This window comes from Phenylobacterium sp. J426, from assembly GCF_024699945.1.
In the GTDB taxonomy this organism is placed as follows: Bacteria; Pseudomonadota; Alphaproteobacteria; order Caulobacterales; family Caulobacteraceae; genus Phenylobacterium.
Window position 1 is genome coordinate 3,569,774 of the sequence record NZ_JAJOMY010000001.1, and the last position, 56,281, is coordinate 3,626,054.

General features: G+C 69.7%; 46 protein-coding genes, 2 tRNA genes, 7 pseudogenes and 1 riboswitch (2 of these 56 cut by a window edge). Of the genes and pseudogenes, 25 read left to right on the forward strand and 30 right to left on the reverse strand.

From position 1 onward, the window contains the following. The 4 genes and pseudogenes from LRS10_RS18825 to LRS10_RS18845 form a co-directional block, all read right to left on the reverse strand. Positions 1–2,668 (reverse strand): annotated as a pseudogene (locus tag LRS10_RS18825) (valine--tRNA ligase) (it extends 1 nt beyond the left edge of the window). Positions 2,669–2,773: 105 nt separating this feature from the next. Continuing rightward, positions 2,774–3,327: pseudogene (locus LRS10_RS25315) on the reverse strand (DUF2497 domain-containing protein). A 112-nt stretch (positions 3,328–3,439) separates the two neighbouring features. Beyond that, on the reverse strand, positions 3,440–4,984 hold the full coding sequence (locus tag LRS10_RS18840; protein WP_257838576.1) for a TolC family outer membrane protein: 1,545 nt from the start codon (positions 4,982–4,984) through the stop codon (positions 3,440–3,442). A 133-nt stretch (positions 4,985–5,117) separates the two neighbouring features. Further along, positions 5,118–5,684 carry a protein-L-isoaspartate O-methyltransferase gene (locus tag LRS10_RS18845; RefSeq protein WP_257838577.1) on the reverse strand — a complete coding sequence of 189 codons (567 nt, stop codon included), beginning with the start codon at positions 5,682–5,684 and terminating at the stop codon, positions 5,118–5,120. Between the two features lie 154 nt (positions 5,685–5,838). On the opposite strand from LRS10_RS18845, the gene LRS10_RS18850 reads away from it, so the two are divergent. Then, positions 5,839–5,912: transfer RNA gene (locus LRS10_RS18850), tRNA-Cys, on the forward strand. Here LRS10_RS18850 and LRS10_RS18855 read toward each other — a convergent pair. The 4 genes and pseudogenes from LRS10_RS18855 to LRS10_RS18870 form a co-directional block, all read right to left on the reverse strand. Then, the gene (locus LRS10_RS18855; protein WP_257838578.1) at positions 5,902–6,375 is read right to left on the reverse strand and encodes an NUDIX domain-containing protein; all 474 of its coding nucleotides are present in this window, start codon (positions 6,373–6,375) and stop codon (positions 5,902–5,904) included. The genes LRS10_RS18850 and LRS10_RS18855 overlap by 11 nt on opposite strands. Further along, positions 6,375–8,465 (reverse strand): prolyl oligopeptidase family protein, encoded by a 2,091-nt coding sequence (locus LRS10_RS18860; RefSeq protein ID WP_257838579.1) that lies wholly within the window; start codon positions 8,463–8,465, stop codon positions 6,375–6,377. Before LRS10_RS18860 ends, LRS10_RS18855 begins: the two co-directional genes overlap by 1 nt. A 72-nt stretch (positions 8,466–8,537) precedes the next feature. Further along, a complete protein-coding gene (locus LRS10_RS18865; protein ID WP_257838580.1) occupies positions 8,538–8,684 on the reverse strand; it encodes a hypothetical protein in 147 nt (48 codons plus the stop codon). Between the two features lie 42 nt (positions 8,685–8,726). Further along, a pseudogene (locus LRS10_RS18870) lies at positions 8,727–9,711 on the reverse strand (WYL domain-containing protein). 75 nt (positions 9,712–9,786) lie between these two features. On the opposite strand from LRS10_RS18870, the gene LRS10_RS18875 reads away from it, so the two are divergent. Next, entirely contained in the window at positions 9,787–10,104 is a 318-nt protein-coding gene (locus LRS10_RS18875; RefSeq protein ID WP_257838581.1) for a hypothetical protein, read from the forward strand. 19 nt (positions 10,105–10,123) lie between these two features. Here LRS10_RS18875 and LRS10_RS18880 read toward each other — a convergent pair whose 3' ends face one another. The 3 genes from LRS10_RS18880 to LRS10_RS18895 all read right to left on the reverse strand — a co-directional run bounded on the left by LRS10_RS18880 (position 10,124) and on the right by LRS10_RS18895 (position 14,792). Further along, positions 10,124–11,056, reverse strand: a complete 933-nt coding sequence (locus LRS10_RS18880; protein WP_257838582.1) for a M14 family metallocarboxypeptidase — start codon at positions 11,054–11,056, stop codon at positions 10,124–10,126. Between the two features lie 681 nt (positions 11,057–11,737). Continuing rightward, the gene (locus LRS10_RS18885; RefSeq protein WP_257838583.1) at positions 11,738–13,174 is read right to left on the reverse strand and encodes a type I secretion C-terminal target domain-containing protein; all 1,437 of its coding nucleotides are present in this window, start codon (positions 13,172–13,174) and stop codon (positions 11,738–11,740) included. Between the two features lie 253 nt (positions 13,175–13,427). Then, the gene (locus LRS10_RS18895; protein ID WP_308237985.1) at positions 13,428–14,792 is read right to left on the reverse strand and encodes a phosphotransferase family protein; all 1,365 of its coding nucleotides are present in this window, start codon (positions 14,790–14,792) and stop codon (positions 13,428–13,430) included. 141 nt (positions 14,793–14,933) lie between these two features. Between LRS10_RS18895 and LRS10_RS18900 the strand changes: the two genes are divergently transcribed. Beyond that, positions 14,934–16,271: an acyl-CoA dehydrogenase family protein gene (locus LRS10_RS18900; RefSeq protein WP_257838585.1), complete on the forward strand. Its 1,338-nt coding sequence runs from the start codon at positions 14,934–14,936 to the stop codon at positions 16,269–16,271. An 8-nt stretch (positions 16,272–16,279) separates the two neighbouring features. On the opposite strand, the gene LRS10_RS18905 is transcribed toward LRS10_RS18900, so the two are convergent. Continuing rightward, positions 16,280–17,701, reverse strand: a complete 1,422-nt coding sequence (locus LRS10_RS18905) for a Mur ligase domain-containing protein (RefSeq protein WP_257838586.1) — start codon at positions 17,699–17,701, stop codon at positions 16,280–16,282. A gap of 226 nt (positions 17,702–17,927) precedes the next feature. Here LRS10_RS18905 and LRS10_RS18910 point away from each other — a divergent pair, with 226 nt between their 5' ends. Then, a complete protein-coding gene (locus LRS10_RS18910) occupies positions 17,928–18,413 on the forward strand; it encodes a GreA/GreB family elongation factor (RefSeq protein ID WP_257838587.1) in 486 nt (161 codons plus the stop codon). Positions 18,414–18,726: 313 nt separating this feature from the next. Here LRS10_RS18910 and LRS10_RS18915 read toward each other — a convergent pair. Beyond that, a tRNA-Asn gene (locus LRS10_RS18915) sits at positions 18,727–18,802 on the reverse strand. A 207-nt stretch (positions 18,803–19,009) separates the two neighbouring features. Here LRS10_RS18915 and LRS10_RS18920 point away from each other — a divergent pair. Together LRS10_RS18920 and LRS10_RS18925 are read left to right on the forward strand one after the other, a co-directional pair. After that, positions 19,010–19,135, forward strand: a complete 126-nt coding sequence (locus LRS10_RS18920) for a hypothetical protein (RefSeq protein ID WP_257838588.1) — start codon at positions 19,010–19,012, stop codon at positions 19,133–19,135. Between the two features lie 72 nt (positions 19,136–19,207). After that, positions 19,208–19,816, forward strand: coding sequence for a flavodoxin family protein (locus LRS10_RS18925; RefSeq protein WP_257838589.1), 609 nt, complete (start codon positions 19,208–19,210; stop codon positions 19,814–19,816). 38 nt (positions 19,817–19,854) lie between these two features. Here the strand turns inward: LRS10_RS18925 and LRS10_RS18930 are convergent, their stop codons facing one another. Beyond that, entirely contained in the window at positions 19,855–20,295 is a 441-nt protein-coding gene (locus tag LRS10_RS18930) for a VOC family protein (RefSeq protein ID WP_257838590.1), read from the reverse strand. Between the two features lie 220 nt (positions 20,296–20,515). Here LRS10_RS18930 and LRS10_RS18935 point away from each other — a divergent pair, with 220 nt between their 5' ends. Genes LRS10_RS18935 through LRS10_RS18945 form a run of 3 tightly spaced genes read left to right on the forward strand, consistent with a single transcriptional unit; the run spans position 20,516 to position 25,416 of the window. Beyond that, a complete protein-coding gene (locus LRS10_RS18935; protein WP_257838591.1) occupies positions 20,516–21,592 on the forward strand; it encodes an efflux RND transporter periplasmic adaptor subunit in 1,077 nt (358 codons plus the stop codon). A gap of 24 nt (positions 21,593–21,616) precedes the next feature. Continuing rightward, complete coding sequence (locus tag LRS10_RS18940; RefSeq protein WP_257838592.1) at positions 21,617–24,856, forward strand: efflux RND transporter permease subunit; 3,240 nt, start codon at positions 21,617–21,619, stop codon at positions 24,854–24,856. Positions 24,857–24,858: 2 nt separating this feature from the next. Continuing rightward, a complete protein-coding gene (locus tag LRS10_RS18945; protein ID WP_374570480.1) occupies positions 24,859–25,416 on the forward strand; it encodes a GNAT family N-acetyltransferase in 558 nt (185 codons plus the stop codon). A 33-nt stretch (positions 25,417–25,449) separates the two neighbouring features. Here LRS10_RS18945 and LRS10_RS18950 read toward each other — a convergent pair whose 3' ends face one another. Further along, positions 25,450–27,294: an ABC transporter ATP-binding protein/permease gene (locus LRS10_RS18950; protein WP_374570482.1), complete on the reverse strand. Its 1,845-nt coding sequence runs from the start codon at positions 27,292–27,294 to the stop codon at positions 25,450–25,452. A 151-nt stretch (positions 27,295–27,445) separates the two neighbouring features. On the opposite strand from LRS10_RS18950, the gene LRS10_RS18955 reads away from it, so the two are divergent. Continuing rightward, positions 27,446–28,054, forward strand: coding sequence for a TIGR00730 family Rossman fold protein (locus LRS10_RS18955; RefSeq protein WP_257838593.1), 609 nt, complete (start codon positions 27,446–27,448; stop codon positions 28,052–28,054). On the opposite strand, the gene LRS10_RS18960 is transcribed toward LRS10_RS18955, so the two are convergent. The 4 genes and pseudogenes from LRS10_RS18960 to LRS10_RS18975 form a co-directional block, all read right to left on the reverse strand. Continuing rightward, positions 28,047–28,991, reverse strand: coding sequence for a LysR substrate-binding domain-containing protein (locus LRS10_RS18960; protein ID WP_257838594.1), 945 nt, complete (start codon positions 28,989–28,991; stop codon positions 28,047–28,049). The genes LRS10_RS18955 and LRS10_RS18960 overlap by 8 nt on opposite strands. Before the next feature lie 255 nt (positions 28,992–29,246). Then, positions 29,247–31,353: pseudogene (locus tag LRS10_RS18965) on the reverse strand (NAD(+) synthase). 100 nt (positions 31,354–31,453) lie between these two features. Further along, the gene (gene dksA / locus LRS10_RS18970) at positions 31,454–31,882 is read right to left on the reverse strand and encodes an RNA polymerase-binding protein DksA (protein WP_257839211.1); all 429 of its coding nucleotides are present in this window, start codon (positions 31,880–31,882) and stop codon (positions 31,454–31,456) included. A 93-nt stretch (positions 31,883–31,975) separates the two neighbouring features. After that, positions 31,976–32,410, reverse strand: coding sequence for a flagellar assembly protein FliX (locus LRS10_RS18975; protein ID WP_257838595.1), 435 nt, complete (start codon positions 32,408–32,410; stop codon positions 31,976–31,978). A 199-nt stretch (positions 32,411–32,609) separates the two neighbouring features. Between LRS10_RS18975 and LRS10_RS18980 the strand changes: the two genes are divergently transcribed. The 6 genes from LRS10_RS18980 (at position 32,610) to LRS10_RS19005 (ending at position 36,006) form a co-directional block, all read left to right on the forward strand. Beyond that, positions 32,610–33,722: a flagellar basal body P-ring protein FlgI gene (locus LRS10_RS18980; protein ID WP_257838596.1), complete on the forward strand. Its 1,113-nt coding sequence runs from the start codon at positions 32,610–32,612 to the stop codon at positions 33,720–33,722. Continuing rightward, positions 33,722–34,027 carry a rod-binding protein gene (locus LRS10_RS18985; RefSeq protein ID WP_257838597.1) on the forward strand — a complete coding sequence of 102 codons (306 nt, stop codon included), beginning with the start codon at positions 33,722–33,724 and terminating at the stop codon, positions 34,025–34,027. The genes LRS10_RS18980 and LRS10_RS18985 overlap by 1 nt, the downstream gene beginning before the upstream one ends. After that, on the forward strand, positions 34,027–34,470 hold the full coding sequence (locus LRS10_RS18990; protein ID WP_257838598.1) for a flagellar basal body protein: 444 nt from the start codon (positions 34,027–34,029) through the stop codon (positions 34,468–34,470). Before LRS10_RS18985 ends, LRS10_RS18990 begins: the two co-directional genes overlap by 1 nt. Before the next feature lie 65 nt (positions 34,471–34,535). Further along, positions 34,536–34,698: riboswitch (FMN riboswitch) on the forward strand. 86 nt (positions 34,699–34,784) lie between these two features. Next, positions 34,785–35,297: a 6,7-dimethyl-8-ribityllumazine synthase gene (locus LRS10_RS18995; RefSeq protein WP_257838599.1), complete on the forward strand. Its 513-nt coding sequence runs from the start codon at positions 34,785–34,787 to the stop codon at positions 35,295–35,297. After that, on the forward strand, positions 35,297–35,719 hold the full coding sequence (locus tag LRS10_RS19000; protein WP_257838600.1) for a PaaI family thioesterase: 423 nt from the start codon (positions 35,297–35,299) through the stop codon (positions 35,717–35,719). The genes LRS10_RS18995 and LRS10_RS19000 overlap by 1 nt, the downstream gene beginning before the upstream one ends. Further along, entirely contained in the window at positions 35,716–36,006 is a 291-nt protein-coding gene (locus LRS10_RS19005; protein ID WP_257838601.1) for a DUF1330 domain-containing protein, read from the forward strand. Before LRS10_RS19000 ends, LRS10_RS19005 begins: the two co-directional genes overlap by 4 nt. On the opposite strand, the gene LRS10_RS19010 is transcribed toward LRS10_RS19005, so the two are convergent. After that, a complete protein-coding gene (locus tag LRS10_RS19010; RefSeq protein ID WP_257838602.1) occupies positions 36,003–37,583 on the reverse strand; it encodes an ABC-F family ATP-binding cassette domain-containing protein in 1,581 nt (526 codons plus the stop codon). The genes LRS10_RS19005 and LRS10_RS19010 overlap by 4 nt on opposite strands. A gap of 87 nt (positions 37,584–37,670) precedes the next feature. After that, positions 37,671–39,641: pseudogene (locus LRS10_RS25320) on the reverse strand (BCCT family transporter). A 47-nt stretch (positions 39,642–39,688) separates the two neighbouring features. Between LRS10_RS25320 and LRS10_RS19030 the strand changes: the two are divergent. From LRS10_RS19030 to LRS10_RS19060, 7 genes are all read left to right on the forward strand, one after another. Continuing rightward, positions 39,689–40,387 (forward strand): 2OG-Fe(II) oxygenase, encoded by a 699-nt coding sequence (locus LRS10_RS19030; RefSeq protein WP_257838603.1) that lies wholly within the window; start codon positions 39,689–39,691, stop codon positions 40,385–40,387. Positions 40,388–40,397: 10 nt separating this feature from the next. Then, complete coding sequence (locus LRS10_RS19035; RefSeq protein ID WP_257838604.1) at positions 40,398–40,868, forward strand: DUF1203 domain-containing protein; 471 nt, start codon at positions 40,398–40,400, stop codon at positions 40,866–40,868. 131 nt (positions 40,869–40,999) lie between these two features. Next, a complete protein-coding gene (locus LRS10_RS19040; protein WP_257838605.1) occupies positions 41,000–41,314 on the forward strand; it encodes a hypothetical protein in 315 nt (104 codons plus the stop codon). Positions 41,315–41,479: 165 nt separating this feature from the next. Beyond that, positions 41,480–41,815, forward strand: coding sequence for a hypothetical protein (locus LRS10_RS19045; protein ID WP_257838606.1), 336 nt, complete (start codon positions 41,480–41,482; stop codon positions 41,813–41,815). A gap of 194 nt (positions 41,816–42,009) precedes the next feature. Then, complete coding sequence (gene uvrA / locus LRS10_RS19050; protein WP_257838607.1) at positions 42,010–44,910, forward strand: excinuclease ABC subunit UvrA; 2,901 nt, start codon at positions 42,010–42,012, stop codon at positions 44,908–44,910. A gap of 62 nt (positions 44,911–44,972) precedes the next feature. Further along, a complete protein-coding gene (locus LRS10_RS19055; protein ID WP_257838608.1) occupies positions 44,973–45,413 on the forward strand; it encodes an endonuclease domain-containing protein in 441 nt (146 codons plus the stop codon). A gap of 31 nt (positions 45,414–45,444) precedes the next feature. Beyond that, complete coding sequence (locus LRS10_RS19060) at positions 45,445–46,056, forward strand: glutathione S-transferase family protein (protein ID WP_257838609.1); 612 nt, start codon at positions 45,445–45,447, stop codon at positions 46,054–46,056. Here the strand turns inward: LRS10_RS19060 and LRS10_RS19065 are convergent. Then, entirely contained in the window at positions 46,053–46,952 is a 900-nt protein-coding gene (locus LRS10_RS19065; RefSeq protein ID WP_257838610.1) for a hypothetical protein, read from the reverse strand. The two genes, LRS10_RS19060 and LRS10_RS19065, sit on opposite strands and share 4 nt — an antisense overlap. 129 nt (positions 46,953–47,081) lie before the next feature. Between LRS10_RS19065 and trmFO the strand changes: the two genes are divergently transcribed. After that, entirely contained in the window at positions 47,082–48,482 is a 1,401-nt protein-coding gene (trmFO, locus tag LRS10_RS19070; protein ID WP_257838611.1) for a methylenetetrahydrofolate--tRNA-(uracil(54)-C(5))-methyltransferase (FADH(2)-oxidizing) TrmFO, read from the forward strand. Here trmFO and LRS10_RS19075 read toward each other — a convergent pair whose 3' ends face one another. The 6 genes and pseudogenes from LRS10_RS19075 to yajC all read right to left on the reverse strand — a co-directional run bounded on the left by LRS10_RS19075 (position 48,483) and on the right by yajC (position 53,219). After that, positions 48,483–49,145 carry a squalene/phytoene synthase family protein gene (locus tag LRS10_RS19075; RefSeq protein ID WP_257838612.1) on the reverse strand — a complete coding sequence of 221 codons (663 nt, stop codon included), beginning with the start codon at positions 49,143–49,145 and terminating at the stop codon, positions 48,483–48,485. Between the two features lie 73 nt (positions 49,146–49,218). Next, entirely contained in the window at positions 49,219–49,824 is a 606-nt protein-coding gene (locus LRS10_RS19080; RefSeq protein ID WP_257838613.1) for a urate hydroxylase PuuD, read from the reverse strand. Positions 49,825–49,904: 80 nt separating this feature from the next. Further along, complete coding sequence (locus tag LRS10_RS19085; RefSeq protein WP_257838614.1) at positions 49,905–50,264, reverse strand: Mth938-like domain-containing protein; 360 nt, start codon at positions 50,262–50,264, stop codon at positions 49,905–49,907. 10 nt (positions 50,265–50,274) lie between these two features. Then, positions 50,275–51,237: a protein translocase subunit SecF gene (gene secF, locus LRS10_RS19090; protein ID WP_257838615.1), complete on the reverse strand. Its 963-nt coding sequence runs from the start codon at positions 51,235–51,237 to the stop codon at positions 50,275–50,277. 15 nt (positions 51,238–51,252) lie between these two features. After that, a pseudogene (secD, locus tag LRS10_RS19095) lies at positions 51,253–52,852 on the reverse strand (protein translocase subunit SecD). A gap of 19 nt (positions 52,853–52,871) precedes the next feature. After that, positions 52,872–53,219: a preprotein translocase subunit YajC gene (gene yajC, locus LRS10_RS19100; protein WP_257838616.1), complete on the reverse strand. Its 348-nt coding sequence runs from the start codon at positions 53,217–53,219 to the stop codon at positions 52,872–52,874. 120 nt (positions 53,220–53,339) lie between these two features. On the opposite strand from yajC, the pseudogene LRS10_RS19105 reads away from it, so the two are divergent. Continuing rightward, positions 53,340–54,180: pseudogene (locus LRS10_RS19105) on the forward strand (ATP-binding protein). A 3-nt stretch (positions 54,181–54,183) separates the two neighbouring features. Here the strand turns inward: LRS10_RS19105 and LRS10_RS19110 are convergent. Together LRS10_RS19110 and LRS10_RS19115 are read right to left on the reverse strand one after the other, a co-directional pair. Continuing rightward, positions 54,184–55,596, reverse strand: coding sequence for a LysM peptidoglycan-binding domain-containing M23 family metallopeptidase (locus tag LRS10_RS19110; RefSeq protein ID WP_257838617.1), 1,413 nt, complete (start codon positions 55,594–55,596; stop codon positions 54,184–54,186). 122 nt (positions 55,597–55,718) lie between these two features. Then, positions 55,719–56,281: the 3' portion of a protein-L-isoaspartate(D-aspartate) O-methyltransferase gene (locus LRS10_RS19115; protein ID WP_257838618.1), read on the reverse strand. It continues 94 nt past the right edge of the window; only the last 563 of its 657 coding nucleotides appear in the window; its start codon lies off the right edge, out of view; it ends in the stop codon at positions 55,719–55,721.

Sequence of the window (56,281 nt, forward strand, 5' to 3'; positions counted from 1 at the left end):
TACGCCACCGCGCCTAACCGCGCGAGCGCCCCTTCCAGCTTGGTCTTGGCCGCTTCTGCATCCGCGAGACGTTCCCGGTTTTCCTCGACCACCTCCTCCGGCGCGCGAGAAACGAAATCGGGATTTCCAAGCTTCTTCGAGGTCTTCTCGATCTCGGACGCGAGGTTCGCGACCTCCTTCGACAGTCGCGCACGTTCGGCCGACAGATCGATGAAATCCGCGACGGGCAACGCCAGGGTGGCTCCATCGACCACGTAGGGTATCGCGCCCTCTGGCGCGACATCGACGAAGCGAACCTCGGAGACCCGCAGGAGCTGAACCACAAGCGGCGCGCTGCCTTCGAGGACGCGACGTTGAGCGTCCGTGGTCTCGATCACCAGCAGAGGCGGGCGCGCCGACGGCGGCACATTCAGTTCGGCGCGCACCGAGCGTCCTTCGGAGATCGTCTCGATCACCAGGCCGATTTCAGCATCGGCCGCAGTGTCGATCAAGGTCGCCGGCAGGTCGGGCCAAGGGGCGGTCATCAGGAAGCCCGCGTGGCCGCGCGGCGCGCCGAGGTCCGCGGTCTTTTCCCACAGCTCCTCGGTAATGAACGGCATCACCGGGTGCAGCAGCGTCAGGATGACGTCCAGCACCCACGCCGCCGTAGCCTGGGTCTCAGCCTTGGCCAAGGCGTCCTCGCCGTTCAGCAGCGGCTTCGCCAACTCCACGTACCAGTCGCAGAACTGGTTCCAGATGAAGCGATAGAGCGCGTTCGCGGTCTCGTCGAAGCCACAGTCCGCCAGCGCCGCTGTCACGGCCTGCGCGGTCCGCACGGTCTCGCCAACGATCCAGCGGTTCAGCGGCGCCTTCACCTGAGCGGGATCGAAGCCCACGGCGCGGGCGCAGCCGTTCATCTGGCAGAAGCGCGTCGCATTCCACAGCTTCGTGCCGAAGTTGCGGTAGCCCTCGATCCTCTGGCGCGAAAGCTTGATGTCGCGCGCTTGGCCGGACATGGCCGTCAGCGTAAACCGCAGGGCGTCGGCGCCGAAGTCGTCGACCAGCTCGAGCGGGTCCATGACGTTGCCCTTGGACTTGGACATCTTCGCGCCCGAGGCGTCGCGCACTAGCGCGTTGATGAACACCCGCTTGAACGGAACCTCCCCGGTGAAGTGGATGCCCTGCATCATCATCCGGGCGACCCAGAAGAAGATGATGTCGAAACCGGTGATGAGGGTATGCGTCGGATAGAACCGGCGCAGGTCGTCGGTCTTCTCGGGCCAGCCCAGCGTGGAGAAGGGCCAGAGTCCCGACGAGAACCAGGTGTCGAGGACGTCCTCGTCCTGCTTCAGATCCACCTCGCGGCCATAGAACTCGCGCGCTTCCCGGAGGGCCTCGTCTTCGCTTTCGGCGACGAAGACCTTGCCGTCCGGGCCATACCACGCCGGAATCCGGTGACCCCACCAGAGCTGGCGGGAGACGCACCACGGCTGGATGTTCCGCATCCACTCGAAGTAGGTCTTCTCCCAGGCCTTGGGCACGAAGACCGTGTCGCCCTCCTCCACCGCCTTGATGGCGGGTTTGGCCAGGACGTCGGCGGCCACGTACCACTGATCGGTCAGGTAGGGCTCGACGACGACGCCGGAGCGGTCACCGTGCGGCACCACGTGCCGCGTCTTCTCGATCCCGCGCAGCAGGCCAGCTTCTTCGAACACGGCCACCACCTTCTCGCGAGCCCTGAACCGGTCGAGGCCCCGGTACTCTGGCGGCACATTGTCATTCAGCCGCGCGAAATCGTCGAAGATGTTGATCATCGGCAGGTTGTGACGCTTGCCGACGGCGAAATCGTTGAAGTCGTGCGCTGGGGTGATCTTCACCGCGCCTGAGCCCTTCTCGGGATCGGGATACTCGTCGGCGATGATCGGGATTGGATCGGCCCACGATCGGCAGGCGAACAGCCTTGCCGATAAGCGCAGTGTAGCGCTCGTCGCTCGGGTGCACCGCGACGGCGGTGTCGCCCAGCATCGTCTCGGGACGTGTGGTGGCCACCACGATCTCGCCGGAGCCGTCTTCCAAGGGATAGGCGAAGTGCCAGTAGTGGCCGTCGACCTCGCGTTGCTCGACCTCAAGGTCCGAGATCGCGGTCTGGAAGTGGGGATCCCAGTTCACCAGCCGCTTGTCGCGGTAGATGAGCTTTTCCTTGTAGAGCGTTACGAAGACCTTGCGGACGGCGGCGCTCAGGCCCTCGTCCAGGGTGAAGCGCTCGCGCGACCAGTCGCACGAAGCCCCCCAACCGACGGAGCTGGTTGACGATGGTCCCGCCGGACTCCGCCTTCCACTCCCAGACCTTCTTGACGAAGGCGTCGCGACCCAGGTCGCGGCGGCTCTGGTTACCTTCCTGCGCAAGCTTGCGCTCGACGACCATCTGGGTGGCGATGCCCGCATGGTCGGTGCCCGGCAGCCAAAGGGCCGCCTTGCCGCGCATCCGCTCGAACCGGATCAACACGTCCTGCAGCGTGTTGTTCAGCGCGTGCCCGATGTGCAGCGAGCCTGTCACGTTCGGCGGCGGGATGACGATCGAGAACGGCTCGGCGTTAGGATCATCGGTCGGCGCGAAGGCGCCCGAAGCTTCCCACGCGGCGTAGAGGCGCGGTTCGACGGTTTTGGAATCGAAGGTTTTTTCAAGCATGGCGATAAGCGGCAAAGCGCGCCCGGGATGGGCGCGCCGCCGGCGTCTTACAGGGGTTGGGACGGAACGCGAAGCGGCTGGCGCAGGCAAGCCTGCGCTATGACGCTAACCTACTCGGCCACGAGCGATGCGGGAAACCTCGGCCTCAACGGCTTCCTGCACGATGCGCGGCAGGTTCTCGTCCAACCATTGTTGCAGGAGCGGCGTCAGAAGCTCGCGAACGACGTCTTCCAGCGTCCGGCCTTCCCGCGGCATGGCGATGGCGGCGGACAGCTGGCCGAAAGCCGAGGCCGCGGCGGTCGCGGCTCGTTCGCTGACCAGCGCCGCAACTGGAGCGGCGCCGCGGCGGCGACAGGTGGCGCGTCGGGCGGGTCGGGCGGCGTGAAGACGTCAAGGTCGCCGACGCTCTCCACCTTTTGAGTGAGTTCGAGAGCGTCATCGTCGTCTTCTGCGACGGGAAGCGGCGGGGGCTCGGCTACACGCGGCGCGACGGCCTCGACCTCGACAGGGTCGGGTTCGCGCGCCGGCGGTTCCGGAACCGGCTCCGGCTCGGCCGCCGGAGCCGCGGCCTCGGCGGGCGCCTCGTCCTCGGAGATGATCCGTCGGATGGAGGCGAGGATCTCCTCCATCGTGGGTTCCTGGGACGTCTGTTCGGACATGGACCTGCCGCCAAAGAGGAATCTTCAGAGCCGAGCCTAAGCGCACCTCGCTGATCCTGCAATTTCCGCCCGCGGGGCGCCGGCCAGGTTCCCCAGGTAAGCTATCCCAGGCCTACCGCGCGGGGCCTGCCGGAACGGCGGGAGGCGGCTGCAGACCAGGGGCGATCGGCGGTTCCGTCGGACGAGCGTCCGGGGTCGGCGCCGGCCACGGGGTCAGGAACCGGTCGACGATGCCAATCGGCTCTTCCCAAGGCACCCAGCCCCAGGTGATCCGAAGGTTGCGGAAGTTCCGCGCCGGATCGTACTGCGGCACCGACGGCGTCAAGTTCTTCGCCTCCAGGCGGCCCATCTGGGTCAGCACGGTCGCCGCCGCCACATATTCGTCGCGACGAGCCGACACCTGGTTGAGTTCGGCCTGACGCAGCTCCTGCTCGGCGTTCAGCACGTCGATGGTGGTGCGCAGCCCGACCTGTTGTTCCTGGCGCGTGCCTTCGGCGGCGATGCGCGCAGCACGAACCTGCTCGTCGCTCGAAGTGATGTTCGCACGGGCGGCGATCAGTTGGCTCCACGCGCCGGTGATGCTCTGCAGAACGCTGCGGCGGACGATCTCGGTGGTCAGCCGGTCGGTGTTGTTGCGCTCTATGGCCTGGCGCACTCGCGAGGTCGTGAGACCGCCGTTGAATAGCGGCACGGTGACATTCACCGAAGCCGTGCTCTCACGCGAAAACAGCCCGCGCTCCAGCGGGTCGTTTGGCGGCTGGGGGATGGCTGGCCCGCCGTAGGCGAGACGCGCCTGCGCCGAGACGTTCGGCAGCCGCTCGGCGCGCGCGCCGGCGACGCGAGCGCGGCTGGCCTCCTCGGTGAACTGCTGGGCGCGGAGCTGGGGGTTGTTCTGTTCGGCGACGACGAACGCCTGCTCCGGGTCGCTTGGCATCAGGTATGCCAAGGAGGGCTCCGGCTCCAGTTCGCCGGGGTTCTGGCCCACGATCTGGGCGTAGGTGGCGCGGGTGATGGCCAACTGGGCCTGCGACTGCTGGAACAGCGCCTGCGCCTGCGCCAGACGCGCCTGCGACTGCGCGACGTCGGTGCGGGTCACCTCGCCCACGTCGAAACGGGCCTGGGATTCCTCGAGTTGCCGCGTCAGGACCTTGACGTTCTCGGCGCGAATGGCGAGGGCCGCCTGGTCACGTCGCACATCGGCGTAGGTCTGCACGACCTGACCGAGGATCTGCGCCTCGATACGGCGCAGGTTTTCGCGGCCCGCCAGGATGTCCGCCTGGGCGGCCGACACCTGTGCGGCGACACGCCCGCCAGTCCAGAGCGGCTGACTGAACGTCAGCGCGGCCGTGGCGCTATTACCCTCAGAAATCGTCTCCTGAAGCGGGCTCGAACGAGCCGCGCGGGGCGTCCGCGTCTCCTGATAGCCGGCGGCGCCGCTCAGCGTCAGCGTTGGCCGCCATCCGCTGCGGGCCTGCACGTAGTTCTCGTCGAGCGCACGCTGCGTGGCTCTCTGGGCCTGCAGGGTCGGGTTGTTCTGGTAGGCCAGAGCGATGGCGTCGGCCAGGGTCTCGGCCGACGCGGGGCCCGCGGCCAGGGCGCCGCCGAGCCCCACGCTGAAAATCGCGGCCAGCAGGCGGCCGCGGGCAGTCATCGACATTCGTTATCCCCGATCGTACGAGAGACGTCGCGCTTCTATATGCGGCTGTGTGCCGCCCGGGCCAAGCTGCGTCACCTTAAGCTTTTTTCACCCCACCGTTACTGTCCGGTTTCGGGGCCGTTGCAAGAGCCGGTCAGAATGCAAAGCCCCGCTCCGGCTCGAAACCGGGAAGGATTTCGGCAGTGGCGTCGAAGAGGTCGCGGCGGCCGACGCCATCCTCGGCATTCACGTACAGCACGGCTCGGCCCAGCCGCTCGCCCTGCTCGATGACCGCCAAGCGACCGTTCGGCGCAAGCGCCTTGAGCCAGGAGTCAGGCGCCCGGGCGACGGCGCCCTCGCAGACGATCACGTCGAACTCGCCCGCGGGCGGATGTTCGAGATCTTCATCAGCACGGCTCACCACCAGATCGAGCGCCTCAAGCACGGCCGCCGCGTAGGGCGCGGCGATCGCGAGCGCCTTTTCGCCCGGCATGGGCCTGGCGGCTTGAAGCAGTTTGGCGACGTTGCGCGGCTTCAGCAGGAAGCGGCCGAGCGCGTATTCGACGTCGACGTCGGCATAGGCGAGGTAGGCCTTGCCCTCGGGCACGAAACGTTCGCGCGGCAGGTCGCGCATGGCGTCGTGCAGGCGGACATCTGTGACGTCCTGCGTCCGCACCTGGCTCTCCACCATGTTCAGGCGGGCGGCGTCGAAGTCGGCCATCGAATCCCTCGGGTACGCGACAAGGTGAGTTCAGAGCCGCGGCTTATAGGCCTCGGCGGGTGAAACGCAATTGCGAGGCCTCACGGGCGTTGCTCGGATCAATGCGTTCTGGTAGCCCTCGCGCCCTCCACACGGGGCTGATCGCCCCGCCGGCGGCCTGATGGCGGAGTGGTGACGCAGCGGACTGCAAATCCGTGAACCCGAGTTCGATTCTCGGTCAGGCCTCCAAACTTCCCGCAATCACCGCTAGCGCTGCCACCAGGATCGGCCGCTGACCCTTGTGGATCCTCCACCGGGCGTTCTCGGGATCGAACCAGGCGGCGCGGTCGACCTCCGGGAAGGTCGCGTGGCGGCCGGACCTGGGCGGCCACTCCATCTCGAAGGTGTTGCTCCGGATCTGCGCGACGTCGAGATCGGTCTCGACGAGCCAGGCGTGGATCACCTTGCCGCCGGCTGTCTTCACCGGCGGCAGCTCGACCGCCTCGCCGGTGATCGGCGTCCCCAACTCCTCCTCAAACTCGCGCCGGGCGGCGGCCCAGCCATCCTCCCTTGGCTCGACAATGCCCTTGGGAATCGACCAGGCGGCCTCGTCCTTCCCAGCCCAGTAGGGCCCGCCCGGGTGCACCAGCAGGAACTCCGGGCCCTCAGCGCCGGCGCGCCACGCAAGCACTCCGGCGCTGATCTCGGCCATCAGTCCATCAGCCGCTGCATCAGGTAGGTGTATTCCAGCGCCTGACGCATCGCCCGCTCGTTGAGGTTGGCGGCGGCGGCGTGACCGCCGTCGATGTTCTCGTAGTAGAGGTAGTCGTAGCCGAACTCCTTGAGCCGGGCTGCGGCCTTGCGGGCGTGCGCCGGGTGGACCCGGTCGTCCTTGGTCGACGTCTCAAGGAAGACGAGCGGGTAGTTCTGCCCGGGCTTGAGGTTCTGGTACGGCGAATAGCTCATCAGCATCGCCCGCTCTTCCGGCACCTTCGGGTCGCCGTATTCGCCGATCCACGACGAGCCGGCGCCGATGCGGTCGTAACCGATCATGTCGAACAGCGGCACCTGGATGACGACGGCGTTGTAGAGCTCGGGCCGCTTGGTGAGGGCCACACCCATAAGCAGGCCGCCGTTCGAGCCGCCCATAATCCCTAGCTTCTTCGGGTTGGTGATCTTCCGGGTGATGAGGTCCTCGGAGACAGCGAAGAAGTCGTCATAGACCCGCATCCGGTTCAGCTTCAGGCCCGCATTATGCCAGCGCGGACCGAACTCCCCGCCCCCACGGATGTTCGCGACGACATAGACGCCGCCCTTCTCCAGCCACAGCTTGCCGGCGGTCGAGGCGTAGGCCGGAGTCTGGCTGACGAGGAAGCCGCCGTAGGCGTAAAGCAGCGTCGGGTTGGAGCCGTCGAGCTTGAGGTCCTTCTTCGAGACTACGAAGTACGGGACCTTCGTGCCGTCCTTCGAGGTGGCCCAGTGCTGCTCGACCTTCATGTCCGAGGCGTCGAAGCGGGCGGGCATGGTGCGCAACCTGGCCGGCGCGCCGCCGGCGGCGTCGGCGAGCCATTGACTGGACGGCGTCAGGAAGCTGGTCACCGTGAGCAGGATGCGGTCGTCGGCGTCGGAGGCCGAGGCGATGCCGATGGTGGAGTCCTTCGGCAGGTCGAGCTTCGTGGACGTCCAGCGGTCGCCCGTGCGCCGGAAGCTGAGGACCTGCCCCTTCACGTTGTCGTAGAGCGCCACGACCAGGCGGTTGCGGGTGGTGGCGACCTGCTCGATCGCCTGGCTCTGGGTCGGGCGCAGCACGAGCGATCCGGATAGGCTGGCCGGCCTGGCCTTCACGGCCGCGAGGTCGAAGTCGAGGAGGTCGCCCTCCCTGAAGCCCTTCGCCGCCCAGTCCTGTTCGAGGCTGACCAGCAGCCGGCCGTCCACATAGCCTTGAACGCTAGCCTTGGTCGGCAGGTCGAGCTTCACCGTGCCGTTCGAAGTGACCAGGTGATGCTCGGCGTTGAAGGTGTCGAGCGGTCGATGCAGCAGCACCGCCTGCACCATGCCGTCGGCGTCGCGGAGCACGATCGGCGAGACCCCGTAGCCGCCGTCGGTCTTGGTGCCGCGGAACACCTCCGTGGCGGCGCTGAGCGGCTGGCCGCGCTTCAGGATCTTGGCGATGAAGGGATAGCTGGAGGTGGTGATATCGCCGGGCTGCCATTCGGCGACGACGATGAGGGTGTCCTTGTCGATCCAGTCGAAGCGGTGCTTGCCCTCGGGCAGGCGGAAGCCGCCGTCGACGAACTTGCCGGTGGCCGTGTCGAACTCGCGGACCTCGACGGCGTCCTTGCCGCCGTTCGACAGCGAGACCAGGCAGTAGCGGTCCTCCGGCGGCAGGCAGTCGGCGCCCTTCCAGACCCAGTTGGCGTTCTCGGCCTTCGAGAGCGCGTCAAGGTCGAGGATGGTGCGCCACTGCGGATTGCCCGAGCGGTAGCTCTCGACGCTGGTGGTGCGCCAGATGCCGCGGACGTGCTCGGCGTCCTGCCAGTAGTCGCGGAGCGCATCGCCCGCGAAATAGACGCCCGGGATGCGGTCCTTGGCGGTGGCGATCTTCAGGGCGTCGGCATAGAGGCCGGCGTAGCGGGGGTCGTTCTGAAGGCGGGGCAGCGAGCGGGCGTTCTCGGCCTTGGCCCACTCGAGGGCCCGGGGACTCTCGATCTCCTCCATCCAGGCGTAGGGGTCGTTATCGGCGGGGGCGGCCCCCATGAGGAAAACTCCGGCGAAAAGCGTGGCGAGCAGGCGCGACTTCATGTGGCGGGACCCCAACTTGATTGGGGCCGATAGTCCCGACGCGGCGCGGAAGCTCAAGCCGTTTTCGACGGATCAGCGTTCCCGCCAGATCGACAGCGCCAGGCGGGGGCGGACGAGGAACAGGCCGGCGAGGAGGACGCGGGCGGCGGCTCGACGGAGCCGGCGGCGGGGGCGGAATTCGGTCTCGAACAGGTGGGCGTAGTCGAGGGTCGTGGTCATGGTGGGCCTCCTTCTGGGACATGACCTTGACCCCGGGGTGCGTCAGTTCCGGACGTGGGCTCGGCGGGCGGCTTCCAGCTCGCCCAGCATCATCTCGTGCAGGGCCTGGGGCTGGACGATCTCGACCCTGTCGCCCCAGGTGAACAGGTGCCAGGCGAGCTCGCGCATGCCGCTGGCGCGGAAGCGGACGAGCACCGAGCCGTCCTCCTGGGGCTCCACCGTCTGGCGGGCGTGGAAGCGCCAGCGGAGCGCGTCCTCGCGGCCGGCGGGCAAGATGCGCAGCACCACGTCGTGGACGTCGTCCTGGTAGATGCCGAAGCTCTCGTCGGCGTAGGCCTGCAGCGAGAAGCCCTCGGGCCGCTCGCCGGGCAGGCCGGTGACCTCGACGTCGAAGATGCGGTCGAGGCGCCAGTTCCTGGGCCCCGTCTCCACGGTCTCGGCCGCCACCAGGTAGTTCGAGCGGCCGAACAGGATGCCGTAGGGCGTCACCTCGCGCGTGCGGCCGGGGTTCGACCCGCCCTCGTAGCGGAAGCGCAGCGTCGAGAGGCCCTTCAGCGCATCGCGGATCGCCTGCAGCACGTCCTCGTCCTCGAAGGGCCTGGGACCGGCGCTGACGCCGATGGTCTCGGCCTGCAGCAGGGCCTCCAGGTCGGGCGCGAGCTTGCGGCGGGCGGCGGCGCGGGTGGCGGACAGCACCTTGGTCTCCAGCGAGCGCAGCGCGGCCGCCCTCGCCTGCGCGCCCTGCTGCTCGAAGGCGGCGCCGGCGGCGGTCAGCGCCGCCAGCTCCTCGGCGGTGGGGGGCCTGGAAGAGGCCATCCAACCCCGACGGAATGCGGAAGCGCTTGGTCGGCGGGTCGTCGACGGCCTCCAGCTGCGGGAAGACCTCCCAGATCGCGTCGCGCATGCGCTCGGCGGTGCGGCGGCCGACGCCGATCCGCTCGGCCATCTCGTCCAGCGTCAGCCCCTCGGCCGAGCTCGCCAGGAGGCGCGCCAGCTCCAGCAACCGACCGGCTTTTTCGTGGCGCATCTATCTACGTCCGTTTCTGTCGCAACGCCGATCCATAACGGGAACATCGAGACGCGACAACTCAGGAGACGGCCGATGGCTTCCCAGTTCCGCCCCCGCCGCAGCGGCTTCAGCAACGGCTTCAGCCCGCGCCCCTCCCCTCGGCCGGTGAAGGTCGCCCGCCAGCCGGTGCGCCCGGCCCCGCCGTCCGGCGACCTGATCAACGGCATCCTGCGCTTCCACGACGTGGTGCGCGAACAGGGCTCGGACATCGCCCTGCTCCGCGTCTCGGAGGACCGCCTGCGCGAGCCGGAAGTCCGCGCCTGGTTCGGCGAGCACGCCAAGACCGCGGCCGGCGTCTCGATCCTCTACAACCAGCGCGAGGACGAGATCATCCGGGTGCTGGCGGCCTAGGCCCCCTCGCCTGCCCCAATCAATCCGGCGCCAGCACGAAGTCCAGGGCGGCGCACACCGCCGCCACCTGGGCGTCCACGCACTGCTGGGGCGTGGCCTGCGGGCTGTCGGGATAGACCTCGGTCGTCGTCGTATAGGGCGCGCCGGTGATGGACGGGCACATGCCGTAGTCCGCCTGCGGATAGGTGATGACGCCTGGGGCGACCACCGGGCAGCCGATGATCTCCCCGGCCGCGTCCGGCGGGGCGATGTGGGTCACCGCTTCCACCGCCGCCACGATCGCCTGCTGGAAGGGAAGCTTCGGGTCGGCCGCATCCGCCACCAGGTAGAAGCCGTCGGGGATCAGCCCCGGCTCGAACGGCTTGCCGTCCCGGGCCGCCAGCGCCGGCCTAAATTCGCTCTCGTCGCTGTCGGTGGTCTCGTGCAGGTCGATGTGCAGCCGGAAGGGCTCCCCACGGCCCCGCACCAGCGCGATGAGGCTGGTCGCCTCGCGCGACGGGCCGTCCGCCCGGAAGTTCCGGTTGGGATCGACGGCGTCGTAGTTCCAGCGGTTGATCCGCTCATAGCCCCAGGGGCTGACGCAGGGCGCGACCAGCAGGTTGATCCGCCCGGCGTAGGCCTCCGCCCGCGTCTCCAGGAACGCCAGCGCGCCCATGACCCCGCTCGTCTCATAGCCGTGGACGCCGCCCGTGATCAGGGCGGCCGGCAGCGCCGGGTCCCACGGCCAGCTGGCCAGCGCATGGAGCGGATAGGTCTCGCCGGCGTAGTCCAACTCACCATAGGCGATCCGCTCGAAGCGGTCCGCCAGGGCCGCGATCCGCGGCAGCACGTCCTCATCGTAGCGCCGATGCCGCACCTGCCGCGCCCGCCACTCCGCGCGCTCCGCCTCGCCCCAGGGCTGGCCGGGGGTTCCGATCGGATAGGCGGCTGGGGCGGAGGCGTGTGGGGGCATGGGGCTTCTCACGGCGTTGGCGGACGAGCGTCTGCGGCTTTGGGGGGCAGAGATCAGCGCGGACGAGCGCGCGAATGGCAAGCACGTCAACAGGGCGCCGAACACGCTCTACTTCGTGAAGTGTAGGACGGTGATGCCGCCAGTGTCCGGATACACGCTGACCTGCTAGCCGGACCAGGCGACGGCTGTGAGCCTATGTCCGTTCCCACGAGATCGAGGTGAAGCAATCTTCGGTCTGAGGCGGCGTGGCCCTCCAGACTTCGACGCCGTCCCGGTCCGTGGCGATGAGATTCCGCCCGTCCTTCAGGTCCTCGGCCATTCAATCGTAGAGGGTGACGGTCAGATCGTTCAACATCCTCGCGCGTTCGCGGATTTCGGCGATCACGCTGGCGCGTCTTCCCATCCTGGAAGGCTAGACGTCTCAGCGTCCGCCTTCCAGCACAGCTTTGCGCCACTGACGGGCCTCCGCTGGTCCGCTCCGCCCTACCCCCCTCCGGCCAGGACTTGGGCTGGTCGATAGCGAGCTGACCGCATGGCGCGAGAGCTTCGAGGAGGCCGGGAGTGTCGACGGGGAGGCCGCCGGCGCGGATCTTCGCGCAGAGCTCGGCCTTGAGGGGGCGACGTCGGCCGTCGGGTATCGAGGCTCCGCCCCCCGAGGGGGGAGCGGAGCCTCTGCCGCCCCTAGTTGAACAGCCAGTCGGAGCTACTCAGCTGCCACGGCTTCACCCCGTCGAGGTGGGTGACGGTGGTCGGCCAGGGATGGCCGGAGCCCCAGCCGTCGGAGTCGAACAGCACCTTCGTGCCACCCATGCCGTTCTCCTCCAGGCGCAGGTAGCCGTCGGCCACCGGATCGCCGCCCCGGTAGCCCGCCTGGGCGAAGAGGGGCCGCAGGTCGAGCTGGTCCGAGCCCGGCCGGAAGTCGGCGATCCGTCCGGCGCTCCACGGCTGAGCGCCGAAGACGAAGCGGTCGGCCCCGTCGCCGCCGGTGAGCTGGTCGGCCCCCTGGCTGGCGTGGAAGGTGTCCGCCCCCGAGCCGCCGTGCAGCACCGCGCCCGGGTGGGTCGCGGTCAGGACCTGGCCGCCGCCGGGCGCCGGGCCAGCGCCCGGACCCGGCGTGGGCGTCGGCGCAGGCGCCCACGGCTGGCCCGAGCCGCCGCCGCCCAGAACGTTGGCGGCGTTGAGCCCGTCGGGCGAGACGCCCTGCAAGGTGACGACATGGTAGGAGATGGAGCTCCAGCCGGCCGGGCCGTCCACGTCCATCATCACCTTCGTGCCCCCGGCCCCGTCGGCCACGAACCGCACATAGCCGTCCGCCACCGGGTCGGCGCCGCGATAGCCGTTGGCGTACAGCGCCGTCAGGTCGAGCTTGTCCGATCCGGCCTGGAAGTCGGTGATCCGCCCGGCGCTCCACGGCATGGCCTTGAAGGCGAAGGTGTCGGCGCCGCCGCCGCCGGTGAGCTGGTCGCTGCCCTGGCTGGCGTTCAGCGTGTCGGCGCCGGCGCCGCCCTGGAGCACGGCGCCGGGATAGTCCGACGTCAGCACCTGGTCGCCGCCGTGCGGAGGCGGAGGCGGCGGCGGCGGCTCGGCGGGCTTCGAGCCGCCGCTCACGGTGTTGAACGGGGTGTCGTACCCGCCGAACCGGCGCACATATTCCGACACCGGCGTGCCGTAGCCGCCGGGGGTGTCGTGGCCGCCGCCGGTCTCGAGGAAGGACTTCAGAGCCCAGACGCCCACCAGGTGGGCGCCGGCGAAGAGACCGGACTCGGTGATCTGCCCGCCCGCCCCGATCCACTGGCCGACGTACGACTTGAGGCCCAGCGCGCTCACGTCGTCGTTGACCTTGGAGAACCAGGCCCAGGCGGCGGCGTCCTGGGCCGCCGGCGAATTGAGGAAGCCGGCCTTGTCCCAGACCCCGTAGCTGTGGGCCTTCTCCGTCCAGCCGCCCTGGAAGTCGATCGCCCAGGTGTGGTCGCCGTTGTAGAAGCCCACGGCCTGGAGGGCCTCTTCGCCGAACTGGAAGCGGCCGAGATAGCCCAGGCTGCTGACGAACGAATAGTTGTTGCCCGACTCGTTCTGACCGAGCGCGCGCAAGAAGTCGTCGTATGTCCCGATGGTCACGCTAGTTCACACCTCTGATAGTGGCGCATAGCCGGAGCACCCCGCAAGTTGTGTTGCGGCGAGTTGCTTGCCGACCTTGGCTTCAAGCGCCAGTTTGTCTGTTGATCGTCCCGACAGTTCTGCGTTCAGACGCGAGAGACTCTTGCTCGGGCTTCCGCGGCGAGATTGCGGCGGCAGTACGCCCCGCAGGTGACCATCCGTTCATGTCCGCCCATGTGCGGCCAGGGGCGGGGCGGACGGGCGGTTCCTGCGGCTAACCCACCTCGGGCCGGTACTTGGGCTGGTCGATGGCGAGCTGGTCGCGGGCCATGGCGCCGAGGGCTTCGAGGAGGCCGGGGGTGTCGACGGTGAATTCGCCCGAGCGGATCTTCGCGCACAGCTCGCCGTTCAGGGCGGCGAAGTCGCCTTCATGTCCCAGGAGGCGGCTCATGGCCTCGACGGCCCTGCCCTCGGCGGCCGGGCCTTGCGTAAGCTCGCGCTCCACCACCGACAGGACGTTGGCGGCGACGCGGGCCAGGAAGGCGCTGCGGGGGTCGAGGCTGGGGCGGATCTGGTCGATCCACAGCGCGACGGCCTGGACCAGCTCCTCGGTCTTCGGATGGGTGATCATAGGCCCTGCTCCAGGAGGACGACGAGGTCGGCTTCGGTCTCGGAGACGCGGCGGCCGATCATCGGGCGCTCGACCGACTTCTCGAGGCCGGTCTGCCAGCTCATGTACATGGTCAGGCACATGACGCCCCAGCGCAGCGAGCCCAGCACCTGCCAGAAGCGGACGCGCTCGAGGGGGGATCGGACGGCCGCCGGCCGCCGCATAGCCCGCCAGCAGGTCGGCGTAGTCGCCGAAGCCGCCGACCGGCTTCTCGGGCCGCCCGAAGCGCCAGGAGTTGGTGCAGATCCAGCCCATGTCCTCGGCCGGGTCGCCGATGTGGGCGAGCTCCCAGTCGAGCACGGCGGCGACGCCGGTCTCGGGGTCGAACATGATGTTGCCGTTCCGGAAGTCGCCGTGCAGCAGCACGGGCGGGACCGGCTCGGGCGCGCGCCGGCGCAGGTACTGGAAGGCGAGCTCGAGGATAGGCCGCTCGGCGCCCGTGGAGCGGTAGACCTCCTCGTAGCGGTCGAGCTCGGCTACGGCGTCGACGGTCTTGAGGGCGAGCTCGGGCGGCGGCGGGGTGGCGTGGATGCGAGCCAGCACCTCGCCGCACTGGCGGGCGAGCTTGGGCCGGACGGCGTCGAAGGCGGGATCGGAGACGATCTTGCGGCCCAGCGTCTCGCCCGGCACCGCGCCCATGACGTAGGCCTCGCCCAGGCCGTCCTCGTCGTCGCAGACGTGCAGCACCGGCGGCGCGAGGGCGCCGTTGGCGCGGGCCGCCTTGATGAGGGCGGCCTCGACAGCGAGCGAGACCGAGCGGGCGGTCTCGGGATCGAAGGGTACGGTCCGGCGGCGCAGGATCATCCGGTCCCTGATCATGCGGTCCTTGGCGCGCGGCGCTACGACCTCGAAGGCCCAGGTCTCCATGCTGGCCCCGCCGGACAGCCGCCCGGCCTGGACCACGCGCGCGTCGCGGCCCTCCAGCCTCACGGCCAGGCGATCCAGCGCGGCGCGAACATCCACTTCCATGACCCGACGGCATGTCCCGATTGATCTAAGCTGACGCCGATCTGGCGGGGCCGCGGGCGGCTTGTAAATGCCTCCGCAACGTCACCTCCGTGCATCAAGACGGCCAAGAAACGACCGCGCGAGCGGCAAAGGGAGCGCGCCATGGACTTCGACCTGCCCCAGGACCTCGTCGACTACCTGAAGGAGCTCGACGACTTCATCGAGCGCGAGATTGCGCCGCTGCAGGCGAAGGACGACAACGAGCGCTTCTTCGACCACCGGCGGGAATACGCCCGCACCGACTTCGAGAACGACGGCCTGCCCCGCCCCGAGTGGGAGGAGCTGCTGGCCAAGGCGCGGAAGCTGGCCGACGACGCCGGCCACTACCGCTACGCCTGGCCCAAGGAGATGGGCGGCAAGGGCGGCAGCCAGCTGGCCATGGCGGTGATCCGCGAGCACCTGGCGGCCAAGGGCCTGGGCCTGTTCAACGACCTGCAGACCGAGCACTCGATCGTCGGCAACAACCCCTTCGTGCTAATGTTCAAGGAGTTCGCGACGAACTGGCAGTACGAGCGCTACGCCGACAAGCTGTTGAACGGCCAGATGCGGACGGGTTTCGGCCTGACCGAGCCGAACCACGGCTCGGACGCCACCCACATGGAGACCCGGGCGGTGCGCGAGACGCGCGACGGCAAGCCCGGCTGGCGGATCGACGGCGCCAAGATGTGGACGACGGGGATGCATGTGGCCAGCCACTGCATGGTCTTCGCCCGCACCTCGGGCAAGGACGGCGACGCCACCGGCATCACCTGCTTCATCGTGCCGAAGGAGACGCCGGGCTTCGTGATCGAGGAGTACCTGTGGACGTTCAACATGCCCACGGACCACCCGCGCATCTCGATCACCGACTGCTGGGTGCCCGAGGACAGCTACTGGGGCGAGATCGACAAGGGCCTGGGGCTGGGCCAGTCGTTCGTCCACCAGAACCGCATCCGCCAGGCGGCCTCGTCGCTCGGCGCCGCCGTGTTCTGCATCGAGGAGAGCGTGAAGTACGCGCGCGAGCGCAAGCCGTTCGGCAAGCCGCTGTCCGAGAACCAGGCCATCCAGTGGCCGCTGATCGAGCTGCACACCCAGTGCGAGATGCTGCGCCAGCTGATCCGCAAGACCGCCTGGGAGATGGACAAGATGGATCACAAGACCATCGAGAAGACGATCTCTGACAAGGTCTCGATGTGTAACTACTGGGCCAACCGGCTGGTGTGCGAGGCCGCCGACCGGGCGATGCAGGTGCACGGCGGCATCGGCTATTCGCGCCACAAGCCCTTCGAGCACATCTACCGCCACCACCGCCGCTACCGGATCACCGAGGGCTCGGAGGAGATCCAGATGCGCAAGGTCGGCGCCTATCTGTTCGGCTACCTCGGCCCGCGGAAGCAGCTGTTCAAGGAGCGAGAGGCGCAGAGGGACCAGTACGTCCAGCCGATCCCGGCGCCGCGGTAGGACAGGATCTACGCCGCCGCCGCTTCGGCGTAGAGGGTGTCGAACACCGCGGGCAGGCTGTCTGGGAGGCCGAGCAGCGGGCCGGAGGACAGCAGGAGGACGACCTCGTCGCCGGCCAGGCCGCTGAGGGCGGCTGTCGCTTCGTCGGCGGTGCGGACGCCTTCCACGGGCACGCCGGCCGCGGCGATGCGGGCCGCGATCTCCTCGAACGTGGACTGCTGGTGGCTGGCCGCGCCGTGGCTGGGCGGCGGGATCAGCAGGACCCGGGCGACGCCTTCGAACACTGTGTCGTACCAGGGCAGCGCGTCGCGGTTGCGCCAGGAGAAGGTGTGCGGCTCGAAGACCACGGTGAGCGGCCGGGTCGGATAGTGCAGCTGCATCGCCTCGATGGCCGAGCGGGCCTTCTCGTACGACGAGCCGAAGCCCTCGATCACCGGCACGCGGCTGGCCTTGGTGAGCCGGTCCAGGCGGCGGCGGATGCCCTGGAAGCTCTCGATGGCGGCGGCGAGCTGGGCCTCGCTGACCAGGCCGCGCTCCAGGACATAGGCCGAAACGCCGACGATGTTCTCGATGTTGTGCTCGCCCAGGAGGGTCGTGGCGAGGCGCAGGCGGCGCCCGTCGGGCCCCTTGAGGACGAAGCGGGTGATGTCGCCGAACACCACCTCGTCGGCGCACCAGCCCTGCCCGCCGTCGGCCTGCTCGACGTCGTACCAGACGATACTTGAGGCGGCCTCGCCGGCGATGGCGCGGATCGCGGGATGCTCGCGGGCCACCAGCAGGCCGTCCTTGGGCAGCAGACGCAGCAGTTCGCGGAACGGCGCCTCGTAGTCGGCGAAGGTCGGGAAGACATTGACGTGGTCGTGGACGAGCGAGGTCAGCAGGACGTCGCGCGGATGGTACAGCACGAACTTCGAGCGGCGGTCGTCCGGGCCGACGATGTACTCGTCGCCTTCGAGGATCACGTCGGCCGCCTGGCCCCAGTGGCCGGTGTCGGGCAGCGACGGCGAGATCGCGCCGATCATCCAGCCGGCGTCGCAGCCGGCCTCACGCAGCACATGGGCGAGCAGCGCCGAGCAGGTCGACTTGCCGAAGGAGCCGGCGACGACGGTGTTGCGGCGCCCCTCGGTCGCCTCCCCCACCAGCTGCGGGAAGGTGGTGACGCGGACGTTACGGGCGCGGGCCGCCTGGACCTCGGGATTGGATTCACCGCCGAGCTTGGCCGAGGCGCCCAGCACCAGGACGTCGAGATCCGACGGCAGGTTGGCGGCGTCGAAGGTGCGGAAGAACGGGAAGCCCAGCCCCTCCACATAGGTCGACATCGGCGGGAAGACGTCCTCGTCCGAGCCGGACACCTGGTGGCCGGCTTCCCGCATCATCAGGGCCGCGGCGCTCATGCCGGCGCCGGCGATGCCGGTGAAATGGATGCGCATGGAGGTGTTCCGGGCAGGAGGGTCGTCGATGCTGCTGGTTAGCTGATCCGCGGCGTTCGTCCAGCCCGCCGGAAGGCGGCGCGACGATGAAGCGCGACACATGCCGCGCGTAAGGCCGCGCTCGCGAATTCGTCAAATGGCAGGCCGGGCGCCGAACGGCGCAGCCGCGCGTTCAGCCCAGGTAAACGGCCGCAAGTACGCGGCCGTCCGAGGAGAGTTGAACGTCATGAGCAGCGCCTTCGTGCGTGAGCCTGACGACCTGCCGCCCGAGAGCCCGCCCGAGCGCATCGTCAGCCACCATCCCAACTTCGTCACCTCGCGCGGCCTCAAGCTGATCGAGCGGACCCTGGCCGAGCTGGATGGCCAGATCGCCGCCTGCGAGGATGAGGCCCAGTTGGCCTGGCTGCGGCGGGACCTGCGCTACTGGTCGCAGCGCCACGCCAGCGCCCAGGTGATGGAGTCGCCCGACGCCCCCGAAGAGGTCGCCTTCGGCACCCGCGTCACCTTCCGCCGGGACGGCGGCGCGCCCGAAACGGTGGAGCTGGTCGGCGAGGACGAGGCCGACCCGGCGGCCGGCAAGCTGAGCTGGGTGGCGCCGCTGGCGCGGGCGATGATGGGCGCCCTGCCGGGCGAGGCCGTAGAGCTGGAGACCCGGACGCCGGCGACCGAGATCGAGATCCTGTCGGTGGAGGCGATCCGGCTGCTCAACTGAGGACGGGGGGCCGGCGGCGCCTGTTTACGCATGATTAACCGAAGCGCCGGACGTTCCACGATGTCTTCCTTGAAGACACCCCACCATCACCGACTTTTCTTCAGCCCGGCTCCGCGCCGGGCTCTTTTTTGCCCGCTTCCCGCCCCCTCTGGGAAGATGTCGAGGGGAAGCGGGACGGATGGGGAAACCGGCGTCGATCCCCACCCACTCCGCCTGCGGCGAAGCCACCCTCCCCATGAAGAGGAGCGACTGATCGGTGCGACCCGGCATGTCCAAGACTTCGACGGCATGGGAGTTTCGCGGACTTCCGCGATGGCTCCCCGGGCAGGACTCGAACCTGCGACCCGGCGATTAACAGTCGCCTGCTCTACCAACTGAGCTACCGAGGATCAGCCGTCGAGGGCCGGCGATATACGCGGCGTCGTTCGGCGGCGCAAGCGGTACGGCGACCTCCCGCGACAAAAGCGTGGACAGGTCCGTCGGCGCCCTGCCCGGAGGGGAGGAAAAACCGTGCGATCACGGAGGCTTGCGGCAACGCGCGGTCCGTATCAGAGTTGACCTCCAGAGCCCGTCAGAGGCTCGGGAGGAGACCAGAGATGATCGACATGTCGCGGCCGCCCGAGCGGCTGCACTCGCAGTGCGCCGTGATCCTGGCGCCGTTCGTCGCCATCGGCGCCGCGTTCGTGGCCGTGGGTTTCATCCTCGACAAGATCTTCGGCTGAGGCCTGACGGCCTGAGCTGACCCAGCCGCCGCGAACGGCGGAACGGAGCCCGCGCCTGCCCGTTCGGCGGCCATGCGCGCGCTCGTCCTCAACTGCACCCTCAAGCCCTCGCCCGAGACCTCGAGCACCGAGGCCCTGGCCCGAGTGCTGACGGCGGAGTTCGAATCCGCCGGGGTCGGGACCGAGATCGTCCGCCTCGTCGACCTCGACATCAGGCCGGGCGTCGAATCGGACATGGGCGGCGGCGACCAATGGCCCGTCGTGCGGGAGAAGATCCTCGCCGCCGACATCCTGGTGATGGCGACGCCGACCTGGATGGGGCAGATGTCCAGCGTCTGCCAGCGCGCGCTGGAGCGCATGGACGCCTTCTTCAGCGAGACTGACGATGCGGGCCGCAGCCCCGCCATGGGCAAGGTCGCCGGGGTGGTGGTCACCGGCAACGAGGACGGCGCCCACCACATCGTGGCCACGGTCTGCCAGCCCTTGATCGACCTCGGATTCACCGTCCCCGGCCAATCCTGGACCTACTGGCACCTGGGCCCGGGCCCAGGGCCGGACTACACCGACACCGATCAGGCCCATGACTATTCCGACCGCGTCGGCCGCAACGCCGCCCGCAACCTGCTGTTCATGGCCGACCTGTTGAGCGGGCGGACCTTCCCTCCACAAGAGTCGGGCTGACGCGCGTCGCCGCGCCCCACGAGCGGGGCAAGTAGCGCCTACCAGACGCCGACGTTCGGCATTGAGGCCCAGGGCTCGGCCGGCGGCTTGGCGTCGCCCGACTGAAGCAGCTCGATGGAGATGTTGTCAGGCGAGCGGACGAAGGCCATGCGGCCGTCGCGCGGCGGCCGGTTGATGACCACGCCGCCCTCCTTCAGCCGCTGGCAGGCGGCGTAGATGTCATCGACCTGATAGGCCAGGTGGCCGAAGTTGCGGCCGCCCTCGTAGGCTTCCGGATCCCAGTTGAAGGTGAGCTCCACCAGGGGCGCCTTGCGATCGCGGGCGAGGTCCTCGTCGCCGGGCGCGCAGAGGAAGACCAGGGTGAAGCGGCCGGCCTCGTGCTCGGAGCGGTACAGTTCCTTAAGCCCGAGCTTGTTGACGTAGAAGTCGAGCGAGGCGTCCAGGTCGGCGACCCGAACCATGGTGTGGAGGTAGCGCACCGTCGGTCTTTCCTATACCTTGTAAATCTAACGAGGCTTGGATCGCGTCCAGCGGGTGTGTCCCCGGAGGCACAATCCTAGCTCGTCACTGCGACCAATAGTTCTACGCCCAGCGCGTGACCGCAAATTCATTTGCGCTCGCATAACGGCGGCATCACAAGCGGCAGGTCGGAGAACGGCCGCCGAACATCAGGCGGCCGCGGGGCCCCGGGGAGACGACGTGTTAGGACGCCTGAAGCCGCAGTACCTCTTCATCCTGATCGTCGTCGGGCTGCTCGCGCTCTACTTCATCATCGGATCCCTTTTCGGCGGCCGGAAAACGGCGCCCAACGCGGCCGAGGCCAAGACGACGGCGGCCGCGGAAACCACCGTGCAGGCGCGGCTGACGCCCGAAACCGTTCGGCAGGTCGACGTGGTGCTGCGCGGCCGGACCGAGGCGGCGCGATCGGTGGTGGTCCGCTCCGAGACCGCCGGCGTGGTCGCCGAAACGCCGGCCCGGGAGGGCACGTTCGTGCGCCGCGGCCAGGTGCTGTGCCGGCTGGCCGTGGATGCGCGACAGGCGAGCCTTGACCAGGCGCGCGCGATGCTGCGCTCGCGGCAGCTGCAGCGCCAGGCGGCCCAGCAGCTCGCCGAGAAAGGCTACCGCTCCCAGACCCAGGTGCTGGAGACCCAGGCCGCCCTCGACGCCGCCCAGGCCCAGGTGCGCCAGGCGGAGATCGCCCTGGCCCAGGTGAACATCCGCGCGCCGTTCGACGGCGTGTTCGACCGCCGTGACGCCGAGATCGGGGCCTATCTGGCGCCCGGCCAGGCCTGCGGCACGATGATCGAGCTCAATCCGCTGCTGGTGGTGGGCGACGTGCCGGAGACGGACGCCGCCCGGCTGCGCGTGGGCGCTCCTGCGAACGCCAAGCTGGTGGCCGGGCAGACAATGACCGGTCGGGTGCGCTACGTCGCCCAGGACGCCGACCCGCAGACGCGGACCTACCACATCGAGGTCGCGGTCCCGAACCCGGCCAACGCCATCCGTTCGGGCCTGTCGGCCGAGCTGCGGATCGGCGCGGGCGCCGGCGCGGCCCACCGGGTGCCGGTCTCGGCGCTGGTGCTGGACGCCGCCGGCCGCCAGGGCGTGCGCCACGTGCTGCCCGACAACCGCGTCGCCTTCGCGCCGGTCACCGTGCTGGAGGAGACGGACGAGGGCCTGTGGGTGAGCGGCCTGTCCGGGACGGTGCGCGTGATCACGGTCGGCCAGTCGTTCGTCGCCGACGGCCAGAAGGTTCGGGTGGCGGACGCGCGCTAGCGCCGTCCGTCCCGGGAGGAAGACATGGTCGGCGCACTGATCGACGGAGCCCTGAAGCGGCGCAAGGTGGTGCTGGGCGTGACGCTCATCGCCGCCCTGTTCGGCCTGTTCGCCTACCTGGGCATGCCCCGGGAGAGCGAGCCGGACATCGACCTGCCCTACATCTCGGTGGTGGTCCCCTACCCCGGCGTCTCGCCGGAGGACGCCGAGCGGCTGCTGGTGAAGCCGCTGGAAGTCGAGCTGCAGGTCATCCAGGGCATCAAGTCGATGAACGCCGTGGCGCGCGAGAGCGTGGCGGTGGTGACGCTGGAGTTCGAGGCCGACTTCAACAAGGACAAGGCGCTGGAGGACGTCCGCGCCAAGGTCGACCTGGCCCGCGGCCGGTTCCCGCCCGACGCCGAGGAGCCGATCATCGAGGAGATGAACTTCTCGGGCGAGCCGGTGATCGGCATCGTGATCTCCGGAGCGGCTCCCGAGCGCGAGCTGCACAGGGTGGCCCGCGGCCTTAAGGAGCGCCTGGAAGGCACCGCCGGCGTGCTTGAGGTCTTCATGAGCGGCGCCCGCGAGGAGGTGCTGGAAGTCGTCATCGATCCGCTGCGGATGGAGGCCTACAACGTCACCACGGGCGAGCTGGCCCAGGTGATCGGCCGCAACAACCAGCTGGTGCCGGCGGGTTCGCTGCGCTCGGGCGAAGGGCAGTTCGCGGTGAAGGTGCCGGGCGTGGTCGAGAGCCCCTCGGACATCCTGGCGCTGCCGGTGAAGAAGAACGGCGACCGGCTGGTCACCGTGGGCGACATCGGCGACGTGCGCCGGACCTTCAAGGATGCGGGCTCCATCAGCCGCTACAACGGCCACCAGGCCTTCATCCTGGAGGTCTCCAAGCGCGGCGGCGCGAACATCCTCGAGACGGTGGAGACCATCAAGAAGGCGGTGGAGGACGACTCCAAGCGCTGGCCGCCGACGGTGCAGGTCAGCTACATCTACGACGAGAGCGAGTTCATCGGCCGGACGCTCGTGGTGCTGGAGAGCGGCCTGCTTTCGGCCAGCCTGCTGGTGATGCTGATCATCGTGGCCAGCCTGGGCATCCGCCAGGGGCTGATGGTCGGCGCCTCGATCCCGATCTGCTTCATGCTGGCGTTCCTGATGCTGAACGGCATGGGCATCACCCTGAACCAGATGGTGATGTTCGGCATGGTGCTGGCGGTGGGCATCCTGGTCGACGGCGGCATCGTGGTGGTGGAATACGCCGACCGGAAGATGGCCGAGGGCTTCTCCAAGGCCGACGCCTTCGCGGCGGCCGGCAAGCGCATGTTCTGGCCGGTGATGAACGGCACGCTCACGACCCTCTGCGCCTTCGTGCCCTTCATGTTCTGGAACTCGATCGCCGGGAAGTTCATGAGCTTCCTGCCGCTGACCCTGTTCTTCGTGCTGGGCGCGTCGATCTTCGTGGCCCTCGTGTTCACGCCGGCGCTGGGCTCGATCTTCGGCCGCAAGGCGGCGGTCAACGAGGAGCAGCTCGCCGAGATCATGAAGTCCGAGCACGGCGATCCGCGCGAGATGACCGGCTTCATGGGCTGGTACGCCCGGGCGCTCACGACGCTCGGCCGCCACCCCACGCGGACGATGTTCGCGGGCGTCGTGGTCGTCGTCCTGATCGTCGTAGGCTTCGGCATGAAGTCGCACCGGACCGAGTTCTTCCTCGAGGAGGATCCCGAGTTCACCCAGGTCTACGTCAAGGCGCGCGGCAACCTCTCGCCCGAGGCCCAGAACGCCCTGGTCGCCCAGGTGGAGCAGCGGCTGGTGGGGCTGAAGGGCGTGGAGTCCTACTACGTGCGGGCCGGCGGCTTCAGCTCGAACGGCGGGCCGAACTCGGCGCCGAACGACACCATCGGCCGGATCCGCATCGACTTCCTGGACTTCGAGGGCCGGCAGGAGCTTGGCCTGCGCGGCCGCGACATCGAAGCCGAGGTCCGCAAGCGGGTGCAGAACATCCCGGGCATGCAGACCGAAGTCCGCGGACCGCAGAACGGCCCGCCGGTCGGCAAGGACGTGCAGGTCCAGCTGCGGAGCCACGACCCCGCGGCGCTGAACGCCGCCGCCGACCTGATCAAGGCCAAGCTGGCCTCCGACCCGCAGCTCATCGAGCTGGAGGACAACCGCACCTCGCCGGGCATCGAGTGGAACCTGGCCGTCGACCGCGCGGCGGCCGGCCGCTACGGCGTCGACGTGCTGTCGGTGGGCCAGACCATCCAGTTCCTGACCGGCGGCGTGCTGATGGGCCGCTTCCGGCCCGACGACGCCGAGGATGAACTGGACATCCGGGTCCGCTTCCCGGCCGAGGCGCGCAACGTCGCGGCGTTCAACCAGCTGAAGATCACGACGCCCCAGGGCCCCGTGCCGGTCAGCTACTTCATCAAGCGCGAGCCCGCCCAGCAGGTGACCCAGATCCAGCGCCGGGACGGCCAGCGGCTGGTGATGGTGCAGGCCAACGCCGCCGAGGGCGTGGCCGCCAACCTGAAGATCACCGAGATCCGCAAGTGGCTGGAGGCTTCGCCCCTGGATCCGGCGGTCACCTGGAAGTTCACCGGCGCCGACGAGGAAGGCCAGGAGGCGGCGCAGTTCTTCGCGGCGGCCATGGCCGCCTCGATCTTCATGATGTTCGTGATCCTGCTCTGGCAGTTCAACAGCTTCTACGGCGTGCTGGTGACGCTCTCGGCGGTGATCCTGTCGACGGTCGGCGTGTTGCTGGGCATCCTGGTCAATCTGGCCGGCACGTTCGACTATATTTCGGTCATCATGGTCGGCACCGGCGTCGTCGCCTTGTTCGGCGTCGTGGTCGGCCACAACATCGTGCTCGTGGATACGTTCTACCATCTGCGCCACGAGGGCTACGGGGCCGACGAGGCCGCGGTGCGGGCCGCCGCCCAGCGGTTCCGGCCGGTGCTGCTGACCACCACCGTGACGGTGGTCGGCCTGCTGCCGCTGATGTTCCAGATCCACCCGAACTTCCGCGCCGGCCACGTCGAATACGCGGCGCCCGGCTCGGAATGGTGGGTGCAGCTGTCGGCCGCGGTCGTGTGGGGCCTGTCCTTCGCCACCCTGCTGACCCTGGTGCTGACCCCGGTGATGCTGGCCGCGCCCAAGGTCTATTCCGCCCGCTTCGTCCGGCTGCGCGGCTGGCTGCATGATCGCTTTGGCTGGGGCCCCGCCCCGCGGCGGCCGACCCCCAGCCTGGCGGACGAGGTGCCGAGGGCGGCGGAGTAGCCGTGGCGCCCGTCCATCCGGCCTTGGCGCACCGGGTCGCGACATCTGACGACATCCCGGCCCTGGAGGCGGTGATGGACGCGGCCATCGGCGAGCTGCAGCAGGGCTTCCTGACCCCGGCGCAGATCGCGTCCAGCCGGATGGTCATGGGCCTGGACCGGCAGCTGATCGCCGACGGCACCTACTTCGTCGTCGAGGAGGATGGCGGCTCCGGCGATCGGCGCGTCGCCGGCTGCGGGGGCTGGAGCCGGCGGGCGACGCTGTACGGCGGCGACCACACCCCCGGGCGCGACGCCGCCCTGCTCGACCCGGCGACCGACGCGGCGCGCGTGCGGGCGATGTACACGAACCCGGCGTTCGCCCGGCGGGGCGTGGGCCGGCTGATCCTCAGCCTGTGCGAGGCGGCGGCGCGCGGCGAAGGGTTCACGCGGCTGGAGCTGATGGCGACGCTCTCGGGGCAGCCACTGTACGCCGCCTACGGGTTCGAACCGATCGAGGCGATCGAGGATGACCGCGGCGGCGTGGCCGTGCCGCTGGTGCGGATGGGCAAGCGGATCTGACCCATCCTTCCCGATAAAGGGGGGTGGGCCGAGCTAGCCGCCGCGTGTCTGCCGTCTCCAGAGGGCGGCGTATTCGGCGCCCTTGGCGAGGAGGTCGTCGTGCGTGCCGCGTTCCACGATGCGGCCGCGGCGGAGCACCAGGATCTGGTCGGCGTCGGCGATGGTCGACAGGCGGTGGGCGACCACCAGCGTTGTGCGCCCTGCCCTCACCTTGCGCAGCGTCTCCTGGATGGCGGCCTCGGTCGGCCCGTCGAGGGCGCTGGTGGCCTCGTCGAGGATCAGCAGGCGCGGCTCGGCCAGCAGGGCGCGGGCGATGCCGACCCTCTGGCGCTCGCCGCCGGAGAGCTTGAGGCCGCGCTCCCCCACCTTGGTGGCCATGCCGTCGGGCAGGTTGTCGATGAAGGGACCGAGTTCGGCGGCGTCGGCGGCGGCGCGCACCTCGGCCGGCGAGGCGTCGGGCCGGGCGAAGGCGATGTTGGCGTAGAGGCTGTCGTTGAACAGCGCCACGTCCTGGGGCACGAGCGCCACGGCGCGGCGGATGTCGGACAGCTTCACCCGCCGCATGTCGAGGCCGTCGATGGTGATGCGGCCCTCCTGCGGATCGATCAGGCGCATGGCGAGGCGGATGGCCGTGGTCTTGCCGGCGCCCGACGGCCCGACCAGGGCGACGGTCTGGCCCGGTCGCGCCTCGAAGCTCACGTCCAGCAGGCCGGCCGACCGGGCGTCGTGGCGGTAGCTGACGCCCTGGAAGGCGATGGCGGCGCCTTCCGCCCGGGCCGGCGGCAGGCCGTCCGCGTCCGGCGCATCGGCGATGTCGGGGCGGATGCCGCGCAGCGCCACCATCTGCTCCATGTCGATCAGGCCCTGGCGGATCTCGCGGTACTGGAAGCCGAGCATGCCGAGGGGCGCATAGAGGCCGGAGAGCAGGAAGATGGCGGTGGTGATGTCGCCGATCCGCAGCTCGCCGCCGGCCACCTGCATGCCGGCCATGACCGTCATGGCGGCGAGTCCCACGTTGAGGATCAGCGCCTGGGCGGCGTTCAGCAGGTTCAGCGAGCCGTTGGCGCGCGAACTGGCGTCCACATAGTCGGCCATGGCCCCGGCGTAGGTGTCGACCAGCCGCGGCTCGGCGCCGAAGGCCTTGAGCGTCTCGTAGTTCATCAGCGCATCGGACGAGAGGCCGGCGGCGCGGGTTTCGGCCTCGTTCAGTTCCCGGCGATGGCTGAGCCGCCAGTCGGTGATCTTGAAGGTGATCACCGCATAGAGGACGAGGGTGACGAAGGCGGTCAGCGCGAAGCGCCAGTCCAGCCGCAACACCATGACGATCATCGCCAGCACCAGCTCGACCGCCGTGGGACCCAGGCTGAAGATCAGGCTCCGGATCAGGAAGTCGGTGGCGCGCGCGCCACGGTCGATGACCCGGGAGAGCGCGCCAGTCTGCTTGGTCTGGTGGAAGTCCAGCGACAGCGACAGCGCGTGGCCGAAGCTCTCGACCGCCGCCCGCGCCATCGTGGACTGCGAGACCCGCGTGAAGATGGCGTCGCGGGCGTAGGGGGCGACGGCCGAGACCAGCCGGAGCGCCGCGAAACCCACGGCGAGGCCCACGAAGCTGGCGCCGACGATCACCGCGCCCTGCCCCGTCGGCGTCAGGGTGTTGATCGCGTCGCCCAGCAGCACGGGCGCAAGCACGCCCGCGAGCTTGCCGATGAAGACCAGGACCAGAGCGGCGGCGATACGCAGCCGCAACTGCGGCGCGCCCGAGCGCATCACGAGGCGCCCGAGGTCGGACATCGAACCCCAGAAGTCGAACTTGGCGCCGGGCGGCGCCACCGCGCCGAAGCGGCCTTCGGGGCCGCGGGCGACATGGACATGGGCCAAGGCGGCTACGCCTCGCCTGCGACGTTAATGGACAGGTCCGGGAACACGGCTTGCTTGAATCTCCTTAACCCTGGCCATAGCTAGTTGGGCCTTCGATGCGCGCGAACCAAGCGCGAGTCTCGAAGCCTTTTCCGTATTGGAGCGAATGTTCATGGGGCGTGACAACGGACGCCTGCAGTCTGTCTGCGTGTTCTGCGGCTCGTCGGACGCCGCCGATCCGGCCTATCTGCGCGCCGCGGGCGAGCTGGGCCGAGCCCTCGCCGCCGCGGACCTGAAGCTGATCTACGGCGGCGGCGGCGTCGGCCTGATGGGCGCGACCGCCCGGGCCGCGCACGACGCCGGCGGGGCGGTGTTGGGGATCATCCCCGACTTCCTGGTGGGCCGCGAGCGCGCGCTGGAAAGCGTCGAGCATGTGGTGGTCACCTCGATGCACCAGCGCAAGTCGATGATGTTCGAGGAATCGGACGCCTTCGTGATCCTGCCGGGCGGCATCGGCACCCTGGAAGAAGTGGTGGAGCTGCTCTCGTGGCGCCGCCTCGACCTGCACAAGAAGCCGGTCGTCTTCTACAATCCCGACGGCTTCTGGACGACGCTGTTCGACCTCTTTCAGCACACGGTCGACGCCAGGCTGACGCCGCCCGAGTTCATGGACGCGTGGCGCGCGGTGGAGACGGTCGAGGCGATCATCCCGGCGCTCTACGCCCAGGCCGGCGAGCCGATGCCGAACATCGACGAGAAGCGCGTCCTGAAGCTCACCTGATCGGTTGGGCGCGCGGCTCCGCGGCCAGCACCTGCTGGACGTAGGGGTCGGCCGCCACCTGGTCGAGCAGCCATTCGCGGAAGGCGGCGATCTTGCCGACCCGACGGCGGTCGGGCGGGTAGACCAGCCAGTAGCGGGTGTCGCCGATGTAGACGTCGAACGGCTGGACAAGCCGTCCCGCCGCGAGATCCCGGCCGAACATGGCGGGCGAGCCGATGGCGGCGCCGTCGTTGGCCAGGGCGGCCGCCACCTCCAGGGTCTGGGTGTCGGCGATGATCCGGGGCGCGGCATGGCCGAGCTCGCCGTCCATCGGCACGCCCGCCGCCCTGAACCAGGCGTTCCATTCCACGTCCCAGCCCACCCGATGCACGTCCAGCAGCCGCTCGGGACGCGGCGGATCGCCCAGCCTGGCCATGGCGGCGGGGGTGCACAGCACAGTCTGGATCGCCGGAAAGAGCGGAATGGCCTCCAGGCCGGGCCAGCCGCCGCGGCCGCCGCGAATGGCGACGTCGAAATCTTGCCGGACGAGGTCGACCACCTTGTTGTCGGTGTCGAGCCGCACGGCGATCTTCGGATGCGCGAGCTGAAAGGCCCCCAGCCGGCCGGCGAGCCACTGGGTGGCCAGCGTCTGCAGGGTGGTGATGCTGAGCACGCCGTCGCCGGTGTCGGAGAGATCGGTGACGGCGGCGCGCAGGGCGGCCATGGCCTCCCCGGCGGCGCGGGCCAGCCGCTCGCCGGCCGGGGTCAGCGTCACCTCCCGCGGCTGGCGGACGAACAACCGCCGGTCGAGCCGCTGCTCGAGAGCCTTCACCTGCCAGCTCACCGCCGCCTGGCTCATGCCCAGCTCTTCGGCCGCGCGGGTGAAGCTGCCCTGACGCGCCGCAGCCTCGAACACGCGGATGGCGCTGAGCGGAATGCGGGCGAGTGGGTCAGACATAAGCCAGACTTATGCGTACAGCAGGAGGTCACGTTTGTCGACCGTGGTTCCCGCGGGCATTTTCCTCGTTAACGGATGCCCTGGCTACGGGAGACGGACATGGAAGAGCTCCACAAGATCCATAAGGATGTTCCCTTCGGATACTGGGTGCTTTGGGTGCAGCCGGCCTGCCGCGCGCTGAGCCGCTGGCTGCGCGGTGCGGACGTGCCTGGGGCCTCGCGGCGGCCTTCCCTCCCCTGATCGGGAAGGAAGGGCCTAAGGCACGTTGGCTTCCAGCTCCTCGAGCCAGACCTTCGCCGTGCCGTCGGAGGGCGCCCGCCAGTCGCCGCGGGGGCTGAGGTTGCCGCCGGAGATCACCTTGGGCCCGTTCGGCATGGCCGAGCGCTTGAACTGGCTGATCTCGAAGAAGCGGAACAGGAACACCGACAGCCATGCCTTGATGGTGGCCAGGTCGTAGGCGTTGCGGGCGTCCTCGGGGAAGTGCGGCGGCCAGGCGCCCTGCCCCGCATCCTTCCAGGCATGCCAGGCCATGAAGGCCACCTTTGACGGCGTGAGGCCGTAGCGGGTGATCCAGTAGAGGTTGAAGTCCTGCAGCTCGTAGGGGCCGATCTTGGCCTGGGTGCTCTGGATGGCGCCGGTCTCGGCGTCGGGCGGCACCAGTTCGGGCGAGATCTCGATGCCCAGCACCGACAGCAGCACCTCGGAGGCGGCCGTGTCGAACTGGCCGGTCTTGGCCACCCAGCGGATCAGGTGCTGGATCAGCGTCTTCGCCACCGAGCCGTTGACGTTGTAGTGGCTCATCTGGTCGCCGACGCCGTAGGTGCACCAGCCCAGCGCGAGCTCGGACAGATCGCCGGTGCCCAGCACGAAGCCGTGCCGCTGGTTGGCGAGGCGGAACAGGTAGTCGGTGCGCAGGCCGGCCTGCACGTTCTCGAAGGTCACGTCATAGACCGGCCGCCCCTCTGCGAAGGGGTGGCCCATGTCCTTCAGGAGCTGGGTGGCCGCCGGGCGGATGTCGATTTCCTCGCCGGTCACGCCCAGGGCCTGCATCAGCTTCCAGGCGTTTGACTTGGTGCCCTCGCTGGTGGCGAAGCCCGGCATGGTGAAGCCCAGGATGTCGGAGCGCGGCTTGCCCAGCCAGTCGAAGGCCTTGGCCGCGACGATCAGGGCGTGGGTGGAGTCGAGGCCGCCGGAGACGCCGATGACGATGTGTTTCGACTTCGTCGATTGCAGCCGTTTTACAAGGCCTTGCACCTGGATGTTGAAGGCTTCGTAGCAGTCCTGGTCGAGGCGTGCGGGGTCGTCCGGGACGAAGGGGAAGCGATCGACGGCGCGCTGCAGGCCCACGTCCTTGAAGTGCGGGCGGTGCTCGAAACGGATGCGGCGGAAGTCCTGCTCCGGATGGCCGTGGGCGGCGGCCGCGTCGTTGAACGTCGGCGTGCGCATCCGCTCCAGCCGCAGCTTCTGGACGTCGATGTCGACGACCGCCATCTGCGGCCCGGTCGGGGAAACGGTCGGTGCAGGCCAGCTCGTGGCCGAGCTCGTAGATCGAGGCCTGGCCGTCCCAGGCCAGGTCGGTGGTGCTCTCGCCCGGCCCCGCGGCCGAGTAGAGGTAGGCCGCCTGGCAGCGGCTGGACTGCGAGGCGCAGAGCCGCGCCCGCTCGTCCGACTTGCCGACGACGATGTTCGAGGCCGACAGGTTGCAGAGGATGGTCGCGCCGGCCAGCGCGCCCAGTGTCGACGGCGGCAGCGGGGCCCAGAAGTCCTCGCAGATCTCGGCGTGGAAGACGAAGTCCGCGAGGTCCTCGGCCTCGAACAACAGGTCGACGCCGAACGGGGCGACCTGGCCGGCCAGGGTGACGTCGAGACCGACGACGCCGACGCCCGGCGCGAACCAGCGCTTCTCGTAGTACTCGCGGTAGTTCGGCAGGTAGCTCTTGGGCACCACGCCCAAGATACGGCCACGGGCGATGACGACGGCGCAGTTGTAGAGCCGGCCATTGTGGCGCACGGGCGCGCCCACCAACAGGACGGGGGCGAGCTTGGCGCTGGCCTCGACCAGGCGACTGATCTCGGCGTCGACCCGCTTCAGCAACGCGTCCTGCAGGAAGAGGTCGTCGATCGCGTAGGCGCTGATCCCCAGCTCGGGGAACAGCATCAGATCGCAGCCGGCCTGGTCGCCCTCCTCCGCCATCCGCAACGTCTCGGCGGCGTTGAAGCCCGGATCGCCCACCGCGACGCGGGGCGTGCAGGCGGCGACGCGGACGAAGCCGTGGGCATGGATGGCGTAGAAAGACTTCGACACGGCGACTCCCGTCTCAGACCCGGCTGCGGGCGGCGGAGAAATGCTCACTTTGAGCATATATAGCGTGACCGTGCGCGCGGGGCAAAGCCCGGCCGCCGGTCCCCGCTCTCAACGCGGCAGAGACGAAAACGGCCCCGTCTCGGGGCCGTCGTCAGGATCAGTCGTCGCGGTGGACCCGCTCGCGGCGCTCGTGACGCTCCTGGGCTTCCAGGCTCAGCGTGGCGATCGGTCGGGCCTCGAGGCGGGATACGCCGATCGGCTCGCCGGTCTCCTCGCAGTAGCCGTAGGAGCCGTCTTCGATGCGCCGCAGCGCCTCGTCGATCTTGGAGATCAGCTTGCGCTGACGGTCCCGCGTACGAAGTTCGAGAGCCCGATCGGTTTCGGACGAGGCGCGATCGGCAACGTCCGCATGGTTCTCGGTTTCGCTTTGCAGGTGGGACAGCGTCTCGCGAGATTCGCGAAGGATGTCCTCTTTCCACTTCAAGAGCTTCTGCTTGAAATACTCAAGCTGTCGCTCGTTCATGAATTCCTCGTCCTCGGAAGGACGATATTCAGGACTTTCAGCCAGAACTGCGGCTGTTTTCATGAGAACCTCACGCCCCCTTGGACGCCCTGAGACACGCGGGGGCTGTATACCAAAACGAACGATGGTTTCAACGCACTCGAATGCGAGGCGCAATTACGCCGCACGCCGGGCGGCTTCCAGCTTCGCGAGTTCCACGGCCGCGCGGGTCTCGATCTCGTCGAGCACCCCCTCCAGCCTGGCGTCGTCGGTGGCCTGACGCTCCTCCTGGACGGCGCGGCGCAGCCGGTCGAGATCGCCGGCGTCCAGGTCGCCGCCCAGCAGCGCGACCTTGAGCCCCTCCAGCACATCCAGGATCTGGCCCGCGCGGCGCACCGAGCGCCGCTTCCGCTCCAGCGGCCCGCCGACGTCCTGCAGGGCCAGCAGGGCCTCGACGCCCATCACCGAGGCGACGCCGCCGACGCCGCCGGCCCGGTCGGTTCCGGCCGCCGGCGCGGGCATGGCCAGGCGGAAGCCGTCGCCGCCGGGGCGCTGACCCGCCTTCCCCGCGCCCTGGACCGGGGAAACACTGCCCGTGCCGCTGACCTTCATGCCGATGCCGCTACCCCCAAGAACCCTGGCGCAAGCTTCGCCGGCCAAACTTGCAGCATGGTTAACGGGCGGCAATTCCTGCCGGGAAAAAGGCGCCGCATTAACCATCCTCAGCCCTGTTTTCATTGGGTTTTGTCCGAGCCTACAGACTGGCACGGTCCTCGCAGGGGCGCAGGCGAAGCAGCTTCAGTGAGCGCCCATGCGTCCGGTCCGAGCCCTAACCGCCCTCCTCTTCGCCGCGACGGCCCTCGTGGCCACGGCGCAGCCGGCGCTGGCCAAGTCGCGCATCAAGGACATCGTCGAGTTCGAGGGCGTCCGCGAGAACATGCTGGTCGGCTATGGCATCGTGGTCGGCCTGAACGGCACGGGCGATGCGCTGCGGAACGCGCCCTTCACCAAGCAGAGCCTGGAGGCGATGCTGGAGCGCCTGGGCGTCAACACGCGTGACGCGCAACTGAACACCAAGAACGTGGCGGCGGTGATGGTGACCGCCAAGCTGCCGCCGTTCGCCGCCACCGGATCGCAGATCGACGTCAGCGTCTCGGCGCTCGGGGACGCCAAGAGCCTGCAGGGCGGCTCGCTGCTGGTGACGCCGCTGATGGGGGCCGACGGCCGGGCCTATGCGGTGGCGCAGGGGACGGTGCAGACCGGCTCGATCAGCGCCTCGGGCGCGTCGGGCAGCTCGGTGTCGAAGGGCGTGCCGACGGCGGGCCGGATCGCCAGCGGGGCCGTCGTCGAGCTGGAGACCGGCTTCCAGCTCGCCAGCATGGGCCAGATGCGCATGACGCTGCGCAATCCGGACTTCACGACGGCCAAGCGCGTCGCCGACGTGATCAACGCCCGCTACCCGGGGTCGGCCATCGCCGAGAACCCGACGATCGTGTCGCTGCGCCCCGCGGGCGGCGACCTGATGAGCTTCATGGCCCAGGTGGAGAACCTGGCCGTGGAGCCGGATTCGCCCGCCAAGGTCGTGATCGACGAGGTCGCCGGCGTGATCGTCATGGGCGAGAACGTGCGGGTCTCCACCGTCGCGATCCAGCAGGGCAACCTGACCATAACGGTGCGCGAGCAGCCGGCGGTGAGCCAGCCAGCGCCCTTCGCCCGCACGGGCAATACCGCGGTGGTGCCGCAGACGGACGTCTCGGTGGACGAGGAACGCGGCCGGCAGTTCCTGACCGTGCGCTCGGGGGCCTCGCTCGCGACGCTGGTGGCGGGGCTGAACGCGCTGGGCGTCACGCCGCGGGACATGATCTCCATCCTGCAGACGATCCGCGCCGCCGGCGCCCTGCAGGCCGAAATCGAGGTGATGTGATGGCCGACCTGATCCCCTCGCCCGCCCTGCTCTCGCAGCCCGCCACGCCGACGGCGTCCGACCTGGCCAAGCGCGCCAAGGTCCGGGAGGCCGCCGAGCAGTTCGAGGCGCAGTTCCTGTCGGTGATGCTGCAGCCGATGTTCGAGGGCACGGAGGTCGAGGGCGCGTTCGGCGGCGGGGCCGGCGAGACGATGTTCCGCTCGCTGATGACCGAGGCCCTGGGCAAGCAGATGGTCAAGTCCGGCGGCATCGGCCTGGCCGACACCGTCCAGCGCGAAATCCTCAAGATGCAGGGGCTCCAGTAATGGCCATCGCGGCGCAGAACCCGCAGGACCGCGTCGAGCAGCTGATCCTGCTCACCGAGCGGCTGACCGAACTGATGGCCGACCAGGCCGCGGCTTTCGAAACCCGCCGGCCGCAGGACGCCGCGGCCAAGCTGGAGGAGACCAGCCGGCTGGCGAACCTCTACCGGCACGAGTCGACCCGCGTGCGGGCTCAGCCGAACCTGGTCTCGGGCGCGCCGCTGGAGCTGCGGACGCGGCTGGTGCGCGCCACCGAGGCGTTCGACGCGGTGCTGGCCCGCCAGGGCCGCGCGCTGAACGCCGCCCGGACGGTGACGGAGGGCCTCGTGAAGGCCATCGCCGACGAGGTGGCGAACCAGCGGGCTAAGAGCGTCTCCTATGGCGCCACCGGCGTGGCTTCGACGAACGGAACGGCGACGGCGATCACCCTCAACCGCCGCGCCTGACTCAAACACTTGTTTGACCTTGCGGAACGCGGGTAGATTCCGCCTGCCGCCCGAGTCCGGGCGGCCTACGTTCTCAGGGCGGGGTGAAACTCCCCACCGGCGGTAATGCCCCTCCGAAGCCTTCGGGCCAGGTCGGGACGAGCCCGCGGGCGCTCCGCTTCGGCGGAGGACGAGCAGACCCGGTGCGATTCCGGGGCCGACGGTCATAGTCCGGTTATGAGAACGGCCGTGTCGCGTCAGGCGGATTCCCGTCTGGGCGCGTGCGGCCTGCCCCCTGAGTCGTGGTCCCTTCGAACCCGGTCAGGGAGAAGACCATGACCCAAGCTACCCCTCTGGCGGCCCTCCAGGAGTTCCGCACCGCCAACGGCGCCTTCCGCGCCGGCCGCGTCGCCTTCGTCCACGCCCTCTGGCATGAGGAGATCGTCCGCGAGGCCTACGCCGGCTTCGTCGACGAGATCGTCAGCCTCGGCTTCCCGGAGAGCGCGGTCGAACGCTTCGAGACGCCCGGATCGTTCGAGATCCCGCTGCACGCCCAGACGCTGGCCCGGTCCGGGCGCTACGCCGCGATCGTGGCGGCGGGCTTCGTGGTGGACGGCGGCATCTACCGCCACGACTTCGTCGCCGAGACGGTGATCCGGGCCTTGATGCAGGTGCAGCTCGAGACGGAGACGCCGGTGTTCTCGGTGGTGCTGACGCCGCACCACTTCCACGAGCACGACATCCACCAGCGGTTCTTCCACGGCCATTTCCGGCTGAAGGGGGCGGAAGCCGCCAGGGCCTGCCACGGCACGCTCCAGAGCCTGGCGCGCATCGCGGAGGCCGGGTGATGGCCGTGCTCGACATCCCGGCGGGTTTCGCGCCGCACTTCCGGTCCAGCCCGCTGACCAAGCCCTGGGAGCCGCTCTACAGCCGCGCCGAAGGCGAAGCGGTGATCATCGGGCTTCGCGCCGGCGAACCCCACACCAACAGCCGCGGCTTCGTGCACGGCGGCCTGATCACCGCGCTCGCCGACGTGGCCATGGGGCTCTCGTGCTCGCGGCGGCTGGGCGACATGCCGAGCCTGGTGACGGTGAACCTGAACGTCGACTTCCTCGGCGCGGCGCTCACCGGCCAATGGCTGGAGTTCACGACCGAATTCGTTCGGCCGGGCTCCACGCTGTGCTTCACCCAGTGCTTCGTCACCGCCGACGGACAGCCGTGCGCGCGGGCCAATGCGGTGTTCCGCGTCGTGAAGCGGAGGCCCGAATGACCACGTACCTGGTGGGCCGCATCGCGATCCACGACCGCGAGGCGTACGGCCGCTATGCTGCGGCCTTCATGCCGGTGCTGCAGCAGTACGGCGGTCGGCTGCTGGTTTCGGAAGAGAACCCCGAGCCGCTGGAAGGCGACTGGGACGGGCGCAAGCTGGTCGTACTGGCCTTCGACAGCCGCGATGCGGCCCTGACCTGGGCCAACTCGCCCGAGTACCGCAAGATCGCCGAGGACCGGATCGCCGGCTCCGACGCCATCGTCGTGCTGGCGGAAGGCTTCGGCTAGAGCGCCACCGTCCGCCCGATCCCGATCGCCGCCAGGAAGTCGGGATCGTGGCTGACGACCAGCAAGGCGCCGTCGTAGCCGGAGAGCGCGGCCTCGACGGCGCCGATGCTGTCGAGGTCCAGATGGTTGGTCGGTTCGTCGAGGATGAGCAGGCCCGGCGGACGGTCGCCCATGAGGGTGCAGGCCAGCGCCGCGCGCAGGCGCTCGCCGCCGCTGAGCGCCGCCACCGGCTTGTCGGCGGCGGTGTTGCGGAACAGGAAGCGGGCCAGGGCCGCGCGGGCGGCGTTGGGCGTCGCGGCGGGGTTCAGGCGCAGGAAAGCCTCGACCAGGGTCTCCTCCGCCCGGAGCAGCGCCGTCTGCTGGTCGAGGAAGACGGTCCGGACCCCACGGGCGATGTGGCCGGCGGCGGGCTCCAGTTCGCCGGCCGCCAACCTGAGGATTGTCGTCTTGCCGGTCCCGTTCGGCCCGATCACGGCGAGGCGCTCGGGCCCGGCGAGGCGGAACGACAGCCCGCGGACGAGCGGCGCCGCACCCGCATAGGCGAAGGCCACGTCCTGGAAAGCCAGCACTGGCTTGCCGGCCGCCAAGCCGGATGGCGGCAGCTCGAAGGCCAGGCGGCGCACGCGTTCGACCTGGGCCTCGGCTTCGGCCAGGTCCTCGGCCGCGCCGGCCTTGAGCCGTTCGGCCAGCAGCGCGCCCCTGCCGGCGCCCTCCTCGGCCCGCCGCTTCAGACCGCCGGCGAGGATGCGCGGCATCGAACCCGATGCGCCGAACCGCTTGCCCACGCCGTCGCGCCGCGCCTTGCGCTCGGCGGCGACCTGGACGTTTCGGGCGACGCGGGCGACCGCCTTCCTGGCGTCGGAAAGGCCGCGCTCGGCCGCGGCCTCCGCCTCGGCCTTGCGTTCGACGTAGAGGTCGTAGCCGCCGCCATAGACCTCGGCGCCGAGGCTGGTCAGCTCGATGACTCGGTCCATCCGACGGAGCAGCGCCCGGTCGTGGCTGACGACGATCGCCCCGCCCTTCCAGCGGTCGAGGGTCTCGGCGACCAGGATCCGGGCTTCGACGTCGAGGTTGTTGGTCGGCTCGTCGAGGATCAGCAGGTCCGGCTCGGCGGCGATCAGGCCGGCCAGCGCGGCACGCGTCGTCTGGCCGCCGCTGAGGGAGGCGGCGGGACGGTCGAGGTCGAGGTCCGGCAGGCCGACGCCCGCCAGGGCCTCGGCGAGGCGCGCCTCCAGCGTCCAGTCGGCGTCGGCGAGATCGTCCTCGGTCCCCTCGCCCGCCTCAATGCGGCGCAGGCGGGAAAGCGCGTGGGTGACGCCCAGCAGGTCAGCGACGCTGGCGCCCGGCGGCGGCTGCAGGGTCTGGCGCAGCACGCCGACCCGGCCGCACACCCTCACGAAACCGGCGGACGGCGCAAGTTCGCCCAGGATCAGCCGGACGAGCGTCGTCTTGCCCACGCCGTTGCGGCCGACGAGGCCGGTGCGTTCGGGCCCGAAGGCGAGGCTCAGGTTGTCGAGGAGAACGCGCCCGTCAGGCGCGGCGAAGCTCAGGCAGTCGAGGGTGACGAAGGCGGGCATGACGGACCATTTGCGCGAGGACGTGGCGGGCGGAGCGGATGTCCGTCGTCAGGCGCATGGTCTTCGAAGCCTCCCGGGTGCAGCCGCCTATCTAGAGGCCGGCGTCGTGCGGCGCCAGTGCTCAAGCTGATCCAGGACGTCGTTCACCAGCTGGTCCTGGGTCAGTCCTGTGACGTCGCGCCGGGAATTGCGGGGCTCGACGCGGGCGACCAGCCGCCACTCGCGCGTTCGCCGGCCGTCCGGCGCCTCCAGCAGCGAATAGGCCGGCAGCGGGCGCGCCTCCGGCGCCAGCCGATAGACGAAGCGCCACGGCGTCTCGCCGACCGAAAGCGCCGCCTCGTCCTCAGCGAAGTCGACCTGCAGCCCGCCGAGCCCCTCGGCCTCGAGGGCGGCGTTGACGGCCCGCAAGGCCGGCGCGCCGTGGGCGGCGATCTGGCGCTCGATCTCGCCCTTCCGCGGCGGCGCAAGGATCTGCGAGAGGCGCACGCGCAGCGCCGGCCCCTCGGGCGCAATGGCGACCCCGGCGACGTCGGCCCGCATCTGGCGGACGAGGCCGACGCAGAGCAGCACCATGATGAAGGCGAACGGCAGGGCCGCGACAAGGGTGGCGGCCTGCAGCGCCCCCAGGCCGCCGGCCACAAGCAGCAGGGCGGCCGCGCCGCCCTCGACCGAGCACCAGTAGACCCGCTGCCAGCGCGGCGTCTCCTCGGCGCCCCCGAGGCGATGGTGTCGATCACCAGCGAGCCGGAGTCTGCCGACGTCACGAAGAAGACGGCCACCAGAAGCACCGCCAGGGCGGAGGTGACGCCCGCGCCGGGCAGTTGCTGGAAGAAGTAGAACAGGGCGGTGGACAGGTCGGAGGTGACGGCCTGCGAGATCGCCCCCGCCGCCCTCCCCATGTCGAGGCTGATCGCCGTTCCCGAAGACGGTCATCCAGAGGAAGGTGAAGCCGGTCGGCACCAGCAGCACGCCAATCACGAACTCGCGCACCGTCCGTCCGCGGGATATCCGCGCGATGAACATGCCCACGAACGGCGACCAGGCGATCCACCACGCCCAGTAGAAGAGCGTCCAGTCCGCCATCCAGTCCCGCGGCTCGTAGGCGTAGAGATTGAAGGTGCGGATGAAGAAGTGGTCGAGGTAGAGGCCGAAGTTCTGGACCAGCGCCTTCAACAGGAACCCCGTCGGGCCAACGGCCAGGACGAAGAGCATGAGGCAGACGGCGACGACGAGGTTCAGCTCGGACAGACGCCGGACGCCCCGGTCGAGCCCCGTCAGCACCGACACCATCGCCGCGCCCATCACGAGAGCGATCAGGCCCAGCTGCATGCCCGGACTGACCGGGAGGCCGAACAGATGCCCCAACCCGCTGTTCATCTGGGCGACGCCTAATCCAAGCGACGTCGCGATGCCGAAAACGGTGCCCCAGATGGCGAAGATGTCGACGGCGTCGCCGATCGGCCCGTGGATCCGCCGCCCCAGCAGCGGGTAGAGGCCTGACCGCAGGGTCAGCGGCAAGCCCTTGCGGTGGGCGAAGAAGGCCAAGCTCAGGCCGACGACGGCGTACACCGCCCAGGCGTGCACGCCCCAGTGGACGAAGGTGATGACCATCGCCTCGCGCGCCGCGGCGAAGGTGCGCGGCGCAGCCTCCGGCGGCGCGGCATAGTGCTGAACCGGCTCGGCGACGGCGAAATACATCAGGCCGATGCCCATGCCGGCGGCGAAGAGCATGGCCAGCCAGGACGGATAGGGAAACTCCGGCTCCGCGTCGTCGGGGCCGAGCTTGAGGCGTCCGGTCGAACTGAACGCGAGCGCCAGCACGACAAGGAGGAAGCCCGCCACGGCGGCGACGTAGAACCATCCGAAGGCGCCGATCACCCAGGCCTGGGCGGCCTGAAACACACGGTCCGAGGCGCCCGGCGCCGCGACAGCCGCGAGCAGGAGCAGCCCTACGATGAGGCTCGCGCCCCAGAACACCCGCGGGTTCATCACCGTCCTGACCATCGACCAGAAGCGTTCGGGGAAGCACGGCCGTTCCGCGGCTTTCGGACCTGCCATTCGCGCGACGCCTTGAGACGGGCGGGCGCATCGCCGACTTCTGGCGCATGAGATCGCCCGACGCCCTCGACTGGACCGCGCTCGCCGCCGAGCTGGACGCCCACGGCTGCGCCGTCGCCCCCGGCCTGCTGGACGCCGCCGAATGTGCGGAGGTAGCCGGCTGGTACGACGAGGCCGAGCGCTTCCGCAGCATCGTCGTGATGGCGCGGCACGGCTTCGGGCGCGGCGAATACCGCTACTTCCGTTACGACCTGCCGCCGCTGGTGCAGGCGCTGCGGACGGGCTTCTATCCGCAGCTGGCGGCGATCGCCAACGCCTGGAGCGTCGCGCTGGGCGAGGAGGCGCGGTTCCCCGAGGATCACGGCGGCTTCCTCGCGCGCTGCCAGGCGGCAGGTCAGACGCGGCCGACGCCGCTGCTGCTGCGCTACGGCCCCGGCGACTACAACTGCCTGCACCAGGACCTCTATGGCGAGCACGTCTTCCCGCTGCAGGTCGCGGTGCTGCTCTCCGAGCCGCGCGAAGACTTCGAAGGCGGCGAGTTCGTCCTGACCGAACAGCGGCCGCGCCTGCAGTCGCGGGCCGAGGTCGTGCCCCTCGCCCGCGGCGACGCGGTGATCTTCCCGGTCCGCCATCGCCCGGTGCGCGGAACGCGCGGCTTCTATCGCGTCAACCTGCGCCACGGGGTCAGCCGGCTACGGTCCGGCCGCCGTCACACCCTGGGCGTCATCTTCCACGACGCCGCCTGAAGGAGACCTCATGAGCTATGTCGTCACCGGCCTGTCCGAAGCCGAGTTCCAGCCCCTGTTCGGCCTTTCGGACGCCGCGCTCGCCGAACGCGGCGTGCAACGGATGACCGTGACCGCGCCGCAGGGCTTCCCGTGCCGGATCAGCCTCCAGGATCGTCCGGTTGGGGAGACCGTGCTGCTCCTGAACTATGAGCACCAGCCGGCGGACACGCCGTTCCGATCGCGGCACGCCGTGTTCGTCGGCGAGCAGGCCGGTCCGACGGCCCGCTATGTGGACGAGCTGCCGCCGGTGCTGGCGGTGCGGCCGTTCACGTCGCTGCGGGCCTTCGACACCGATGGCATGATGACCGATGGCCAGCTCGTGCCGCGCGCCGACCTGGCCGACGCGATCGCCCGGATGCTTGCGGCGCCCGGAACGGCCTACCTCCACGCCCACTATCCGGGCCGCGGCTGTTACGCGGCGCGGATCGACCGGGCGTAGCATCCTGAACCGCCGCCACTCGCACGGGTGTGAAGTGCGGCGCCGCAACCATCTTTTCGCAAGCGGGTTTCCGCCTCCGACCGACACGGAGGAGACGAGAGACTTGCACGGTTCGCTGAAGCTGGCGGGGGGTGATCACGATCCTGGGCGCGGCCGCGGCCGCCGGCCCCGCCCTGGCTCAGCCCGGGCTGACCGCCGTCGGCCATGGCGCCGCCGGCCAGGTGGCGCTGCAAAAGCCCGCCCGTGTCGCGCCGGTAAGCCTCGCCGCCCGGCAGGCGATCGCCGCCGCGCCGTTCGAGAAGCCTGCGCCGCGCAAGCTGGACCTCACCGTCCGCGCCGACGACCGCCTGCGCGACGAGGTGGAGCTCCGCCAGAAGGACGCCTGGAACGAGGACGAGGGCTTCCAGTTCAGGATGACCAAGGTCGCCTACACCCGCCGCTTCTGACCCCACGCCGCACCCGCCCGGAGGCCGCATGATCCACTCGTTCCTGATCGGCCTCGTGACAGGCGCGCGCTCGATGACGCCCCTGTCAGCAATCAGTCTCGCCGCCCGCGCGGGCGCCTGCCGCGCGACAGCGGCGCGCCGGACATCCTGAGCTCGCCGGTCGGCGTGGCGGGCAGCTTCGCCCTCGCCGTGGGCGAGATCATGGGCGACAAGATCAAGTCCGCGCCCGACCGGATCGTCACCGCCGGCATGGCCGCGCGGCTGGCCACGGGCGGCCTGGCCGGAGCCGCCCTCGCCCCGCACGCGCGGCGGGGGCTCGGCGCCGCCCTGGGCGCGGCCGGCGCAGTCGTCGGCGCCCACCTCACCTTCCGCCTACGCATGGCGGCGCTGCGCCGCTTCGGCCAGACGCCCAGCGGACTGGTGGAGGACGCGCTGGCCGGCGCGGCCGCCGGCTGGGTGATCGACCACGCCCGCCGCACGCAACCTCTCCATCCGGCGTAGCCCGCCGCCCCTTCCTGCTGACAGCGTGGTGTCAGCAGCGCTGCGGCCTCCCGTCGCGGGCGGACTATGTTCGCCTTGCGTTCCTGTGTTATCGGTGACTCGCGTTACCTACATTCAGCGGTCTCGCCGCAGGGTCCGTCCGAGCCGTTCTTCGGCAGGACCTTCCGCGGCGCTTTGCGTGTTTCCGGGACAGAATGGCCGACAATCAGAACTCCATCCGCGTGCGGGGCGCGCGCGAGCACAATCTGAAGGACGTGAGCGTCGACATCCCGCGCGGCGAGCTGGTGGTGATCACCGGCCTGTCGGGCTCGGGGAAGAGCTCGCTGGCGTTCGACACCATCTATGCCGAGGGGCAGCGGCGCTATGTCGAGAGCCTGTCGGCCTACGCGCGCCAGTTCCTGGAGCTGATGAGCAAGCCGGACGTGGACCTGATCGAGGGCCTGTCGCCGGCGATCTCCATCGAGCAGAAGACCACCAGCCGCAACCCCCGCTCGACCGTGGGCACGGTCACCGAGATCCACGACTACATGCGCCTGCTGTGGGCGCGGGTGGGCGTTCCCTACTCGCCGGCCACCGGCCTGCCGATCGAGAGCCAGACGGTCAGCCAGATGGTCGACAAGCTGGCCGCCGTCGACGAGGGCACGCGTCTGTATCTGCTGGCCCCCGTGGTGCGTGGCCGCAAGGGCGAGTACCGCAAGGAAATCGCCGAGTGGCAGAAGGCCGGCTTCCAGCGGCTGAAGATCGACGGCGAGTTCTACCCGATCGAGGATGCGCCTGCCCTCGACAAGAAGTTCAAGCACGACATCGACGTGGTGGTGGACCGGCTGGTCGCCAAGCCCGGCCTGGAAAGCCGCTACGCCGACAGCCTGGAGACGGCGCTGCGCCTGGCGGACGGGATCGCCGTCGCCGAGTGGGCCGATGTGGCGGAGGGCGAGAAGGAGCCGAGGCGGCTGATCTTCTCGGAAAAGTTCGCCTGCCCGGTCTCGGGCTTCACGATCAGCGAGATCGAGCCTCGGCTGTTCTCGTTCAACAATCCCTACGGCGCCTGCCCCGTCTGCGACGGCCTGGGCGCGAAACTGGCGTTCGACGCCGACCTCGTCGTGCCGGACAAGGACAAGACCCTGCACAAGGGCGCGATCTCGCCCTGGGCCAAGGGCCCCTCGCCGCTCTACACCCAGACCCTGCAGGCGCTCTCGCGCCACTACGGCTTCTCGATGGACGAGCCCTGGTGGAAGCTGCCGGAGACGGCGCGCCAGGTCGTGATGCACGGCTCGGGCGAAGAGAAGATCCGCTTCGTCTACGACGACAACGCCCGCAAGTACGAGGTCAACAAGACCTTCGAAGGCGTGCTTCCGAACCTCGAGCGGCGCTGGCGCGAGACCGACAGCTCGTGGGTGCGCGAGGAGCTGGGCCGCTACCAGTCGGAAACGCCGTGCGAGGCCTGCAACGGCTATCGCCTGAAGCCCGAGGCGCTGGCGGTGAAGATCGGCGGCAAGCACATCGGCGAGGTCTCGACCCTGTCGATCAAGCACGCCGGCGAGTGGTTCGAGGCGCTGGGCGCCCAGCTCACCGACAAGCAGATGGAGATCGCCCGGCGGATCCTAAAGGAGATCAACGACCGGCTGCGGTTCCTGGTGAACGTCGGTCTCGACTACCTGAACCTGTCGCGCGGCTCGGGCACGCTCTCAGGGGGTGAGAGCCAGCGCATCCGGCTGGCGAGCCAGATCGGCTCGGGCCTCACGGGCGTGCTCTACGTCCTGGACGAGCCGTCCATCGGCCTGCACCAGCGCGACAACACCCGCCTGCTGACCTCGCTGAAGGGGCTGCGGGACCTCGGGAACTCGGTGCTGGTGGTGGAGCACGACGAGGAGGCCATCCTCACCGCCGACTACGTCATCGACATGGGTCCGGCGGCCGGCGTCCATGGCGGCGAGATCATCGCCCAGGGCACCCCGCAGGAGGTGATCGCCAATCCGAAGAGCATCACCGGCCAGTACCTATCGGGCGTCCGCGAGATCGCCGTGCCCGACGAGCGGCGGCCGTTCTCCAAGAAGAAGATGCTGCGCGTCATCGGCGCCCAGGGGAACAACCTGAAGGGCATCACCGGCGAGATCCCAATCGGGACGTTCACCTGCATCACCGGGGTCTCGGGGGGCGGCAAGTCCACCTTCACGATCGAGACCCTGTACAAGGCGGCCGCGCGCCGGCTGCACAACGCCTCGGACGCGCCGGCGCCGCACGAGCGCATCGAGGGCCTGGAGCACTTCGACAAGGTCATCGACATCGACCAGAGCCCGATCGGGCGCACGCCGCGGTCGAACCCGGCCACCTACACCGGCGCCTTCCAGCCAATCCGCGACTGGTTCGCCGGCCTGCCGGAGGCGAAGGCGCGCGGCTACGGGCCGGGGCGCTTCTCGTTCAACGTGAAGGGCGGCCGCTGCGAGGCCTGCCAGGGCGACGGCCTGATCAAGATCGAGATGCACTTCCTGCCCGACGTGTACGTCACCTGCGATGTCTGCCACGGCCGCCGGTACAACCGCGAGACCCTGGAGGTGATGTTCAAGGGCAAGAACATCGCCGACGTGCTGGACATGACCGTCGAGGAGGCGGCCGACTTCTTCAAGGCGGTGCCGCCGATCCGCGAGAAGATGGAGACCCTGAAGCGCGTGGGCCTCGGCTACGTGAAGGTTGGCCAGCAGGCGACGACCCTGTCGGGCGGCGAGGCCCAGCGGGTGAAGCTGTCGAAGGAGCTGTCCCGGCGGGCGACGGGCAAGACGCTCTACATCCTCGACGAGCCCACCACGGGCCTGCACTTCGAGGATACGAAGAAGCTGCTGGAGGTGCTCCACGAACTGGCGGACCAGGGCAACACTGTGGTCGTGATCGAGCACAACCTCGACGTGGTGAAGACCGCCGACTGGATCGTCGACTTCGGCCCCGAGGGCGGCGACGGCGGCGGCGAGATCGTCGCCCAGGGCAGCCCGGAGGACGTGGCGGCCAACGAGCGCTCCTGGACGGGACGGTATCTCGCCGAGCTGCTGGAGCGGCACCGCGAACGCAAGGGCGCCCGGAAGAAGAAGCTGGTGGGGGCGTGAGCTAGTCCCTCCTCTTTAGCGGAGGGACAGGCCGCGCAGCGGCCAGGGTGGGGGAATCTGGAATGGTCACGGCGCCGACGGCGAGAGCCCGCCAACTGCGCAACAACATGACCGAGCCTGAGGTCTTCCTGTGGGCACGGCTCAAGCGCCTGGATGAGCGCGGCTATCGCTTCCGCCGGCAGCGGCCCTTCAGGGAATATTACCTGGACTTTGTCTGCATCGACCGGATGCTGGTGGTGGAGGTTGACGGAGGCCAGCACAACGAACCGCTGCAGGTCGAACACGGCGCCGTTCGTGATGCCCAACTGCGGCGCGCCGGCTATGAAGTTGCGCTTCGCCAACTCCGAAGTTCGTCACGAGATCGATCGAGTGATGGACATCATCATCCGGGCGCTCGAAGCTCGGCCCTCGCGGTTCGGCAGGGGCGCGGACACATCAGGCGTCGGAGCCTGAACGAGGTCCCCCCCACCCTGACCGCCTTCGGCGGTCTGTCCCTCCCCTGAAGAGGAGGGACTCAGAGGGGGAAACCTGTTCATGAAGCTCTTTGGCGCGCCGATGCCGGCGCCGAATCCACGGCGGGTGCGGATCTTCCTGGCGGAGAAGGGCATCGACCTGCCCGAGACGCCGGTGGACATGCGCCAGCGGGAACACAAGAGCCCGGAGCATCGGGCGCGGAACAGCCTGGGCCAGGTGCCGACGCTGGAGCTGGACGACGGGACCTGCATCTCGGAGACGGTCTCGATCTGCCGCTACTTCGAGGAGATCCAGCCCGACCCGCCGCTGTTCGGCCGGACGCCGGTCGAGAAGGCGCTGGTGGACATGTGGGTGCGGCGCACCGAGTTCACGGTCATGATGCCGGTGGGCAATTTCTGGCGGCATGCGCATCCGTTCACCGCCAAGCTGCTGACCCAGTTCCAGGACTTCGGCGAGAGCAACCGCGAGACCTACGCGGGCGCCCAGCGCTGGCTGGACAAGGAGCTGGCCGAGCGGCCGTTCCTGGCCGGCGACAGCTTTACGATGGCCGACATCTGCCTGCTGACGACGGTGGACTTCGCCGACTGGATCGGCCTGCCCCTCACGGACGAGGCGAAGAACCTGAAGGCCTGGCGCGAACGCGTCTCGGAGCGGCCCAGCGCCCGGGCCTAGTCCGGCCGGCCGTGCGTCAGCGCCCGGTAGGCATAGGCTCCGGGCGCGGCGATCACGGCATACCAGAAGGCGCTGAAGAGGCTGGAGACGGCCATGTAGGCGACGCGGAGCGGCTGGAAATAGGCCGCCAGCGAAGGCTCCTCCGGGATGGCGAAGATCTGCAGGATGTCCTGGAAGCTGCCCCCCGTGACCATCACGGCGATCCCGGCGGCCGGCAGGAACAGCAGGATCGCCATCACGAAGGCCAGGATCACCAGCGCGATCATGAGGACATAGGCGCCGGTCAGCCGCCAGAACTGGCCGCGCGTGACGTTCCACGAATCGAACAGGGCGAGCCTGTCCCGGTCGAACGTGATCACGGGCGCAAGCGAGAGCCGGACCGCCAGGAAGATCACCAGCGAGGCCGCGCCCAGCCACAGCAGCAGGCTCATCACCACGGCCACGCCCTGGCCCAGGGCGCCGGCCACCAGCATCAGGACCACGCCAACCAGGGTGATCGCAGCCATCAGGAGCGCGAACAGCACGACGTAGATGAGCGTCAGCGCCATGAGCCGGAACTCGGCCGGGCCGATGCGGAACAGGCGAATGGAGCCGGTCTGGCCGCGCAGCAGGATGCGGTAGATCGCCGTCGCCATCATCGACTGGATCAGCAGCCCCAGCAGCAGCAGCGGCGACAGGATGGCGAGCGCCTCGAGCAGATCCCCCATGGGGAGCGTCTCTTCGCTGCCGAGGGCGGCCAGCGCCTCACGGGCGCGGTCGGGCATGTTCACCTCGATGAACACCTGTAGCACGCCGACGAGGAACATGAAGACAGCGGCGGCCAACAGCTTCCGCGGCCGCTCCCTGGTGATCCGAAACCCTTCGAGCGCCGCGTCGGTCGGCGAAAACCCAGCCATTCTCGTCCCTTGGCCCGTCGGCTTGATGCCGATTCGGGCCGCCCCTCATCCTGCGCAAAGTGCTTGCGAGGCCCGGCCGACGCAAGGCCCCGCTCGCGGTCGGCGGCGTTCGTTGCTAGGGAACCGGCCATGTCGATGAACCCTATCCATGTCGTGGGCGGCGGCCTCGCCGGCTCGGAAGCCGCCTGGCAGATCGCCGAGGCCGGCGTGCCCGTGGTGCTGCACGAGATGCGGCCCGTGCGCGGCACCGACGCCCACCATACCGACAAGTTCGCGGAACTCGTCTGCTCCAACTCGTTCCGGGCGGACGACTGGACGGGCAATGCGGTGGGTCTTCTGCATCACGAGATGCGGCGGCTGGGCTCGATCATCATGGCGGCGGGCGACGCTCACCAGGTCCCGGCCGGCGGCGCGCTGGCGGTGGACCGGGAAGGCTTTTCCGCCGCGGTGACTGCGAAGCTGGAAGGCCACCCGCTCGTGACCATCGCGCGCGAGGAGATCGCCGGCCTGCCGCCCGCCGACTGGAACAGCGTGATCGTGGCCACCGGCCCCCTCACCTCACCGGCGCTGGCCCAGGCGATCCTCGACCTGACGGGCGAGGACCAGCTGTCGTTCTTCGACGCCATCGCGCCCATTGTGAACTTCGACAGCGTCGACATGGACGTGGCCTGGCGACAGTCGCGCTACGACAAGGTCGGGCCCGGCGGCGACGCGGCGGCCTACATCAACTGTCCGATGGACCAGGCGCAGTACGAGGCGTTCATCGACGCCCTGCTGGCGGCGCCGAAGTCGGAGTTCAAGGACTGGGAGCACGTGCCCTATTTCGACGGCTGCCTACCGATCGAGGTGATGGCCGAGCGGGGTCGCGAAACCCTGCGTCACGGACCGATGAAGCCGGTCGGCCTCACCAACGCGCACAATCCCGAGGTGAAGCCCTACGCCGTCGTGCAGCTGCGCCAGGACAATGCGCTGGGCACGTTGTGGAACATGGTGGGCTTCCAGACCAAGCTGAAGCACGGCGCCCAGACCGAGGTCTTCCGGATGATCCCGGGCCTGGAGAAGGCGGTGTTCGCCCGGCTCGGCGGCCTGCACCGCAACACGTTCATCAACAGCCCACGCCTGCTGGACCGAACGCTGCGCCTGAAGGCGCAGCCGCGCCTGCGGTTCGCCGGCCAGGTGACGGGCGTCGAGGGCTACGTCGAGAGCGCCGCAGTGGGCCTGCTGGCCGGCCGCTTCGCCGCCGCCGAACGCCTGGGCCAGGCCGCCGTCCCGCCGCCGGAGACGACCGCCCTGGGCGGCCTGATCGGCCACATCACCGGCGGACACCTGGAGGGCGGCAAGGGGTCGTTCCAGCCGATGAACATCAACTACGGCCTGATCCCGCCGATCGCGCCGCCGAAGCGCGACGCCGAGGGGCGTCGGCTGGGGGCGAAGGAGAAGACGCGGCTCAAGAAGCAGCTGGTCGGCGAGCGGGCGCTGGCCGACCTCGAAGCGTGGCGGGACGGCGCTCCGGCGCTTGCTGCCGAGTAGCTAGATCCGCCCTCGCGCCACGGCCCAGATCAGGCGCAGGCGGTCGAGCACCGGCGCGCCACGCCGGACGGCCAGCGCCGCGTGGGCGGCGGCGGGGAAGGCCCGGGCGTCCAGAGACCGCACCGCCTCGCGCGCGCCCATCAGCGTCTTTTCGGCCGTCGCCGCCAGCGCTGGCGCGTCCGCGGCGCGGCGCGACATGGCCCAGGCGGTTCCGGCGGCTCTCGCGGGACCGACGTCGGCTCCGGGCGCCAGGATCAGGGCGGCGAGTTCGGCGGCGCGGCCCCCGGTGTCCCTTGCCCACGCAAGAGCTTCCGGCGGGTCCATCGGCGCAGCGTCGAGTTCGCGATAGCGGGCGTCGATCATCGCTTCCAGGGGCTCCCGCGGGAGGCCGCGGCGACGCACGACGTCGGCAAGCGCCTGGGCGGTGGGATGCAGGCGCACCGGGCGGCCGTCGAACGCCTCGTCCAGCATCTCGCGCCACCAGGTCAGCCGGATCTCGCCCAGCAGGGAATTGGACGCCACCTTTGGCGCACGCGCCAGTTCGTAGTCGTAGGCGTAGATGGCGACCACCTCGGCCCGCGCCTGCGCGTCTCCGATGAACCGGCTGGACAGCCAGCGGTCGGGGTCGGTGCGGCGGATGAGGTCGTCGAGGTCGCTGGTCATCGGCAGAGGGGTTCGGCGCAAAGAAAAAGGCCCGCCGGTCGGGCGGGCCTTCTCGCAGAGTTGGGCTCCGGCGTCAGCCGAAGATCGTCTGGTTCATGGTCATGGTCACCAGCATCGGCACCGACAGCAGGGTGTTGATGCGGCTGAACAGCATGGCCTTGCGCCCGGCGGCGGCCTTGGCGTCGGCGTCGCCCTCGACGATGCCGAGCGCGATCTTCTGGGCCGGCCAGATGAAGGCCCAGACGTTGAAGAACATGATGGTCGCCAGCCACATGCCGAGACCGATGAAGGTGTGCTGCGGCACCTGGAAGCCGTCGAGGGCGCCCAGCGTGAAGGCCTCCAGCAGGAAGCCGCGGTTCCAGGCCAGGATCACGCCCATGACCCAGGTGGCCAGGGCCGCCCAGCGGAACCAGAACAGCGCCTCGGGGGCGATGTACTTGGAGACCGCCGGCTTCAGCTCGGCGGGGATTTCCGGCATTTTCCGGATCTGGACGAAGTTGAAGTAGTACAGCAGGCCGATCCACAGGATGCCGAACAGCGTGTGCAGCCAGCGGAAGACGCCCTGCCAGAAGATCTGGTCCCAGGCGGCGTTGTGCATGCCGTAACCGGCGACGATCACCAGCGCGAGCAGGAAGCTCACGATCAGCGTGTTGCGGAGATTGGCGAGAAGTCCAGCCATCTTAAGCCCCTCAGAATCCTACCCTTGGCCCACTCGTATAGGGCGTTTCGCCGCAGGCCGAAAGGCAGCGCTTCGCCGGCTCAGACGGCGATGAGGGCCGCAGCCAGCCGGCGACCCTCGGCGGTGAGCACGTTGTAGAGCCGCGCGGCCGCCGGCGTGTCCATGAACTCGAGACCGATTCCGGCGCGCAGCAAGGCGTCCCTCACCTCCCGCGGCGGCTGGGCGTTGCGGACGCCGACGCCCAGCAGGACGAACTCCACCTCGGAGCGGCCCGCCTCCAGCACCGGCGCGAGCGACTCCAGCGTCAGCTCCGAAAGGCTGGCTACGGGCCAGCTCCGCGCCTCGTCGCCGAGGATCAGGACCGAGCCCTCGTGCCGCTCGCCGGCGAGGCGGAAGCCGCCGTCGCCATAGGCGTCCACCGAAGGGGCGTTGCGGGCCACGGCCTGAGGCTCAGACGCGGACGTCGGCGGGCTTCAGCGGCTCGGCCTCTTCCTGGCCGCGCTTGACCCCGAACAGCAGCAGGACCGGGGCGGCCACGTAGATCGACGAGTAGGTGCCGATGACGATGCCGAAGATCAGCACCAGCGACATGTCGAAGAGGGTGGCCCCGCCGAACACCGCCAGGCCGGTCAGGGCCAGGACCGCGGTGACGCCGGTGATGACCGTCCGCGACAAGGTCTCGTTGATCGACAGGTCGATGATCTCGCGCAGCGGCATCTTCTTGTACTTCCGCAGGTTCTCGCGGAGGCGGTCGAAGACCACGACAGTATCGTTCATCGAATAGCCGATGACCGTGAGCACGGCGGCCACGGTGTTCAGGCTGAACTCGAGCCGGAAGAAGGCGATGATGCCGAAGGTGAGGATCACGTCGTGGAACAGGGCCACGACGGCGCCGATGCCGAACTGCAGTTCGAACCGGAACCAGATGTAGACCATCATCAGCAGGATCGCGAGACCCAGCGCCATCAGGCCGCTCTGGAAGAGCTCGCCCGAGACCTTTGCGCCGATGACGTTCGGCGCCTCGAAGGTCACCTGGCCCAGCGACTGGGTCAGGGCGCCGCGGACCTGCTCGGCGACCTGGTCGCTATCGGCGCCCGCCGGCGGCTGGTAGCGCACCATGGCCTTCGTGCCGTCGCCCACGCCCTGCACCTGCGGATCGCCCACAGGCTGGGCGCTGAGCGCCGCGCGGGCCGCGGCGAGGTCGACCTGCCTGGGCGCCGTCGACAGCTCGATCATCGTGCCGCCGGTGAAGTCGATGCCGCAGTTCAGGCCGCCGCACGGCGGCTCGAATGGGAACAGGGCGCGTCCCAGCGAGGCAAGGACGCCGACGATGGAAATCACCGCCGCCAGTCTCGCGAAACGGACGAACTGGAAGTTCGTCTTGATCGGAAGCAGCTTGATCAGGGGCCACATGGCGGAAGGCCCTCCTTACGCGATCGGCAGGGTCTTCGGCCGCGTGGCGCGGAGCCACAGGGCCAGCAGAACCTGGGTGATGAGGACGGCGGTGAACACCGAGGTGACGACGCCAATGGACAGCGTCCAGGCGAAGCCCTTCACCGGACCCGCGCCGAACTGGAACATCAGCAGGGCGGCGAGCAGCGTGGTGAGGTTGGCGTCGATGATGGTGCTCATGGCGCGCGAGAAGCCCGCGTCCATGGCGCTGATCACCGAGCGGCCGGCGCGGATCTCGTCGCGCATGCGCTCGTAGATCAGCACGTTGGCGTCGACCGCGACGGCGAGGGTCAGGATGAGACCGGCGATGCCCGGCAAGGTCAGGGTGGCCTGGGTGACGCTCATGGCGGCGATGATCAGCAGGCCGTTGATGACCAGGGCGATCACCGAGATGCCGCCGAACAGGAGGCCATAGGCCAGGATCATGAACACGACGATCGCGACGGACGCCACGATCGTGGAGACCTGGCCCGCCTTGATGGCGTCGGCGCCGAGTTCGGCGCTGACGGTCTGCTGCTGCTCGACGGTGAGCGGCGCGGGAAGCGCGCCGGCGCGCAGCAGGATGGCCAGATTGTTCGCCGATTCCGCGGTGAAGTTGCCCTCGATGTAGCCGGAACCGCCGGTGATCGCCGAGTTGATGACCGGCGCCGAGATCACCTTCTTGTCGAGGACGATGGCGAACCGCCTGCCGATGTTCTGGGTCGTGGCGTCGCCGAAGCGCCGCGCGCCCTGGCCGTTGAAGCGGAACTCGACGATCGGGCGGGCCGTCTGCGGGTGGTAGCCCTGGTTGGCGGTGGTCAGCATCTCGCCGGTGACGACCGCGCGGCGCTTCACGACGATCGGCTGGCCGTTCTCGTCCGGCAGCACTTCCGAGCCCGGCGGCACCCGTCCGGCGACGGCCTCGGCCACGTCCGCCGATTCGTCGACCATCTGGAAGGTGAGCTTGGCGGTCTGGCCGATCACCTCCTTCAGACGCTCGGGATCGCTTTCCCCCGGCGCCTGGACCACGATGCGGTCGACGCCCTGACGGACGATGACCGGCTCGCGGGTGCCCAGCTCGTCGATCCGGCGGCGGATGATCTCGATGGACTGCTCGACCGCCCGACGCGCCTCGGCCTCCATGGCGTCGGCCGAGAACGACATGCGGATCCGCTGGTCGGGAGCGGTGGAGACGGTGATGTCACGACCGCCCGCCGCGCCCTGCAACGGCGCGCCCAGGGTATTGCGCAGCAGGCGGACGGCCTCCCTGCACCTGGCCCGGGTTGGTGATCCGCACGCTCACCACGCCGCCGGAGGCGCCGAGGTCGGTGAACGGGATCTGCGCCTCGCGGAGCTGCGTACGCGTGTCCTCGACGGTGTTCGTCACGCGCTCGGTGCGCAGTGCGGCCGTGTTGACCTCCAGCAGGAGGTAGGAGCCCCCCTGGAGGTCGAGGCCGAGGTTCAGGGTCTGCTTCGGGAAGAAGCCCGGCAGGCCCGCCCGCGTCTGCTCCGGGATCAGGTTCGGCAGCGAGAACAGCACGCCGAAGATCACCGTGAGGGCGACGAGGACGACCTTCCAGCGGGAGAGGGTCAGCATCGAGGGGCGGCTTCTCGGCTCAGGCTTTGGCGTCGTTGGCGGCAGCCGGCTCGCCGCGGGAACTGACGTCGGCGATCATGGCCTTCACCACCTTCACGGTCACGCCCGGCGCGATCTCGAGGCCGACTTCCTTGTCCTCGACGCGCACGATCTTGCCCTTCATGCCGGACGACAGGACGACGTTGTCGCCGCGCTTCAGGGCGCCCAGCATCGCCTGGTGCTGCTTCATCCGCTTCTGCTGCGGGCGGATCATCAGGAAGTAGAACAGGACGACGAGCGCGATCAGCGGCAGGAACTGGACCAGCATGGCGCTGGGGTCGCCCGCGCCGCCGGCGGCGGTCTGGGCGTAGGCAGGCGTGGCGAACATGGCCTCTCCGGATTGCGGGGGACGCCACTGTGCCAGGGCGCCCGTTCGTAAAGTCGGCGGAAGCTATGCGGAGCGTCCCGCTTTTGCAATGGAACCTGCGGGCGGCTAAGCCTCGCGGCCATGGACGCCGAGCTGAAGCCCCTGCTGGACCGCATCGCCCAGGCCCTGGAACGCCTGGCGCCCCCTGCCCGCGCCGAGGCGGCCTTCGAGGGCGCGCGCCTCTTCCGGCACGACCCGGCGACGGGCGGATTCCATCCGGCGCCCGACTATCCGTTGGCGCTGGAGAGCCTCGTCGGCATCGAGCGGCAGAAGGGCAAGGTGGTCGAGAACCTGCGCCGCTTCGCCACGGGCCTGCCCTACAACCACGTGCTCCTGTGGGGCGTTCGCGGGACCGGCAAGAGCTCGATCGCCAAGGCCGCGTTCATGGCGGTGGCGGCGGATCACGCGGAGCTGAAGCTGGTGGAGGTGGATCGCGACCAGGTCACCGCCCTGCCCGCCCTGTTCGACGACCTTCGGGCCCGGCCCGAGCGGTTCGTGGTGCTGTGCGACGACCTGTCGTTCGAGGAAGGGGCGGCAGCGGCCAAGGCGCTGAAGTCAGCGCTGGAGGGCGGCGTGTCGGGCCCGCCGGCCAATGTGCTGTTCGTCGCCACCTCCAACCGCCGGCACCTGATGCCGCGGGGCCATCAGGAAGACCGTGGCCTGGTCGCCGCCCACGAGGACGCCGAGGAGGAGGTCAGCGTCTCGGATCGCTTCGGCCTGTGGATCGGCTTTCCGCCGATGGACCAGGCAACCTATCTGGCCGCCGTGCAAGGCTATGCCGCGCGCTACGGGCTGCATGTGGAGGACCTGGACCGGCGGGCCCCTGCAGTGGGCGCAGATGCGCGGGGGCCGGTCCGGCCGCGTGGCCTGGCAATTCATCCGCGACCTGGCGGGGGAGCTGGGCAAGCCGCTCCCCCTCTAGCCGTCAGCGCGGCAACACCAGCGCCGGGTCGATGGGCCGCGCCCGTTCTTCGGGGGTCGGCGCATAGCGGACCTCGAAGTGCAGCTGGGGCTCGGAGACGCCGCCGGAGGATCCGGCCTGGCCGATCTGCTGACCCTGGGTGACCTTCTGCTGCATCTTCACGTCGACGCGGCCGAGGTGGCCGTAGGCCGTGACCCAGCCGTCGGCGTGCTTGATGAGCACCAGATTGCCGAAGCCCGGCACCTGATCGCCGGCATAGACCACGTCGCCCGCCGCGGCGGCGCGAACCGCCTCGCCGGCGTTCACCCGGATGTTGATGCCGTCGTTGCGCTGGCTCGGGCCCTTGGGGCCGAAGCCGGACAGGATCTCGCCGCGCAGGGGCCAGATGAACCGGCCCTGCCCCAGGCTGGACACCTGGCTGTCGCTGACCGGCGGCGAGGCCACCGGCGCGCCGACGATCGGGCGATTGGCCGACGGCGCGGGCGTGCTGGCGGGCGGCGGGCTCGGACGGGGCGCGGGAACGCTGGAGGAGCCGCTCGGGCGGTAAGGCTGCGGACGGGACGGCAGCGCCGGCGGGGTCTCGGTCCGCGGCGGCGCGACGGCCGGGCCCGGCGGCGGCGTCGTGGCGCGTGGCGGCTGCGCGCCGATCGGCGGCGGCGACGCCCGCGGCGGCTCGCTGCGGACCGCCGGCGGCGCGGGCTGCGGCGCCGGCGCGTCCACCTGCACGCGGCTGGTGGTCACGGTCGGCCCCTTGTCCTTGAAGCCCTTGGGCAGCCGCAGCCTCTGGCCGGGCCGCAGCGTGGCGTTGCGGCCGAGGTCGTTCTCGTCGCGCAGCGCGTCGGCGGTGACGGTGAAGCGGCGGGCGATGCCGAACAGCGTGTCGCCCTGCTCGACCGTATAGGCCTTGGCCGTCGTCCTGGGCCCCTTCAGGTCGTCGCCCGGATGGATGACGTAGGGCTTCTTGAGCTTGTTGTCCTTGGCGAGCTGCTCGACCGTGGTGTCGAGCTTCCGAGCGATGGCCTCGAGGTTGTCGCCCTTCTTGACGGTATAGGTCGCAGCCGGGCCTTCCACGTCCACCACCCGGCCGGTGACGGTGCGGGTCGTGACGGTGCGGTAGGTCGGCGCGGGCGGCGGCGCATAGGCCGGCTGGGACGGCGCAGGAGACGGCGTCGCGGCGCGTGGCGCGGTCGGCGCAGGCGCGTCCAGCGGCCGGGACTCGACGCTCTCGCGAGCGCGGGGGATCTCCGGCGCCGGCTCGGCGTCGCGCGGGGGCGGCGCGGCCGGCGTGGTCGGCGGCGGTGGAGTGATCACCTGGGGGGCGATCGGGAAGTTCGGGCTCGCGCAGGCCGCCAGGCTCGCGCCGAGGGCGCTGGTGGCCAGGAGGATCAGGATCGGGCGCGTGGGGAAAAGCGTCATCGCCGCTCCGGGTCGGGGATAGAGAATCATCGGGGCGTGGTCGGAGAGAATGGCGGCGGGCCGACGCCCCCGCCAACCCGCAAACCGCCGCAGCCTGTGGACGAAGAGCCCTGGGCGACGCCCTAGAGCTCCTTGGCCACGCCTTCGAGCAGGGGCACGAAGCGGACGTCGATGAGGTCCTCGACCTCGAAGCCGCCCTTGCCGTCGCCGACATAGCGGCGAAGGCTCTGCACCGGCCCCTTGCCCACGGGGGCCACCAGGATCCCGTTCGGCTTGAGCTGCGAGAGCAGAGCCTTGGGCTCTCCCGGCGCCGCCGCCGTGACCATAATGCGGTCGAAAGGCGCCTGCTCGGGCCACCCCTCCCCGCCGTCGCCGAAGCGGGTGATGACGTTCGTCAGGCCCAGCTCCTTGAAGCGCCCTTCCGCTTCGCGCATCAGCGTGCGGTAGCGCTCCACCGTGTAGACCAGCCGCGCGATCTTCGAGAGGATGGCGGTCTGGTAGCCGCTGCCGGTGCCGATCTCGAGCACGCGGTCGCGCCGGTCGATCTTCAGGGCCTGGGTCATCAGCCCGACGATGAACGGCTGGCTGATGGTCTGGCCGCAGGCGATGGGCAGGGCCGAATCCTCGAAGGCGCGGTCCTTGAACAGCTCCTGGGTGAACAGCGGCCGGGGCGTGGTCTCGATGG

Coding starts and splice junctions, on each gene's coding strand:
- LRS10_RS18840 (WP_257838576.1), bottom strand. CDS start 4,984: ATGTCGATGACTGCCCGCGGCCGCCTGCTGGCCGCGATTTTCAGCGTG.
- LRS10_RS18845 (WP_257838577.1), bottom strand. CDS start 5,684: ATGGCCGACTTCGACGCCGCCCGCCTGAACATGGTGGAGAGCCAGGTG.
- LRS10_RS18855 (WP_257838578.1), bottom strand. CDS start 6,375: ATGGCCGAGATCAGCGCCGGAGTGCTTGCGTGGCGCGCCGGCGCTGAG.
- LRS10_RS18860 (WP_257838579.1), bottom strand. CDS start 8,465: ATGAAGTCGCGCCTGCTCGCCACGCTTTTCGCCGGAGTTTTCCTCATG.
- LRS10_RS18865 (WP_257838580.1), bottom strand. CDS start 8,684: ATGACCACGACCCTCGACTACGCCCACCTGTTCGAGACCGAATTCCGC.
- LRS10_RS18875 (WP_257838581.1), top strand. CDS start 9,787: ATGGCTTCCCAGTTCCGCCCCCGCCGCAGCGGCTTCAGCAACGGCTTC.
- LRS10_RS18880 (WP_257838582.1), bottom strand. CDS start 11,056: ATGCCCCCACACGCCTCCGCCCCAGCCGCCTATCCGATCGGAACCCCC.
- LRS10_RS18895 (WP_308237985.1), bottom strand. CDS start 14,792: ATGGAAGTGGATGTTCGCGCCGCGCTGGATCGCCTGGCCGTGAGGCTG.
- LRS10_RS18900 (WP_257838585.1), top strand. CDS start 14,934: ATGGACTTCGACCTGCCCCAGGACCTCGTCGACTACCTGAAGGAGCTC.
- LRS10_RS18905 (WP_257838586.1), bottom strand. CDS start 17,701: ATGCGCATCCATTTCACCGGCATCGCCGGCGCCGGCATGAGCGCCGCG.
- LRS10_RS18910 (WP_257838587.1), top strand. CDS start 17,928: ATGAGCAGCGCCTTCGTGCGTGAGCCTGACGACCTGCCGCCCGAGAGC.
- LRS10_RS18920 (WP_257838588.1), top strand. CDS start 19,010: ATGATCGACATGTCGCGGCCGCCCGAGCGGCTGCACTCGCAGTGCGCC.
- LRS10_RS18925 (WP_257838589.1), top strand. CDS start 19,208: ATGCGCGCGCTCGTCCTCAACTGCACCCTCAAGCCCTCGCCCGAGACC.
- LRS10_RS18940 (WP_257838592.1), top strand. CDS start 21,617: ATGGTCGGCGCACTGATCGACGGAGCCCTGAAGCGGCGCAAGGTGGTG.
- LRS10_RS18955 (WP_257838593.1), top strand. CDS start 27,446: ATGGGGCGTGACAACGGACGCCTGCAGTCTGTCTGCGTGTTCTGCGGC.
- LRS10_RS18960 (WP_257838594.1), bottom strand. CDS start 28,991: ATGTCTGACCCACTCGCCCGCATTCCGCTCAGCGCCATCCGCGTGTTC.
- dksA (WP_257839211.1), bottom strand. CDS start 31,882: ATGAAAACAGCCGCAGTTCTGGCTGAAAGTCCTGAATATCGTCCTTCC.
- LRS10_RS18975 (WP_257838595.1), bottom strand. CDS start 32,410: ATGAAGGTCAGCGGCACGGGCAGTGTTTCCCCGGTCCAGGGCGCGGGG.
- LRS10_RS18980 (WP_257838596.1), top strand. CDS start 32,610: ATGCGTCCGGTCCGAGCCCTAACCGCCCTCCTCTTCGCCGCGACGGCC.
- LRS10_RS18985 (WP_257838597.1), top strand. CDS start 33,722: ATGGCCGACCTGATCCCCTCGCCCGCCCTGCTCTCGCAGCCCGCCACG.
- LRS10_RS18990 (WP_257838598.1), top strand. CDS start 34,027: ATGGCCATCGCGGCGCAGAACCCGCAGGACCGCGTCGAGCAGCTGATC.
- LRS10_RS18995 (WP_257838599.1), top strand. CDS start 34,785: ATGACCCAAGCTACCCCTCTGGCGGCCCTCCAGGAGTTCCGCACCGCC.
- LRS10_RS19000 (WP_257838600.1), top strand. CDS start 35,297: ATGGCCGTGCTCGACATCCCGGCGGGTTTCGCGCCGCACTTCCGGTCC.
- LRS10_RS19005 (WP_257838601.1), top strand. CDS start 35,716: ATGACCACGTACCTGGTGGGCCGCATCGCGATCCACGACCGCGAGGCG.
- LRS10_RS19010 (WP_257838602.1), bottom strand. CDS start 37,583: ATGCCCGCCTTCGTCACCCTCGACTGCCTGAGCTTCGCCGCGCCTGAC.
- LRS10_RS19030 (WP_257838603.1), top strand. CDS start 39,689: ATGAGATCGCCCGACGCCCTCGACTGGACCGCGCTCGCCGCCGAGCTG.
- LRS10_RS19035 (WP_257838604.1), top strand. CDS start 40,398: ATGAGCTATGTCGTCACCGGCCTGTCCGAAGCCGAGTTCCAGCCCCTG.
- uvrA (WP_257838607.1), top strand. CDS start 42,010: ATGGCCGACAATCAGAACTCCATCCGCGTGCGGGGCGCGCGCGAGCAC.
- LRS10_RS19055 (WP_257838608.1), top strand. CDS start 44,973: ATGGTCACGGCGCCGACGGCGAGAGCCCGCCAACTGCGCAACAACATG.
- LRS10_RS19060 (WP_257838609.1), top strand. CDS start 45,445: ATGAAGCTCTTTGGCGCGCCGATGCCGGCGCCGAATCCACGGCGGGTG.
- LRS10_RS19065 (WP_257838610.1), bottom strand. CDS start 46,952: ATGGCTGGGTTTTCGCCGACCGACGCGGCGCTCGAAGGGTTTCGGATC.
- trmFO (WP_257838611.1), top strand. CDS start 47,082: ATGTCGATGAACCCTATCCATGTCGTGGGCGGCGGCCTCGCCGGCTCG.
- LRS10_RS19075 (WP_257838612.1), bottom strand. CDS start 49,145: ATGACCAGCGACCTCGACGACCTCATCCGCCGCACCGACCCCGACCGC.
- LRS10_RS19080 (WP_257838613.1), bottom strand. CDS start 49,824: ATGGCTGGACTTCTCGCCAATCTCCGCAACACGCTGATCGTGAGCTTC.
- secF (WP_257838615.1), bottom strand. CDS start 51,237: ATGTGGCCCCTGATCAAGCTGCTTCCGATCAAGACGAACTTCCAGTTC.
- yajC (WP_257838616.1), bottom strand. CDS start 53,219: ATGTTCGCCACGCCTGCCTACGCCCAGACCGCCGCCGGCGGCGCGGGC.
- LRS10_RS19110 (WP_257838617.1), bottom strand. CDS start 55,596: ATGACGCTTTTCCCCACGCGCCCGATCCTGATCCTCCTGGCCACCAGC.